General features: G+C 70.5%; 53 protein-coding genes, 1 tRNA gene and 3 pseudogenes (1 of these 57 only partly in view). 36 read left to right on the top strand and 21 right to left on the bottom strand.

The window, feature by feature from the left end:
* Both ACFXJ5_RS21915 and ACFXJ5_RS21910 read left to right on the top strand, forming a co-directional pair.
* Window positions 1–252, top strand: the end of a protein-coding gene (locus ACFXJ5_RS21915) for an N-6 DNA methylase (RefSeq protein WP_384633422.1). Its footprint begins 1,308 nt before the window's first position; only the last 252 of its 1,560 coding nucleotides appear in the window; its start codon lies off the left edge, out of view; its stop codon occupies window positions 250–252.
* Between the two features lie 74 nt (window positions 253–326).
* Window positions 327–977, top strand: coding sequence for a hypothetical protein (locus tag ACFXJ5_RS21910; protein WP_384633419.1), 651 nt, complete (start codon window positions 327–329; stop codon window positions 975–977).
* 78 nt (window positions 978–1,055) lie between these two features.
* Here the strand turns inward: ACFXJ5_RS21910 and ACFXJ5_RS21905 are convergent, their stop codons facing one another.
* Window positions 1,056–1,268, bottom strand: coding sequence for a DUF397 domain-containing protein (locus ACFXJ5_RS21905; protein ID WP_384633416.1), 213 nt, complete (start codon window positions 1,266–1,268; stop codon window positions 1,056–1,058).
* A complete protein-coding gene (locus tag ACFXJ5_RS21900; RefSeq protein WP_384633413.1) occupies window positions 1,265–2,104 on the bottom strand; it encodes a helix-turn-helix domain-containing protein in 840 nt (279 codons plus the stop codon). Before ACFXJ5_RS21900 ends, ACFXJ5_RS21905 begins: the two co-directional genes overlap by 4 nt.
* A 123-nt stretch (window positions 2,105–2,227) precedes the next feature.
* On the opposite strand from ACFXJ5_RS21900, the gene ACFXJ5_RS21895 reads away from it, so the two are divergent.
* The 5 genes and pseudogenes from ACFXJ5_RS21895 (at window position 2,228) to ACFXJ5_RS21875 (ending at window position 6,411) form a co-directional block, all read left to right on the top strand.
* Window positions 2,228–2,716 carry an ATP-binding protein gene (locus ACFXJ5_RS21895; protein WP_384633410.1) on the top strand — a complete coding sequence of 163 codons (489 nt, stop codon included), beginning with the start codon at window positions 2,228–2,230 and terminating at the stop codon, window positions 2,714–2,716.
* 78 nt (window positions 2,717–2,794) lie between these two features.
* Window positions 2,795–3,158, top strand: a pseudogene (locus tag ACFXJ5_RS21890) (type II toxin-antitoxin system RelE/ParE family toxin).
* Window positions 3,155–3,463, top strand: coding sequence for a helix-turn-helix domain-containing protein (locus ACFXJ5_RS21885; RefSeq protein WP_384633407.1), 309 nt, complete (start codon window positions 3,155–3,157; stop codon window positions 3,461–3,463). The pseudogene ACFXJ5_RS21890 and the gene ACFXJ5_RS21885 overlap by 4 nt, the downstream one beginning before the upstream one ends.
* Before the next feature lie 825 nt (window positions 3,464–4,288).
* Window positions 4,289–5,161 carry a phosphotransferase family protein gene (locus ACFXJ5_RS21880; protein ID WP_384633404.1) on the top strand — a complete coding sequence of 291 codons (873 nt, stop codon included), beginning with the start codon at window positions 4,289–4,291 and terminating at the stop codon, window positions 5,159–5,161.
* Window positions 5,158–6,411, top strand: a complete 1,254-nt coding sequence (locus ACFXJ5_RS21875; protein ID WP_384633401.1) for a hypothetical protein — start codon at window positions 5,158–5,160, stop codon at window positions 6,409–6,411. Before ACFXJ5_RS21880 ends, ACFXJ5_RS21875 begins: the two co-directional genes overlap by 4 nt.
* Here ACFXJ5_RS21875 and poxB read toward each other — a convergent pair.
* From poxB to ACFXJ5_RS21850, 5 genes are all read right to left on the bottom strand, one after another.
* Complete coding sequence (gene poxB, locus ACFXJ5_RS21870) at window positions 6,389–8,125, bottom strand: ubiquinone-dependent pyruvate dehydrogenase (protein ID WP_384633400.1); 1,737 nt, start codon at window positions 8,123–8,125, stop codon at window positions 6,389–6,391. The two genes, ACFXJ5_RS21875 and poxB, sit on opposite strands and share 23 nt — an antisense overlap.
* Before the next feature lie 23 nt (window positions 8,126–8,148).
* Entirely contained in the window at window positions 8,149–8,943 is a 795-nt protein-coding gene (locus ACFXJ5_RS21865) for a family 1 encapsulin nanocompartment shell protein (RefSeq protein ID WP_384633398.1), read from the bottom strand.
* Window positions 8,940–9,983 carry a Dyp-type peroxidase gene (locus ACFXJ5_RS21860; protein WP_384633396.1) on the bottom strand — a complete coding sequence of 348 codons (1,044 nt, stop codon included), beginning with the start codon at window positions 9,981–9,983 and terminating at the stop codon, window positions 8,940–8,942. Before ACFXJ5_RS21860 ends, ACFXJ5_RS21865 begins: the two co-directional genes overlap by 4 nt.
* A gap of 68 nt (window positions 9,984–10,051) precedes the next feature.
* Window positions 10,052–10,885: an alpha/beta fold hydrolase gene (locus ACFXJ5_RS21855; RefSeq protein ID WP_384633394.1), complete on the bottom strand. Its 834-nt coding sequence runs from the start codon at window positions 10,883–10,885 to the stop codon at window positions 10,052–10,054.
* A gap of 145 nt (window positions 10,886–11,030) precedes the next feature.
* Window positions 11,031–11,864 (bottom strand): alpha/beta fold hydrolase, encoded by an 834-nt coding sequence (locus ACFXJ5_RS21850; protein WP_384633392.1) that lies wholly within the window; start codon window positions 11,862–11,864, stop codon window positions 11,031–11,033.
* A 189-nt stretch (window positions 11,865–12,053) separates the two neighbouring features.
* Between ACFXJ5_RS21850 and ACFXJ5_RS21845 the strand changes: the two genes are divergently transcribed.
* The 5 genes from ACFXJ5_RS21845 (at window position 12,054) to ACFXJ5_RS21825 (ending at window position 18,660) form a co-directional block, all read left to right on the top strand.
* On the top strand, window positions 12,054–12,695 hold the full coding sequence (locus tag ACFXJ5_RS21845) for a hypothetical protein (RefSeq protein WP_384633389.1): 642 nt from the start codon (window positions 12,054–12,056) through the stop codon (window positions 12,693–12,695).
* A 101-nt stretch (window positions 12,696–12,796) separates the two neighbouring features.
* Window positions 12,797–14,248 (top strand): site-specific integrase, encoded by a 1,452-nt coding sequence (locus tag ACFXJ5_RS21840; protein WP_384633386.1) that lies wholly within the window; start codon window positions 12,797–12,799, stop codon window positions 14,246–14,248.
* A complete protein-coding gene (locus ACFXJ5_RS21835; RefSeq protein ID WP_384633383.1) occupies window positions 14,248–15,975 on the top strand; it encodes a hypothetical protein in 1,728 nt (575 codons plus the stop codon). Before ACFXJ5_RS21840 ends, ACFXJ5_RS21835 begins: the two co-directional genes overlap by 1 nt.
* Entirely contained in the window at window positions 15,972–18,161 is a 2,190-nt protein-coding gene (locus tag ACFXJ5_RS21830; RefSeq protein WP_384633380.1) for an integrase, read from the top strand. The genes ACFXJ5_RS21835 and ACFXJ5_RS21830 overlap by 4 nt, the downstream gene beginning before the upstream one ends.
* A gap of 1 nt (window position 18,162) precedes the next feature.
* Window positions 18,163–18,660 carry a hypothetical protein gene (locus ACFXJ5_RS21825; RefSeq protein ID WP_384633377.1) on the top strand — a complete coding sequence of 166 codons (498 nt, stop codon included), beginning with the start codon at window positions 18,163–18,165 and terminating at the stop codon, window positions 18,658–18,660.
* Between the two features lie 114 nt (window positions 18,661–18,774).
* On the opposite strand, the gene ACFXJ5_RS21820 is transcribed toward ACFXJ5_RS21825, so the two are convergent.
* Window positions 18,775–19,533: a hypothetical protein gene (locus tag ACFXJ5_RS21820; RefSeq protein ID WP_384633374.1), complete on the bottom strand. Its 759-nt coding sequence runs from the start codon at window positions 19,531–19,533 to the stop codon at window positions 18,775–18,777.
* Window positions 19,534–19,670: 137 nt separating this feature from the next.
* Between ACFXJ5_RS21820 and ACFXJ5_RS21815 the strand changes: the two genes are divergently transcribed.
* From ACFXJ5_RS21815 to ACFXJ5_RS21795, 5 genes and pseudogenes are all read left to right on the top strand, one after another.
* The gene (locus tag ACFXJ5_RS21815) at window positions 19,671–20,957 is read left to right on the top strand and encodes an MFS transporter (RefSeq protein WP_384633371.1); all 1,287 of its coding nucleotides are present in this window, start codon (window positions 19,671–19,673) and stop codon (window positions 20,955–20,957) included.
* Window positions 20,958–21,114: 157 nt separating this feature from the next.
* A pseudogene (locus ACFXJ5_RS21810) lies at window positions 21,115–22,185 on the top strand (ATP-binding cassette domain-containing protein); the annotation flags it as partial.
* A gap of 94 nt (window positions 22,186–22,279) precedes the next feature.
* Entirely contained in the window at window positions 22,280–23,386 is a 1,107-nt protein-coding gene (locus ACFXJ5_RS21805; protein WP_384633368.1) for a tyrosine-type recombinase/integrase, read from the top strand.
* A gap of 1,555 nt (window positions 23,387–24,941) precedes the next feature.
* Window positions 24,942–25,904, top strand: a complete 963-nt coding sequence (locus tag ACFXJ5_RS21800) for a tyrosine-type recombinase/integrase (RefSeq protein WP_384633366.1) — start codon at window positions 24,942–24,944, stop codon at window positions 25,902–25,904.
* Between the two features lie 113 nt (window positions 25,905–26,017).
* Window positions 26,018–26,892, top strand: a protein-coding gene (locus ACFXJ5_RS21795; RefSeq protein WP_384633363.1) for an IS5 family transposase whose coding sequence is annotated in 2 segments (ribosomal slippage) — window positions 26,018–26,407 and window positions 26,410–26,892 — 873 coding nt in all. Because the reading frame shifts where the segments join, the coding sequence is not laid out codon by codon here.
* Here the strand turns inward: ACFXJ5_RS21795 and ACFXJ5_RS21790 are convergent.
* Window positions 26,876–27,574 carry an alpha/beta hydrolase gene (locus tag ACFXJ5_RS21790; protein WP_384633361.1) on the bottom strand — a complete coding sequence of 233 codons (699 nt, stop codon included), beginning with the start codon at window positions 27,572–27,574 and terminating at the stop codon, window positions 26,876–26,878. The two genes, ACFXJ5_RS21795 and ACFXJ5_RS21790, sit on opposite strands and share 17 nt — an antisense overlap.
* Window positions 27,575–27,635: 61 nt before the next feature.
* Between ACFXJ5_RS21790 and ACFXJ5_RS21785 the strand changes: the two genes are divergently transcribed.
* The 3 genes from ACFXJ5_RS21785 to ACFXJ5_RS21775 all read left to right on the top strand — a co-directional run bounded on the left by ACFXJ5_RS21785 (window position 27,636) and on the right by ACFXJ5_RS21775 (window position 32,533).
* The gene (locus ACFXJ5_RS21785) at window positions 27,636–28,163 is read left to right on the top strand and encodes a DUF6262 family protein (RefSeq protein WP_384633703.1); all 528 of its coding nucleotides are present in this window, start codon (window positions 27,636–27,638) and stop codon (window positions 28,161–28,163) included.
* 517 nt (window positions 28,164–28,680) lie between these two features.
* The gene (locus ACFXJ5_RS21780; RefSeq protein WP_384633359.1) at window positions 28,681–29,145 is read left to right on the top strand and encodes a hypothetical protein; all 465 of its coding nucleotides are present in this window, start codon (window positions 28,681–28,683) and stop codon (window positions 29,143–29,145) included.
* Between the two features lie 76 nt (window positions 29,146–29,221).
* Window positions 29,222–32,533, top strand: a complete 3,312-nt coding sequence (locus ACFXJ5_RS21775) for a CHAT domain-containing protein (RefSeq protein WP_384633356.1) — start codon at window positions 29,222–29,224, stop codon at window positions 32,531–32,533.
* 6 nt (window positions 32,534–32,539) lie between these two features.
* Here ACFXJ5_RS21775 and ACFXJ5_RS21770 read toward each other — a convergent pair whose 3' ends face one another.
* On the bottom strand, window positions 32,540–33,691 hold the full coding sequence (locus ACFXJ5_RS21770) for a hypothetical protein (RefSeq protein ID WP_384633353.1): 1,152 nt from the start codon (window positions 33,689–33,691) through the stop codon (window positions 32,540–32,542).
* Between the two features lie 463 nt (window positions 33,692–34,154).
* Between ACFXJ5_RS21770 and ACFXJ5_RS21765 the strand changes: the two genes are divergently transcribed.
* A complete protein-coding gene (locus tag ACFXJ5_RS21765; RefSeq protein WP_384633350.1) occupies window positions 34,155–34,328 on the top strand; it encodes a hypothetical protein in 174 nt (57 codons plus the stop codon).
* Between the two features lie 42 nt (window positions 34,329–34,370).
* Here ACFXJ5_RS21765 and ACFXJ5_RS21760 read toward each other — a convergent pair whose 3' ends face one another.
* Window positions 34,371–34,847: a VOC family protein gene (locus ACFXJ5_RS21760; RefSeq protein WP_384633347.1), complete on the bottom strand. Its 477-nt coding sequence runs from the start codon at window positions 34,845–34,847 to the stop codon at window positions 34,371–34,373.
* Window positions 34,848–34,987: 140 nt separating this feature from the next.
* On the opposite strand from ACFXJ5_RS21760, the gene ACFXJ5_RS21755 reads away from it, so the two are divergent.
* Complete coding sequence (locus ACFXJ5_RS21755; RefSeq protein ID WP_384633344.1) at window positions 34,988–35,494, top strand: DinB family protein; 507 nt, start codon at window positions 34,988–34,990, stop codon at window positions 35,492–35,494.
* 159 nt (window positions 35,495–35,653) lie between these two features.
* Here the strand turns inward: ACFXJ5_RS21755 and ACFXJ5_RS21750 are convergent, their stop codons facing one another.
* A complete protein-coding gene (locus ACFXJ5_RS21750) occupies window positions 35,654–36,322 on the bottom strand; it encodes a DUF429 domain-containing protein (RefSeq protein WP_384633700.1) in 669 nt (222 codons plus the stop codon).
* Window positions 36,323–36,402: 80 nt separating this feature from the next.
* Between ACFXJ5_RS21750 and ACFXJ5_RS21745 the strand changes: the two genes are divergently transcribed.
* Window positions 36,403–36,849, top strand: coding sequence for a hypothetical protein (locus ACFXJ5_RS21745; protein ID WP_384633342.1), 447 nt, complete (start codon window positions 36,403–36,405; stop codon window positions 36,847–36,849).
* Between the two features lie 8 nt (window positions 36,850–36,857).
* Window positions 36,858–37,112 carry a hypothetical protein gene (locus ACFXJ5_RS21740; protein ID WP_384633339.1) on the top strand — a complete coding sequence of 85 codons (255 nt, stop codon included), beginning with the start codon at window positions 36,858–36,860 and terminating at the stop codon, window positions 37,110–37,112.
* Between the two features lie 2 nt (window positions 37,113–37,114).
* On the opposite strand, the gene ACFXJ5_RS21735 is transcribed toward ACFXJ5_RS21740, so the two are convergent.
* Both ACFXJ5_RS21735 and ACFXJ5_RS21730 read right to left on the bottom strand, forming a co-directional pair.
* Complete coding sequence (locus ACFXJ5_RS21735; RefSeq protein ID WP_384633336.1) at window positions 37,115–37,858, bottom strand: tyrosine-protein phosphatase; 744 nt, start codon at window positions 37,856–37,858, stop codon at window positions 37,115–37,117.
* Between the two features lie 40 nt (window positions 37,859–37,898).
* Window positions 37,899–40,250: a glycoside hydrolase family 65 protein gene (locus tag ACFXJ5_RS21730; RefSeq protein WP_384633333.1), complete on the bottom strand. Its 2,352-nt coding sequence runs from the start codon at window positions 40,248–40,250 to the stop codon at window positions 37,899–37,901.
* Between the two features lie 121 nt (window positions 40,251–40,371).
* On the opposite strand from ACFXJ5_RS21730, the gene ACFXJ5_RS21725 reads away from it, so the two are divergent.
* The 3 genes from ACFXJ5_RS21725 to ACFXJ5_RS21715 all read left to right on the top strand — a co-directional run bounded on the left by ACFXJ5_RS21725 (window position 40,372) and on the right by ACFXJ5_RS21715 (window position 41,933).
* Complete coding sequence (locus tag ACFXJ5_RS21725; protein ID WP_384633331.1) at window positions 40,372–40,686, top strand: STAS domain-containing protein; 315 nt, start codon at window positions 40,372–40,374, stop codon at window positions 40,684–40,686.
* Window positions 40,683–41,615, top strand: a complete 933-nt coding sequence (locus tag ACFXJ5_RS21720; protein WP_384633328.1) for an anti-sigma factor RsbA family regulatory protein — start codon at window positions 40,683–40,685, stop codon at window positions 41,613–41,615. The genes ACFXJ5_RS21725 and ACFXJ5_RS21720 overlap by 4 nt, the downstream gene beginning before the upstream one ends.
* Window positions 41,616–41,714: 99 nt before the next feature.
* A complete protein-coding gene (locus ACFXJ5_RS21715) occupies window positions 41,715–41,933 on the top strand; it encodes a DUF5133 domain-containing protein (RefSeq protein ID WP_384633325.1) in 219 nt (72 codons plus the stop codon).
* Window positions 41,934–42,020: 87 nt separating this feature from the next.
* Here the strand turns inward: ACFXJ5_RS21715 and ACFXJ5_RS21710 are convergent, their stop codons facing one another.
* The gene (locus tag ACFXJ5_RS21710; protein ID WP_384633322.1) at window positions 42,021–42,194 is read right to left on the bottom strand and encodes a CsbD family protein; all 174 of its coding nucleotides are present in this window, start codon (window positions 42,192–42,194) and stop codon (window positions 42,021–42,023) included.
* A complete protein-coding gene (locus ACFXJ5_RS21705; RefSeq protein WP_384633319.1) occupies window positions 42,191–43,009 on the bottom strand; it encodes a YhjD/YihY/BrkB family envelope integrity protein in 819 nt (272 codons plus the stop codon). Before ACFXJ5_RS21705 ends, ACFXJ5_RS21710 begins: the two co-directional genes overlap by 4 nt.
* Window positions 43,010–43,134: 125 nt before the next feature.
* Between ACFXJ5_RS21705 and ACFXJ5_RS21700 the strand changes: the two genes are divergently transcribed.
* The 3 genes from ACFXJ5_RS21700 (at window position 43,135) to ACFXJ5_RS21690 (ending at window position 45,157) form a co-directional block, all read left to right on the top strand.
* Entirely contained in the window at window positions 43,135–43,929 is a 795-nt protein-coding gene (locus ACFXJ5_RS21700; RefSeq protein ID WP_384633316.1) for a VOC family protein, read from the top strand.
* 392 nt (window positions 43,930–44,321) lie between these two features.
* The gene (locus ACFXJ5_RS21695) at window positions 44,322–44,996 is read left to right on the top strand and encodes a ChaB family protein (RefSeq protein WP_384633313.1); all 675 of its coding nucleotides are present in this window, start codon (window positions 44,322–44,324) and stop codon (window positions 44,994–44,996) included.
* Between the two features lie 41 nt (window positions 44,997–45,037).
* Window positions 45,038–45,157, top strand: coding sequence for an LPFR motif small protein (locus tag ACFXJ5_RS21690; RefSeq protein WP_384633310.1), 120 nt, complete (start codon window positions 45,038–45,040; stop codon window positions 45,155–45,157).
* 91 nt (window positions 45,158–45,248) lie between these two features.
* Here the strand turns inward: ACFXJ5_RS21690 and ACFXJ5_RS21685 are convergent, their stop codons facing one another.
* A complete protein-coding gene (locus ACFXJ5_RS21685) occupies window positions 45,249–46,409 on the bottom strand; it encodes an alcohol dehydrogenase catalytic domain-containing protein (protein WP_384633308.1) in 1,161 nt (386 codons plus the stop codon).
* Window positions 46,410–46,568: 159 nt separating this feature from the next.
* Here ACFXJ5_RS21685 and ACFXJ5_RS21680 point away from each other — a divergent pair, with 159 nt between their 5' ends.
* Window positions 46,569–46,829 (top strand): DUF6343 family protein, encoded by a 261-nt coding sequence (locus tag ACFXJ5_RS21680; protein WP_384633304.1) that lies wholly within the window; start codon window positions 46,569–46,571, stop codon window positions 46,827–46,829.
* A gap of 67 nt (window positions 46,830–46,896) precedes the next feature.
* Here ACFXJ5_RS21680 and ACFXJ5_RS21675 read toward each other — a convergent pair.
* Window positions 46,897–46,970: transfer RNA gene (locus tag ACFXJ5_RS21675), tRNA-Met, on the bottom strand.
* A 63-nt stretch (window positions 46,971–47,033) separates the two neighbouring features.
* Window positions 47,034–47,537 (bottom strand): MarR family winged helix-turn-helix transcriptional regulator, encoded by a 504-nt coding sequence (locus tag ACFXJ5_RS21670; RefSeq protein WP_384633301.1) that lies wholly within the window; start codon window positions 47,535–47,537, stop codon window positions 47,034–47,036.
* Between the two features lie 96 nt (window positions 47,538–47,633).
* Here ACFXJ5_RS21670 and ACFXJ5_RS21665 point away from each other — a divergent pair, with 96 nt between their 5' ends.
* The 5 genes and pseudogenes from ACFXJ5_RS21665 to ACFXJ5_RS21645 all read left to right on the top strand — a co-directional run bounded on the left by ACFXJ5_RS21665 (window position 47,634) and on the right by ACFXJ5_RS21645 (window position 52,413).
* Window positions 47,634–48,584, top strand: coding sequence for an NADP-dependent oxidoreductase (locus ACFXJ5_RS21665; protein ID WP_384633298.1), 951 nt, complete (start codon window positions 47,634–47,636; stop codon window positions 48,582–48,584).
* A 2-nt stretch (window positions 48,585–48,586) separates the two neighbouring features.
* The gene (locus ACFXJ5_RS21660; RefSeq protein ID WP_384633295.1) at window positions 48,587–49,048 is read left to right on the top strand and encodes a cupin domain-containing protein; all 462 of its coding nucleotides are present in this window, start codon (window positions 48,587–48,589) and stop codon (window positions 49,046–49,048) included.
* A gap of 250 nt (window positions 49,049–49,298) precedes the next feature.
* A complete protein-coding gene (locus tag ACFXJ5_RS21655; protein ID WP_384633293.1) occupies window positions 49,299–50,909 on the top strand; it encodes an ABC-F family ATP-binding cassette domain-containing protein in 1,611 nt (536 codons plus the stop codon).
* Between the two features lie 42 nt (window positions 50,910–50,951).
* Window positions 50,952–51,916, top strand: a pseudogene (locus tag ACFXJ5_RS21650) (aldo/keto reductase).
* Between the two features lie 5 nt (window positions 51,917–51,921).
* Window positions 51,922–52,413: a nucleotidyltransferase domain-containing protein gene (locus tag ACFXJ5_RS21645; protein WP_384633290.1), complete on the top strand. Its 492-nt coding sequence runs from the start codon at window positions 51,922–51,924 to the stop codon at window positions 52,411–52,413.
* A gap of 24 nt (window positions 52,414–52,437) precedes the next feature.
* On the opposite strand, the gene ACFXJ5_RS21640 is transcribed toward ACFXJ5_RS21645, so the two are convergent.
* Both ACFXJ5_RS21640 and ACFXJ5_RS21635 read right to left on the bottom strand, forming a co-directional pair.
* Complete coding sequence (locus tag ACFXJ5_RS21640; RefSeq protein WP_384633287.1) at window positions 52,438–53,076, bottom strand: TetR/AcrR family transcriptional regulator; 639 nt, start codon at window positions 53,074–53,076, stop codon at window positions 52,438–52,440.
* Window positions 53,073–55,088 (bottom strand): CocE/NonD family hydrolase, encoded by a 2,016-nt coding sequence (locus ACFXJ5_RS21635; protein ID WP_384633284.1) that lies wholly within the window; start codon window positions 55,086–55,088, stop codon window positions 53,073–53,075. The genes ACFXJ5_RS21640 and ACFXJ5_RS21635 overlap by 4 nt, the downstream gene beginning before the upstream one ends.
* Between the last annotated feature and the right edge of the window lie 163 nt (window positions 55,089–55,251).

Raw genomic sequence — 55,251 nt, 5'->3', positions numbered from 1 at the left:
GTGGAGTCGGAGCGTTTCAAGGCCTTCGACTACGACGAGCTGATCGCCCGCGACAAGGTCAACCTCGACATCACCTGGATGAAGGACCCGGCGCTTGACGACGCCGACAGCCTGCTGCCGCCCGAGGTGATCGCCCGGGAGATCGTCGAGGACCTCCAGGCCGCGCTGAGCGAGTTCGCGGCCATCGCCGAGGCACTCGGTGGTGAAGTCCCGGCCGACGCCGACGAAATTCAGCCAACGGAAACGGACTGACGCCCAAACAGGTTGACGGTCCCTCAGACTCGCCGGGAATCTTGATGTTGAAGTCGGGCGAGACGGGGGACCGAATGACCATTCCACAGCCGCAGACGCGTGAGTTCCAGGCGTTTCTGACCAACCTGAAGTACGCCCGCAAGATGATCCTGGCCGGACAGAGCCTGGCCCCCTTCCGCTCCCCGGTCATCGACATCGACGACTTCTACCGCGCCGCGTGGGTTCAGGCGGTGGCCGCCATCGACCACTGGTTTCACGAGGAGCTGTACCGGCGGGTCGCCGACCTCGCCGCCGAGGACGGCCCCGGCATGCCCTATCAGCTGACCAGATTCGAGCTGCCACTCGCCAAGGTCGAGGAGATCCGGCGCGGTACCACCACCCTCGCCGACGCGGTGTCCGAGCATGTCCGGGCCAGGTGGGCCAACGCCTCACTCCAGAACCCGCGCAAGATCAGCGAGGCACTGAAGCTGGTCACGGAGGAGGACATCTGGGCCAAGGCCGCCGTTCAGCTCAACGAGTGGAATCACGGCCGCACGTCGATGACGGCCCAGTCCTTGAAGAAGCAGTACGTGACCATCACCGACCGGCGCAACAAGATCGCCCACGACGCGGACCTGCTGGAAGGTGACCTCAAGCAGCGCCGTCCGATCACAGACGCGGAGGTGGCCGACGCTATTGACTGGATCGAGCGCATCGCCGTCGCGATCGCCAAGGTCCTCGGCTGAGGTCAATCACACGGGTAGGTACGAGTGTGCCCTGTGCACCCGTAGCGGGCACACAGGTCAACTGAGCGATTCGTCCAGTCAGACGTCCTGTTGGGCGGCGAAGCCGACGAAGGCGGACCACGCGGCTGGCGTGAAGTTGAGGACTGGGCCCGGCTTGTCCTTCGAGTCGCGGACGAGGACGGTGTCTGGGCAAGCCGCTACTTCAACGCATTCGCCGCCCTCGCCGCTGCTGTAGCTGCTCTTCAACCAGGCCGACTCGTGCACAGCCAGCACGGGCGCTTCGACATTCATATCTCTCCCAGCAACTTCTCTACAAGGGCCAGCGTCTCGCGCGGAGTTAGGGCCTGGGCCCGGAGGATGCCGTATTGCTCCTCGATCTCCCGGACCGATTTCCGCTCCGTGTAGAGGTGGCTGTCCTTGTGCGCCTCCACGTACGCCATCCTGCGTCCTTCTTGCGTCTCGATCAAGGTGAACGGACCAGCCAGTCCGGCATGCTCTTCGCGGTCGGTCGGCATCACCTGGATCTCGACGTTACGTCGCTGCCCGTACAGCAGAATCTGCTCCAACTGACCCCGAATCACGCTCTGGCCGCCAAGAGGGCGGCGCACGACCACCTCCTCGATCACGAAGCTGATGGTGGGCAGCGGTGCGCGGGAGAAGATCTCCTGACGGGCCAATCGAGCCGCCACCCGTTGGGCCACGGTGTCCTCGTCCAACAGCGGACGCCGCATCGCGAACACCGCCCGCGCGTACTCCTCCGTCTGCAACAGACCCGGCACCGCCATGCTCGCGTACACGTGCAGCTCTACCGCCTCGGCCTCCAGCCTCGCAGCATCGCGGAAGAACGCCGGGTACTGGGCCCGGGCCACCTCATCCTTCAGCTCCGCCAGGACGCCGTGCGCGCCGAGCACCTCGTCCGCCTTGTCGATGAACCGGGGCGGAGGGATGCGCCTTCCCTGCTCGAATGAGGCGATCGTCGAAGGCGAGTATCCGGTCCGGGCGCCGAGTTCGGAGCGCTCCATCTCAGCCCAGACGCGGAGGCGTTTCAGTTGGCGTCCGAAGACGGAGAGGATGCCGGTGGTTGGCTCGTGGTCGTGCTCGGCCTCCTGCTGACCGTCGTCGTCCATACGTCCTGCCTCCCCGGGTCACGCTGACCGTCGCGTACAAGCGCGTATCCGCCGCGTACAACGCACCGCAGTCAGCGCGTCACGCCTCGTCAACGGTATGTCGCCAGCGGAACGGTAGGCCCCATGAACGACACAACTCCCCCTACCGGGGCAACGCCCCTGCCCAGCGCGCCCGCCCAAGAATTCGCGATGCAGTTCACGTCCACCCCACGCGGCGCCCAGCTCGCCCGGCGCATGGTCTCGCACCGGCTCGACGACTGGACGCACGCCTACGGTTCGCCGGCCAACGAGATCGTCACGCTCATCGCCGCCGAGCTCACCGCCAACGCCGTGCGCCACGGCCATGTCCCCGGAAGGGACTTTCGGCTCCGCCTGACGGCGACGCCCGCCACGATCCGTATCGAGGTGTCGGACACCCGCACCGAGAGGCTCCCGCGCTCTACCTGCCCCTCCCCCGACGCAGAGTCCGGGCGTGGCCTGTACCTCGTCGCCCGGCTGGCCACCCGTTGGGGCATCGCCCCGCGCCCAGGGGCGCCCGGAAAGACCGTCTGGGCGGAGTTCACCCCGCAGGAAACGACAGCCCAGTCAAGCCCGCCCATCTCTTTCCAGTGACATGAGCCCACATCGACGTCGGGCCAGCCGGGACGTCACTTGAGTGTTGTCCCTGAGTTCAGGCAGAGAGGAGTCCCTATGCGAGAGCCGCCTGACCTGTACACGATCGAGCTGGAGCCAGAGGTCCGGGCTTGGCTGGAGACCCTCGGCACCGCCGACTACCGCGCTGTCGAGCGGTTCGCCGACCGCTTGGCGGCAGATGGCCTTTCCTCTGGCCAGCCACCTCGGCGACGGCCTGAGAGAGCTGCGTGTTGGCCCCGTGCGTGTGACGTACTGGCTGGCGCCTGGCCGGAGAGCTGTTCTGCTCACCGTGTTCCGGAAGACGAAGATGCGGCAGACCGAGGAGGTGCAGAGAGCGCACCGGGCACGAAAGCTCTGCGAGGCCGAGCATCCGCCAGCCGCCTCGCACGACGTTTACAGTAGGCCCGAGGAGGTCTCATGAGCAGCGGATACCACACCAGCTGGAACGTCCCGCCCGAGCACCGTGAAGACCCCGCCTACCGGGCTGCCGGGCGCCGGATGGACTTCGCCCAGGCGGTGTACGACCGGCGCTCGGCGCTCGGCTGGAGCAGTGCGGAGCTCGCGCGCCGCGCCGGCCTGGCCGAGGAGGACATCGAGTCCATCGAGGAGAGCGGGGTGGACCCGACTCTCGAGCTCATCGAACAGCTCGCCGTCGCTCTGGATTCCGGCGCACGCATCGACCCTGGCCGCACCCCGGAATTCCGATTTGAGGAACGGGCTGCCTGACGAGTGCGTACTCCGCGGCCGCCCCATCGACATGATGAGGAGGCCGTGCGGAAAACCGGTGGCTGGTCGCTGGGGGCGGGCGGCAGCATCGCTGTATGCAGGTATTCCGTTGTGCCCGGTGTCACTGCGAGCTGACCGCTCCGGTTTCCGAAGTGCCACTCCCGGACGACGCCCCGGCCCCGTATGAGGTGGAGGGCGAGTGCCCGCCGCGGGTTGCGCTGGGGGTGTTCGGGGTCGAATCGGAGCCGCAGGGGGCTTCCGACGGCCCCCGCCGAACGGTGGTGGTGGTGAGCCCGGGGGATGTACGGAATGTGCGGCCGCATCCGGATCGGCGGCGGCGGAATGGGTGCTGTGGGATGGACGGCTTGGACGGACCGAATTTGGTGTGTGCGGGGTGTGGGGCCGAGGTGGGGGTCGAGAGTAGCGATTGCTGGACTTGGCAGCAGGTTGCGTGGCTGCAGGGGGCGGTTGAGGGGGTGTGGTCGTGAAGTCGGCGGATGCGGGGCGGACGGTGAGTGCGTGGGTGACGTGGGGCGAGGAGAGGGTCGGGGTTGTCGGGCCGTTTGCGGTGGGGGTGCCGTGGTGGGCGGAGGTTGAGCCGGTGGTGGCGCATGTGGGGGGTGTGCTGGGGGTGCCGGTGGTGGTGTTGCGGCTGGTGACGGTCGAGGGTGGGGAGGGGGGCGGAACGGGCATGTGACGTATCACGTGGAGGCGTTGGAGCGGCCGGTGCCGGGAAGGGTGGCTGAGGGGTCTGGTGATTGGGCTTTGCTGGCGGGGGCTGGGGAGCTGCGGTCGCCGTGGGCCAGTGGGGAGGGTCTGCGGGAGGTGCTGGGGTGGGCGGCGGGCGCGTTGGATGAGCTGGGGCGGCCGGTGGTGGGGGCGGTGGAGCAGCGGAGGACGTGGAATCTGGCGGGGTTGTTTCGGCTGCCGACTGGTCTGGGGCCGGTGTGGTTGAAGGTGACGCCGCATTTCGCCGCCGATGAGGCCGCGGTTATCGGCGCGTTCGCGCAGGTGGACCCGGGGCTGGTTCCGAGGGTGGTGGGGGCGAGCGAGGGGCGGATTCTGCTGGAGCACGTGCCGGGTGAGGACTGTTGGGACGCGTCGGCCGAGACGGTCGACAGCGCCGTGCGCCGGCTCGTGGCCGCGCAGGCTGCTATCGCCCGGTCCGGCGATGGACCGTTGGCGGGATTGGCGGACCGGCGTGCGTCCGTGCTGGCGGAGAGGGTCCGCGAGCTTCTGGACGGAGAGGTCGGCCGCGAGCTGTCCGGGGAGGAATTGGCGGCTGCTCGGGCCTTGGTTGGGCGCTGGGCCGAGTTGGAGGAGTGCGGGCTGCCGGACACGCTCGTGCATGGCGACTTCCACCCCGGCAACTGGCGCAGCGACGGCGAGGGTCCGCCCGTCGTGGTGGACTTCGCCGATGCGCATTGGGGGAACCCGGTGCTGGATGGGCAACGGGTATGCGACTTTCTGCCCGAGGCCAAGCGGGCGGCGGCCGCCCGGGTTTGGGCGGATGCGTGGAGTTCCGAGGTGCCGGGATGTGAGGCGGCTCGGGCGCTGAGTGTTGGCGAGCCGCTGGCCCACTTGGCGTACGCGGTGCGCTATCAGGAATTCCTGGATGGCATCGAGCCGTCGGAGCGGGTCTATCACGTCGGGGATCCGGCGGCGGCGATCCGGACCGCCCTGCGAGGACTCCGTTGAACACACGGCTGGAGTCCGTCGTTGGCGCACGGCAGGCGGTCACCGTCATCCTGCCGGTCGGGATGGCCGCCGATCCCGGGTGGGCGGAGGGGCCGATGCCGTTCGAGCTCGGTGAGCGGCGGACGGATGCGGGGACGCGGGAGAGGTACTTCACGCCGGCGGCGGCGCGGGTGTTGTACGGGGCTCCGGGGCGGCCCTGCAGGTGGCACCGGTTCGCGGAAGTGGCGCATGGGCCGATGCGGTTGCACGGAATGGAGCTGCTGCGGACGGCTACGGACCGGGACCGCGAACGGGCGCTGGCGGTACTGCACTTCACGGTCGAGGGGCCGCATCTGCTGGGGGTGTTGCGGGCGATCGGGCATCGGCATACGGCCGCCCCGGATCCGCTGAGCGGGCCGCTGGCGCCGGAGACACTCCTCGGCGGCGTTGTCGACGCGGTTTCGCCGCAGGCACCGTTCGAGATCGCCCGACCGTACACCGTGGCATTCATGACGCCACGGGAGGGGGAAGAACCGGCGGATGAGTGGTTGTGGTCGCTCGCGTCGCGGTCCAGCGCGGTGGATTTCCCGGTGCGGGCGGAGGATCTGCCGGGGATGTTGAGCGACGTCGTGCGGATATCGGCTGACTGGAGTGCGCTGGTGCTGCGGCATGGGGCGGCGTATGTCGGCCATCGGCCTGATCGGGGCGACGGGGACTTCTACGAATTCGCCGCGCTCCACGCCCGCACCGTCTATCTGGACGCGCTGCTGCTGGGGACCGTACAGCGGGACCACATCAACGAGCTGGCGGACGATCTGTCGGAGGTCTTCGAGGGGGACACCGGGCTGGCGCGCCGGGTCGCCGCGCTGGAAGGGCGGATCGCGCGCTTCCGAAGTACGTACTGGCGGCAGCACCTTACGGCGCACGGACCGGCGAACGAGTTGCTGGTGGCGTATCAGGCGCTGCACCGGCTGCCGGCGCGGTTCGAGGCGATTCTCGCCGAGGCCGCCGACTACGCGCGCCTCGTACAGACCCAGGAGAGTCAGCAGATCGGCGGTGCGCTCGGGGTGCTGACCATCCTCGGGCTGCCGCTCGGTACCGCGCTGAGCATCCTTCAGGTGCTGGGGGATCAGAGTCCGTGGCATCTGCTGTCGGCCCTCGGGGCGGCCTTCGCCGCGACCGGGGCCGCACTCACGACCCGGTACGGACGCCTCGTCCTGTCCTCGCTGCGGGGCTCGGGGCGGCGGGTCAGGAGAAGAGACGGCGGGTGACGTTGGTGGTGGCGAGGTCGAGGAGTTCGTCGCCGCGGCCGGAGAGGATGGTGCGGGTGGCGTAGAGGGCGAAACCGGTGAGCTGTTCCTTGGTGATGGTGGGCGGCATGGAGAGCTCTTGGCGGGCGGTGAGGACCTCGACGAGGGCGGGGCCGTCGTGGTCGAGGGCGGTTTGGAGGGCGGCTTTGAGGTCGTCGGGGCGTTCGACGCGTTGGCCGTGGAGGCCGAGGGAATGGGCGACGTCCGCGAAGTGGGGGTTGTCGAGGCCGGTGCCGAAGGTGACGTAGCCGGCGGCTTTCATTTCGAGCTCGACGAAGCTGAGGGCGCTGTTGTTGAAGACGACGACCTTGACCGGCAGGTTGAGCTGCCTGAGGGTGATGAGGTCGCCGAGCATCATGGCGATGCCGCCGTCCCCGGAGAGGGTGATGACCTGGCGGCCGGGGTGGGAGGCCTGGACGCCGATGGCCTGGGGGACGGCGTTGGCCATGGTGCCGTGGGTGAAGGAGCCGACGAGGCGGCGGCGGCCGTTCATGGTGAGGTAGCGGGAGGCCCAGACGACCGGGGAGCCGACGTCGGGGAGGAAGACGGCGTCGTCGGCGGCGAGTTCGTTGATGACGCGGGCGACGTACTGGGGGTGCATGGGGGTGCGGTTGTGGTCGTTGACCGCGAGTTCGTCGAGGGACTTGCGGGCTTTGGCGTAGTGCTGGCGCATGCGGTCGACGTGCCGGGTGTCGGTCTTGGCGGTGAGGCGGGGCAGCAGCGCGTCGGCCGTGTCCCGTACGGTGCCGACGAGGGGGAGGTCGACGCGGGTGCGCCGGCCGATCTGCTCGCCGCGGATGTCGACCTGGATGACGCGGGCGTCCTCCGGATAGAACTGGCGATAGGGGAAGTCGGTGCCGAGCATGAGCAGGGTGTCGCAGTTCTCCATGGCGCGGTAGCCGGAGGAGAAGCCGAGCAGGCCGGTCATGCCGACGTCGTAAGGGTTGTCATACTCGACGAACTCCTTTCCGCGCAGCGCGTGGACGACGGGGGCCTGCAGGGCGGCGGCGACGGACACGACCTGGTCGTGCGCTCCGGCGCAGCCGGCGCCGGCGAGGATGGTGACGCGTTCGGAGCGGTTGAGGAGGTCGGCCGCGGTGTCGAGTTCGGCGTCGGAGGGGCGGGCGACGGGGGCGGTGGCGCGGATGACCGAGGGGCGCGTCTCGCGGTCGACGGAGGCGGTGAGGACGTCGCCGGGGACGACGAGCACGGAGACGCCGCGCTTCTCGACGGCCGTACGGACGGCGATGTCGAGGATGTACGGGAACTGCTCGGGGTGGCCGGCCAGTTCGCTGAAGACGGTGCACTCCCGGTAGAGCTCCTGGGGGTGGGTCTCCTGGAAGTAGCCGCCGCCGATCTCGGCGGAGGGGATGTGGGCGGCGATGGCCAGCACGGGGACCCGGCTGCGGTAGGCGTCGTACAGGCCGTTGATGAGGTGGAGGTTGCCCGGGCCGCAACTCGCCGCGCAGACCGCGAGTTCGCCGGTGAGCGCGGCCTCGCCGGCGGCGGCGAAGGCGGCGGCCTCCTCGTGGCGGACGTGCTGCCAGGCGAGGGTGCCGTCCTTGCGGAGGGCGTCGGTGAAGCCGTTGAGGGAGTCACCGGGGAGGCCGTAGACCCGGCGTACGCTGGCGGCCTTGAGGGACTCGACTATGAGGTCGGAGACCGTACGCGCCATGAGGTGCCAACTTTCCGCTGCGATCAGGACAGGGCCACCGACGCCTCACTCGTGTGGGTGAGGAAGGTGAAGGACTCCTGCAGATAGAGGTCGACGCTGGTGGTGTCGTGGGACTGGTAGCCGATGGACAGGTCCTGGCCCAGGCGGAGTTCGTGGTCGCCGCCGCGGGTGGTGAGCAGGAAGGCGCCGGTGATGGCGGGCGCCCAGATGATCTCGCCGTCGATGAGGCGGGCGAGGTGCTCGTGGATGGGGTAGCCGTGGTCGGAGGTCTCGTTGACGGCCGTGTACGCGTCCGCGCTGAGCGCCAGCGAGTACGGGCCGTCGACGCCGGCCAGGCGCAGAGCGGTGATGGCCTGGCTGATGCTGTCCGGGTAGTCGAGGGCCTGGGCGGGCAGGGTCAGCGGGGCGTTGTCGGAGGAGGCCCGGATGCCGTGGATGCCGGCGGAGGCGTAGCCCTCGAAGACGGCACTGTCCTCGGCGAAGGCGATCAGGCGGGCGGCGTCCTTGGCGGGCTGCCAGTCGGGGTCCTTGGCGCCGCGTTCGACGTCGTCGATGGCCCGGCGGTCGACGGTGAAGGGCACGCGCAGCTCGACCAGCGGCTGGGAGCGGCGCAGGCGGGCGGTGACGCCCGGCTCGGGTGGGTCGATCGGTGCGGTGTGCCCGGTGGAGATCGCGGCGAGGGTGGCGCCTTCCGCGTCGGGTACGTCGACGAGTCGGCGCCCGGCGAGGTGGCGGGTGAAGGTGCGGCGGACCTCGGCCTCCAGGTCGGCCCAGGCGGCCTCGGAGACGGGGGCGAGTTCGCGGTGGAGGTTGTTCATCGCGCGATCCTCCTCTTCAGGTCGCCGATGCCGAGGGAGCCGTCGGCGGCGGGGATTTCGGCTGGGAACTCCGCTTCCGCTTCGGATGGGGGTGGAGGCGGCGGGTCGTCGAGGAAGTCGGCGGTCGGGACGTGGAAGAGGCCCCCCGTGACCGCGGTGGAGAAGTCGAGCAGCCGGTCGTGATTGCCCGGGGGATCGCCGATGAACATGTTGTCCAGCATCCGCTCGATGACCGACGGGGTGCCGGCGTAGCCGATGAAGTACGTGCCGAACTCACCGCGCCCCGGAGCGCCGAAGGGCATGTTGTCGCGGATGATCTGCCGTTCGGTGCCGTCCGGGTCGGTGATGGTGGTGAGCGCGACGTGCGAGTCGGCCGGCTTGAGGTCGTCGGGCAGTTCGATGTCGGAGAGCTTGCGGCGGCCGACCGCCTGTTCCTGGGCCTCGACCGGCAGGGCGTTCCACGCGTCCAGGTCGTGCAGGTACTTCTGCACGACGACGTAGCTGCCGCCGGTGAAGTCCGGGTCCTGGTCCGGGTCGACGGCGCCGATCGCGACGGCGGTGTTCGCCGCGGGCCCGCTGGGGTTCTCGGTGCCGTCGACGAAGCCGAGCAGATCGCGTTCGTCGAAGTACTTGAAGCCGTGCACCTCGTCCTGGACCGTCACCGCGCCGCGCAGCCGCTCCATGAGCTGCGAGGCCAGCTCGAAGCACAGGTCGGGCCGGCCGGCCTTGATGTGGAAGAGCAGATCCCCCGGGGTGGCGATCGCGGTGTGCCGGGCGCCGGCGACCTCCCGGAAGGGGTGCAGCTCGGCCGGCCGCGGCCCGGCGAACAGCCGGTCCCAGGCCTCGGAGCCGATGCCGGTGATGCAGGCCAGCGTCCCTTCCGGGATCCGGAAGCCGACGGAACGCACCAGCCCGGCGAGGTCGGGCAGCAGCTCCCGTACGACGGGCTCACCGCCGGGGTCGATGGTCACGACCAGGAAGATGGCGGACCTGGTGATCGGGCTCAGCACCGCCTGCGGGACGGGCTGCTGGTCGGGCATGGCTCGCTCCTGACCCCTCGGGAACGCCGGACTTGCGTGTCGGACACGGTCAGCCTCTCATCCGGGCGTCACCTTTTCGCGGCGTCCAGAATGAGCCGGGTCACCGCGCCGGGGTCGGTCAGGTAGACCGCGTGCGGGGCGTTGACCTCGACCGTGTGGGCCTTGGCGCGCTTGGCCATGGAGCGCTCGGCGGCGGGCGCGATGGCGTGGTCCTGGCGGGCGACGAGGTACCAGGAGGGGATCGTCTTCCAGGCCGGGGTCCCGGACACCTCGGCGAGGCCCGCGGCGGCCGCCGGTCGCTGGGTGGCGGCCAGGACGGCCGCGCGGGCGGCGGAGAGCCGGTTGCTGAGGAAGACGTCCCGGAACTTGTCCGGCTTGATGTACAGGTCGGCGCCGCCCCCGGTGAGCGGCACCTGGTTGAGGGCGTCCGGCGTCAGATGCGAGCCCGGGAACTTGGTGCCGATGGACGCGACGGTCTCTCCCTTGTCGAGGGCGAACGCGGCCAGGTAGACGAGCGCCTTGACGTTGGCGTTGCCGGTCGCCGCGTTGGTGATCACCGCGCCACCGTAGGAGTGGCCGACCAGGACGACGGGCCCGGACACCGTCTTGAGCAGGGCCTTGAGGTACGCCGAGTCCCCGGACAGGCTGCGCAGCGGGTTGGCGGGTGCGATGACGCGGTAGCCGTCCCGCTGGAGGCGGCGTACGACCGTGTCGAAGCCCGAGGCGTCGGCGAAGGCGCCGTGCACCAGCACGATCGTGGGCTTGGGCGCCCTGGGCGAGGCCTGAGCCGCCGAGGCCGGCAGGGCCAGGAGCGCGCCGGCTCCCAGGCTCGCCGCCGCGGCGACGATCGCCAGAGGACGCAGGTGAGCACGCACAGAGGTCATCGAGGTCGCACAGGTCATCGAGGTCTCCGGGTTTCCGGGGCTGGGGAGTGCCTCACGCCGATCACGTTCGGCGGGCTCCTCCATCAGGCCCCGGTGCCCATGCGGCGGCCAGACGACCGCGTCCGTTCGGGTGAGCGGCGCAGTGCCCCGGCGGGCGCCGCCGTCAGCCCTTGAGGAAGTCGATCAGCGCCGGGTTGACGACGTCGGGATGCGTCCAGGCGATGTTGTGCGGCCCGCCGTCGACGGTGACGAAGGTCAGGTCCTTGACGAGGGCCGGCAGCCGGTTGGCGGTGGCCTCGATCGGCAGGATCCGGTCGGCGTTGCCGTGGAGGAGCAGGGTGGGGATGTCGATCTTGGGGACATCGGCGCGGAAGTCGGTGAGCCAGGTGTCCACGCAGGCGTACGCCGCGTGGGCGGAGGCGGCGACGGCGGCGTTGAAGCTGTTGTTCCAGGCCTGGTCGCTGATCCGCGTTCCGCCCAAGGTGTCGACGTTGTAGAAGTTGTCGAGGAAGTCCTTGAAGTACGCCGGCCGGTCGGCGACCACGGCGGCCTTGATGCCGTCGAAGACGGACTTGTCGACGCCCTCGGGGTTGTCGTCCGTCTTGAGCAGGAACGGCGGGATCGCCCCCATGAGGACGGCCTTGCTGACGCGCGCCGAGCCGTACGTCCCCAGGTAGCGGGTGACCTCGCCGGTGCCCATGGAGAACCCGACCAGGATCACCTCCGGCACGTCCAGGTGGTCGAGGAGCGTGTTGAGGTCGGCGGCGAAGGTGTCGTAGTCGTAGCCGATCACCGGCTGGCTGGACCGGCCGAAGCCGCGGCGGTCGTACGTGATGACGCGGTACCCGGCTTCCAGCAGGACGCGCTCCTGCTTCTCCCAGGAGTGCCCGTTGAGCGGGTAGCCGTGGATGAGGACGACCGGCAGGCCGCTGCCGTGGTCCTCGTAGTAGATCTCGATGGCCCCGGTGTTCTCCTGGCCGACGGTGACGAAGGGCATGGTTGTTCCCTCTTTCGGTCGGATTCGGCGGTACGGATCAGTCAACACCCGCCCGCCGCGTTGGACCACTCGGGGGAACGCGACCCGGGCGGGCCAGGCCCACCCCGGGCGCCCCGGGGTGGGCCGCGCGCCGCGAATGCTCTCTGCCGCACCCCGTGTGCGCCCCCGCAGGATGGCGCGATGGGAGCGATGGGACGACTGTTCACGCGCCGCGACAAGCGGGCCGCCGAGCCGGTGTCGGAGAGCGAGGAGGTGCTGTTCGGGGGGCGGCTACGGTACGACACCGGGTGGTCGCAGCACGAGCGGGCCTTTCTGGAGCTGTCACTGATGGGGATGGTGCGGCGGCTGCCGGGCTTGGTGGGCGGGACGGTGCGGCTGGCGTGGGAGGCGGACCGGCGGGCGCTGATCGTGGTCGGGCTGTGCGAGGTGGGGCAGGGGATCGTCCAGGCGGCGGGGCTGGTGGTGACCAACCAGGTGCTGCGGGCGCTGTTCGCGGGCGGCGGGACGCAGGAGCGGCTGCGGGCGGCGGTCCCGGCGCTGGTGGTGGCGGGCGTGATCGCCGTGCTGAACGCGCTGCTCGCCTCGGGCTCCACGGCCGGGACGGGGCGGCTGGAGCCGAAGGTGGAGCGGGTGGCCACCGAGCGGTATCTCGAGCGCGCGGCGCGTGTGGAGCTGGCTGCGATCGAGGACGCGGAGTTCCACCGGCTGCTGGACTCGGCGCAGTACGGGGCGACGGCGTCCCGGCACATGATCGGCGCGTGTGTGGCGGTGGTGAACGGGGTGTTCGCCTTCGCGGCGGCGGCCGGGGTGCTGACGGTGCTGCATCCGTAAGTCGTTGCTTAACCATCGTGTCGCTTTCTCCTAGTACACCTTGGAGTGATTTCTCAAAGTCTGTTGCAGTTTGGTCGTGTCGAATATCTAGGCTCGGCCCCATGCAGCTGATCAACTTCTCGTATGCGGGCTGGGAGTCATGGGACCTGTCCGCGAAGCCGCTCATCAGGGACCAGATGCCGGTCCTCATCGATGACGACCTGCTGTTCGAGGACGCCCCGGGGATACCGCGATCCACGGTTTACGTGAACCAGTGGCTGCGCGAGTTGCCGCTCAACGGGGCCCCAGCGATCCGGACATGGCGGAACAGTGCCGGATGCATGCGCGACTGGCTGGTGTTCCTCCGGAGCCGCGGGGTGAGCTTGGTCGGGGAGCGAGTTGACCTGCGCGCGGCGCTGAGCGTGTACGCCGAATACCGCCTGGCGGGAGAGTTGAAGGACCGGTGGGACGCCACCACGTGGAACTTGAACATCGGGATCCTGTCCGGCTTCTACACCTGGGCGCGCGACGAGGGAATCGCCCCGGCTGTCCCCTTCAGCTATCGCATGGGACGCCGGATGGCCGACGGCGTGCTGGTGGAAGTCGAGAAAAACCTGGCCAAGCTGCGGACTCCGCGACCCCATACGGCGGTCAAGTATCTGGAACCCGACTTCGCCAGGCTGTTCCTGCGGGTACTGGCGGGGCTGGGTCCGGATGGCGAACCGGATCCCCAGTACCGCGGACGGGAAGGTGCGCGGAACGCTGCGGTGGCGCAGATGGTGCTGTCCAGCGGGCTCCGTCGGCAGGAATTCACACACCTGACGATCTACGAGGTGCCGCCGCTGCCGACCCGCCCGCGAAAGCTGCCCGTGCTGTTCCCGCTCAGTCACGCGATCACCAAAGGACAGAAGGCCCGTACGACGTGGGTCGACTACGCGGCTCTCGCCGATGTGCATCAGTACATCGACCTCGACCGGGCGGCCTCCGCGCAGGGATTCCGGTGGCGTCCGCCGGCGAAATTTGGCGCGCCACTTGTGGTCGAGGAGCCGGACTGGGAGGGCGCACACCTCAACGGCGAGCGTCGTTCGTGGCGGAAGCTGAGGCCGGTCGAGCGATTGCGCCTTATCGCTCCGGACGGCGGGTCGCCGCTGCTGGGGCTGCAATCGAACGGCAAGCCGTTCGTTGACTGGGCGACGGTCTTCCGCCGGACCTCAGCCCGTATCCGTGAGCGGTTCGAGCCCAGGTTCCCGACCGTGACCCCGCACCGGCTGCGCCACACGATGGCGATGGCGACATTGGAGTGGCTGGTCACGGGCTACTACCAGCGGGCAGCAGCCCTGGTGGCGGAAACCGGGGACGACGCAGCGATGGCTCTGTACCTGACTCGGAACGAGCCGATGCTGATCCTGCGCGACCTGCTCGGCCATCAGAGCGTCCTGTCGACGGAAATCTATATTTCCCGTCTGGACGCGACCCGCATCTTCCGCAATGCCCACCGGGACACGGGCGATGCAAAGGACCCCGCCGCCACCGCCGAAGCCGGGACCGAATTCGACGACGAGGAGACCGGCTGATGTCCGCGTGGGTCGTAGAAGAGCCGCTGGGCGTGCACTTCGTCTTCATCAACGGCCGCGAGTGGACGGCGGAGCTGACCGGGCTGCCCAATCCTCAACTGGCTCGCGATCTCGCACAAGGACTGGCCGCCAACGCCCATCCGCAGGGCGGGATCGGAGCGAAGAACACGGCCAAGTTCCACGGCATCGCCCTGCGCCAGATGGTGATCCGTCTGGCCGAAGCCGGGTTCACCGGTGCGGCCTCGGACCTCACTCGAGCCACGGTGATCCGCTACTGGATGACCTGCACGTATGCGCGCGAGCGGGAGACTCGCATGCTGCTGAGGGGATTCGACGCAGTCACCGGGGCCCTTCGGCCGGAGGTTCGCGCGCATCTGGCGGGCAACCAGGTGCAGGCGTATCGCGCCAACCGCCCCTACCAGGCGTACACCGACGGCGAGTGGGAGCAGTTGGAGACAGCGCTGCGCGCCCGGGTGGAGAACAGCTGGGTCCGGCACCGACGAGCCATGCACCTCGCTGCGAACGGCGCAGACCCGATTGCGGCCGACAGCCGCGAGCCGCGAGACATCGCCTGTTTGCTGCTGCGGGAGGGACCGTTCCCGGACCGTCCCGGCTATGACGCGGGCGGCGGCACGGCGACGCAGGCGGAGTGGGATCTGCGCCGGACGGTTCGGCGGGTTCGTGACGACCTGTTCCCGACGCGGTCCGTGCAGGTCGCCTATGCGCTGCTGTTCGGGATGTACAGCGGGATCGTGCCGGACGGCGTTCACGATCTGGAACTGGACGGGGTCGAGTGGGCCGGTGACGCGGCCGTGCTGCTGACCTATATCAAGGGCCGCACGTCGCGTGAGAGCGTGAATCTTCCGGCGCGGGCGGTGCGGCTGCTGGAGAGGTGGCTGGAGCACGCAGCACCGTTGCGGCGCTTCGCCGACGGCGAGCAGGGGGAACAGATCTGGATCTCGCAGAGTCCGATGGGAAGCAAGCGGGGCGTCCTCGGCCCGCCACCGTCCGGAAAGACCCAGCGGGTGCTCGGCAGGCAACTGGGCCTGGTCGGTGACGACGGCCAGCCTTTGGTCATCCACCGGGGTCGGATTCGCGCGACCTACCACGAACGGCTGGCCAGGCGGGGATGGACCGGACGAGCCACGATCGACCCCAACCACACCGCCCGCACCGAGGGCGACCACTACGTCACCCCGACCAATCCAGCCCAGTTGGACGCAGTGGAGTCAATCATCGAGGACGGCCAGAGCGACATCCTGCGCAAGGCCCGTCCGCCGGTGGTGCTCACCAGCGAGGAGGCGGCCGAGTTCGCCGAGGGCTTCCCCGACGAGGTGCGGCGTTTGGGACTCGATTCCGCAGGGATCGCTGAGTTGGTGGGTGGCGAGCGCGATGTGTTCACCGCCGCGTGCGCGGACATGTTGGCCGGTGTCCATGGGCCGGCAGGGCAACCGTGCCCGGCGCGGCCATGGGTGTGCCTGCTGTGCCCGCTGGCAGTTTTCCTGCCGCGTCACTCCGCGAATTTGCTGCGCTTGAACGCGTTCTTCGGGCGCCAGTTCCGGCAGATGCCCGCCGAGCAGTTCATCCGCGTATTCGGCCCCTACGCCGACCGTCTGACCAGCGAAATTCTTCCCAAGCTCTCAGCAGAGGCGAGGGCGAACGGTGAGCTGGAAGTCGCAGACGACGACACCGACCTTCCGCTCCGCCCCGAGGAGGGGACCGCATGATGCCTGGCCCCCTGTCCGCATCCGCTCCGGGTTCCCGCCGGACGGTCTCGGTCTTCGCCGGTGTCGACGTCTGCGCGACTGCCGGTCTGCGGCTGCCCGACCGCGCGCCGCGTTCGCGCTTCGAGGACGACTGCTGGGTGTTCTCCGAGATCCTGGACGCGCACCGGATGGTCAGCGACCACGAACTCGTGTGGGATTTCACCCAGATCCGCAACCCGCGGTGGCGGGTGGTGGCCAAGGAGATTCTCCTGGCGATGCTCGCCCCCCAGTACGAAGCCGTCCTGGAGTGCGCTCACGCCCTTCGGGCTGTGCGCAGCCCGCGCACTTGCTTCACGTTCCTGCAGCATTACGTGGAGTGGTTCAACTGGCTGCACCAGCTTGGCGTCGCCGCTCTGGAGGACGTCACGCAGGAGATGTGCGAGCGGTTCGTGGAGGAGCATTCTTGGAGCGTGCCCGTCCCGGGGCGGCCGAGACGGCGTCTGGACTCGGCCTCGGCCACGGGACACGTCCGCGTTGTCCAACTCATCGCCAGGTACGGGGAATTGCTGTCCACGGACGGCTACCTTCCAGGATTCTCCCCGTGGAAGGGGAAGACCTCCAGTCAAGTCACGGGGCGCAAGGGGAAGGGCCCGAACAAGACCCCGTCCGTGCCCGACGAGCTCCTGCAGCCGCTGCTGGCCACCTGCCTCTACCTCGTCAACGAGGTGGGGCCGCATGTCGCGGACTTGTGCGACGCACGACGTGCGGAGAAGGCGGCGGCGGACGCCCAGCTGGCGACCGGGGTCACCCTGGAGCACATCCCTCAAGTGCAGGATGTCATGGCACGGCTGCGGGCCAGCGGAGAGCCGCTGCCCGCAGTCGATGACGTCCAACTACGCAAGCGGACCACGCTCGGACAAGAAGGAGCATTGAAGCCACTCTCCTGGGAGGCGCTCGCACGCATGGCCGGGGCCCGCAGGTTCAACGAGGACGCGCGGATGCAGTTGGAGCCGGAGCTGACCGAACTGGCTGCCCAGGTGGGCTTCCAGGCTCCCCTGGCACGGCACGCCGCCGTGATCCCTCGCGCGGACAACGGTGAACCGGTTGCCTGGACGCAGCCGCTGGCCGAGCAGGACCTGCGCTTCATGGTGATGCACGTGGTGGCGGCCTGTCTCCTGGTGACCTGCGCGTTGAGCGGTATGAGGACCAGCGAGTTGCTGGAGATCGAGACAGGCTGCCGGCTCCCGGCAGCCACAACTCCCGGAGGTGGGCGCCGCTTCAAACTCGCCAGCCGTCTGATCAAGGGGCAGAAACTCGGCGGGGTCCCCGACCAGTGGGTGGTCATCGAGCAGGTCGACACGGCTGTGGCCCTTGCGGAGCGACTTTTGGACCGCACGCCGGGAGAGGCGTTGTTCGCCACCATTGAACTGGGAGGCCGGGTTACGAATCTGCGCCGCTGGCTGGAGCGCACCAGCAACCGAGAACGCTGGGGGCTGCCGGTCGTCCCCGACGGACCGGTCAACGCACGGATGTTGCGGCGGACCTTGGCCCTGGCCATCGCCGAGCGGCCGGGCGGGCTGCTGGCCGCGAAGGTCGCCCTCAAGCACATCTCCGTAGCCACCACCGAAGGGTATGCCGCCCGCCCAGGTGGATCCCAGCGGCTGTTCCACTCAGAGATCGAAGACGCCGAGGAATCACACCACGTGCAGTTGACGGTGGAGGCATTCCGCGATGTCCAGGCAGGCCGGATGCCCGTCGGCCCGGGGGCACGGAGCCTGATCGAGGCCTTCAACCACGTGGACGCCACTCTCCAGGACACCGCCCGCACCGACCCGAAGGTACTGACCAACGACCGCCACCTGGAGGGCCTCCTGCGCAAGCAGGCGAAGACCCTCCACGTCGGACCGGCCAACTACTGCTGGTTCCGCGACCCCACCAAGGCTCTGTGCCTGCGGTTGGCCGGAACCCCAGATGCGAAGAAGCCGCTTACGGGGATGTGCGATTCGGCCCGCTGCCCGCAGGCCACCCACCACCCCTGCCACCGACCCGTCTGGGCAGGACAGGCCCAGACCATCGACGTCTTCATCACCAGTCCTCGGGTCGCCAAGGGCGAGAAGATGCGGCTGGTGCCCGAGCGCGACCGCGCCCTGCGAGTCGTCGCCGAGATCGATGCCGCCTCCCAGGCCGCGTCCGCTGGAGAGGACTGAGATGGCCCGGCTCACCGAGGAAGACAAGGCTCGCAACGAGGCCGCGATCCGAGCTGCTATGGAACGCATCCTGAGCGGGAACCTGCCGCCCGGCCGAAAGGCCGACCTCAAGACCCTCGCCACCCTGGCCGGGGTCACCCGCACCGGCTTCTACCCCAAGACGAACCGGGACGGCACTACCAGGCCCGGCGCCTACCAGCACCTCGCCGAGGAGTTCGAGCGGCGGCTCAGCGAGCTTCAGGACGCCGGGGAAATTTTCGATCCCCGAGTCACGCAGATCGAGCGACTCAAGATCGAGAAGGCTGAGCTGAAGAAACGCATCACCGCCCGCGATGAGCAGTTGGCGGAGTTGACCGACTTCAAGACTCTGGCGATCTCTCGGCTGGCCGCCCAACATGACGAGATCGAGCGTCTGCGCAAGCAAGCCGCCACCAGCCACAACGTCCGCCAACTGTCAGCCCTCGACAGCCGCACCACCCCCTTCGGATCGTGCAGTTGAAACGCGACGATGGAGGGACCCGCCTACGGCTTGTCCCCCTCCGGCGGCGCAGAGGGCAGGTTTCCGTCCTTCCCGCATGATGACCGGCATGCATTACGGGACCACAGCCAGCGTCTAATACTGACCTGCGGCCGACAGTTGGCGAAGCGTCCACCCGCGCCCACGTGGGTCGAGTGGGCTGGTGGTGGCTGTGAAGACCTCTGCGGCGCGGCGGTACGACAGCCGGCCACGGCTTGTGGTGAACAGCGGCCCGTTGACGCGGCCAAGGGTGAGCAGCGGGAGCAGCCGGGCCGCACCGTCGCCCCAACGCAGCGGAGGGTCCCTGCGCTCCCGGGTGCGGCGGCCGGGCAGGTCCAGGTCGTCGACGTCGAGGGCGAGGACACGCTCGATCGACGCTCCGGTCTCGTGCAGCAGATGCCAGAATGCCTGCTCGCGCAGCGGGGCGGGCAGTTCCAGGACAGCGCGGGCCTGGTTCGCGTCGAGCCGGGGCTCCGCGCCTCGTGGCCCCGTCACGGAAAGGCGCCGCAAACCGGCCGTGGGATCGCCGGTCAGCCAGCCCTGCGCCCGCCACCAGTTCACCGCGCTGGTGAGTATCGACAGCTCCCGGTTGGCTGTGCGGACGCCCACGGCCGCGGACCGTGCGGCGAACGCGTCCCGTAGCCGGGTTTCGGCATGAGGGGTGTCCAACAGCACCAGCGGGACAGCTGGGGGTGCGGCGTTGCGGCGACTTTCACCCACCGGCGGCGTGCGATCCACCACCGCCCAGGCCCAGGTGGTGAGAGCGATCCGGTAGATGCGGCGCGAGCCTGCGCCCAGGGCGGCGGTGGACAGGAACCTGTCGACGGCGACGGCGTACTCCACGGGATGGCTCACGATATGTCCTCCGCTCGCTGCACCGCAGTAAACACCGTCTTCAGTGTGCCGAAGAAATCATAACTTGATTCTGCTCGACTCAAGTTTTTGGGTTGTAGGTCTGGCGTGTCGTCACCTGCTCCTTGCACCCTGCGCTCATGCCCCTTGATCTCCGCCTGGCGGTGCTGCGCGAACGCGACTTCCGCCGCTTCTTCGTCGGCTACACCACTTCGCTGCTCGGCTCCTCGATGGCCTCTATCGCGGTGACCTTCGCGGTTCTGGAGACCGGCGGTGGAGGTACCGAGCTGGGCTCCGTCCTCGCAGCCCGGATCCTGCCGTTGGTCCTCGTGCTGCTCGCCGGCGGAGTCGTCACCGACCGGCTCGGCAGCCGCCAGGTGATGCTGGCCGCCGACGCAGTGCGCTGCATAACCCAGGCCAGCCTTGCCATCGCCCTCCTCGGCGGCTCCCCCGGACTTTGGACGCTGGTCGTACTGGTCGCCCTCTGGGGCGCGGCGGAGGCCCTGTTCACCCCGGCTCTTGACGCGCTCGTCCCGCATATCGTGGACGGCGACGCCCTGTCGGATGCCAACGCCCTGCTCGGCGCCGCGCGTTCGGCGGCGTCCATCGCGGGTCCGGTGCTCGCCGGTCTGCTGATCGCGACCGCCGGAGCCTCCTCGGTGCTGGCGCTGGACGCCGTCAGCTACGCGGTGAGCATCGCCACGCTGCTCCTGCTGCCCCGGGCGGTCCGGCCGGCGGGGCCTGGCGCGTCCTGTGTCGCGGACCTCCGGGAAGGCTGGACGGAATTCCGCTCCCGCACCTGGCTGTGGGTCACCTCCGCGCAGGGCTGCCTGTTCAACCTCTTGGTCTGGGCGCCGTTCCTGGTCCTCGGCCCCGTCGTCGCCCAGCGGCGGTTCGGCGGCGCGACCTCATGGGGCCTGGTCATGACCCTGTACGGGGCAGGGGCGGTGGCCGGCGGCATGGTCATGCTCGGCCGTCGTCCGCGGCGACCGCTGTTCGTGGCGACGGCTGCCAGCCTGGGCTGGTCGCTGCCGTCCGCCGCCCTCGCCACCGGCCGGCCGCTTCCGTGGATCTGCGCCGCCGCGTTGGTCGCCGGCGTCGGATCGGCGGTCTGCGGCACCCTTTACGCGACGGCCATCCAGAGCCAGGTGCCGCCCGGGGCGCTCGCCCGGGTCAGCGCCTACGGCACCTTCGGGGCCTTCGCCCTCGGCCCGGTGGGGCTGGCCGCTGCCGGGCCGCTCTCCGTACTCGTCGGCACATCAGGGGTGCTCGGCTTCGGCGCGGTGTGGCAGCTCGGGGCAGCGGCCGCCGTGCTGACGCTTCCCGCAATACGCGTCGCGCTTCCGCAACAACCCGGCGATGGGTCTGCGAACTCTGCCACCCTGACGCCGAAGGGTCGGCCAGCATCGCGTCGTCTGAGATCCTGAGCACCGAAACGAGACGCTGACACCTGCCGCGTGACCTTCGTCATGCAGATCGGCCAGGAAAGGAACACAATGCCGTCTCGGAACGCAACACGGGCCGAAGCCCCGCCCCAGACGTAATACGACACGACCTGCGTGGGACACAGCAACTGCCGCGACTCATCCGTTGCTGCTGCCGTTGCTGGCGCTGATCGCCCTGCCGCGCAGCTGGGGCGCGCTGAGGGTGTCCCGGCGGCGGTACGAGTCGACGCAGACGTGGATCGAGCACGTACGAGCCGCGCGGCTGCTGGGGCAGCTGCTCATCGACACCACGGCGGCCCAGGAGGTGCGGGTGCACGGCGTCGGGTCGTATCTGCTCGGGCACTTCCGCACGATGTCGGAGGCCTCCGAGGCCGAGCAGACCCGGCTGGCGGACGGCAAGGCGGCGACCGAGCTGACGGCGGCCGCCCTGACGGGCGCGGCGACGCTGGCGACGTACGGGGCTCTGGGCGGGCTGCTGCTGACCGGCGGGATGCAGCTGGCGGTGGCGGGGACGGCGGTGTTGGCGATACGGACCGGATCGGCGAGCCTGGGGGCCCTGGTGACGCACGTCAACCGGCTGTACGAGGAGGCACTGTTCGTGGCCGACCTGGAGAAGCTGATCGTGGAGGCGGAGCAGTACGCCATCCCCACGGGCGGCGCCGGGCTGCCGCCGGTACCGGCGGAGATACGGTTCGAGGAGGTGAGCTTCACCTATCCCGGCCGCAAGACCCCCGCCCTGGACAAGGTCAGCCTGAGCATTCCCGCCGGGGCGGTCGTGGCGCTGGTCGGGGAGAACGGCAGCGGGAAGTCGACGCTCGCCAAGCTGCTGGCGGGGCTGTACGCACCGGACTCGGGTCGCATCACCTGGGACGGTGCGGACGCGGCGGAGGCCGACCGGGACCAGCTGTTCGGCCGGGTCGCGCTGGTCTCGCAGGACTTCGAGCGCTGGCCCTTCACGGCCGCCACCAACATCGCCATCGGGCGGCCGGATGTACCGCTGAGCGACCAGGGGCTGCGACAGGCCGCCGGCTACGCGGGGGCGGACGACATCATCGCCGGCCTGCCGCGCGGCCTGCGGACTTTGCTGGCCCGCCAGTTCCAGGGCGGCGTCGAGCTGTCCGGCGGGCAGTGGCAGCGCTTCGGGATCGCCCGCGCACGCTACCGCGACGCGCCGCTGCTGATCTGCGACGAGCCGACCAGCGCCCTCGATATCTATAGCTCCTGCAGTCCGGCAGGGACATAAGTTCCTTGGCCCTGACCGTCTGCCTCGTGACAAGTATCCGAGAGCTGTAGGGACGTTAGGTATGTTCGTGATCACGATGGGTGGGTATCGCTCCGAGAGGGCGCTGGGGCCGGTCGATGGGTCCATGGCCTGGGTTGTTGTGGATGACGGGTTCTCACTGCACGAAAAGTCGTGTGCGTTCTTGGCAGGTCTGCGGGCGCGGGGCCGGTCGTCGAACACCGAGCGGGTGTACGCCGGCCGTGTGGCGGTGTACCTGTCGTGGTGCGAGGCGAGTGGTGTGGACTGGGCTCGCCCGGGGCTGCTTGATCTGGCTCGGTTCCTGCGTTGGCTGGTGGCGGAACCACTCGCGGTGATGACCGCGGTGTGCGAGTTCCTGCGGTTCGGGAGCCGGCAGGGCTGGGTCCCGACCGAGGTGGCGGCGTCGTTGACCGAGCCGCGATATCTCGCGTATCTACCCTCGGGCTTCGACCCGGGGGAACAGGGCCAGTTCCGCAGCGTCCGGGCACGGATGCTGAAGTATCCCGCGGCGGTGGAGGGTCCCCAGTGGCTGTCGGATGAGCAGATCGAGCGGCTCCGGGCGGTCGCCATTCGGGGCAGGGACCGCTTCTTGGTGTCGCTGCTGGCCTGCACCGGGACGCGGATCGGTGAGGCGTTGGGGCTGCACCGGCAGGACATGCACTTGCTGTCGAACTCCGCGATGCTGGGCTGCCAGGTGGCGGGACCGCACGTGCATGTTCGGCGTCGGCTGAACGCGAACGGGGCGCTGGCCAAGTCGCGTTTCTCGCGGTGGATCCCGGTAACCGAGGACCTGGTCGACGGCTATGCGGAGTACCTGCATGAGCGGGCCGCGCAGTTGCCGGGTGAGGTGGACAGCGACAGCGTGTTCGTGAACCTGTATGCGGGGCGGCGGGGCCGGCCGATGACGTATGTGGCCGCGAAGGACATGTTCGACCGGCTTGCGCGGCGGGTGGGGTTCGAAGCCCGCCCGCACATGTTGCGGCACTCCGCGGCCACCCGCTGGATCCGTGCGGGCATCGACCGCGATGTGGTGCAGCGGCTCCTCGGTCACGCCTCGGCGTCGTCACTGGATGTGTATCTGCACGCCGGTGAAGAGGAGCTTCGGGACGCCGTGACGCGGGTCGCAGCCGGTCGGAAGGTGCAGGCATGACGCTGGCCGTCGTCACGGAGCTGGCCGCGAGCGGCCCGGAGGGCATCGATCTGCAGGCGTGGAAACGCTGGCTGGGCACCGCCCTTGAGGCCGACTGGCGGCCTGGGGAGTGGGACGGGCAGTCGCTGCTGTTCACCGGCGATGTGGACAACCCGCGTACCCGCGCCTACTCCTGCCGGACCCTGGCCTGTTCCACGGTGGTGCACACCAAAAGCTTCTGCTACCAGTGCACCCAGCAGATGAAGGCCGGCGGCCAGTCGGCTGAGGAGTTCGCCGCCGTCTATGTTCCGCCGCGTTTGGCGGTCGCCAGCGGGCAGGACCCGGCTCGCTGCGCGGTCCAGCGCGCGGGGCGCCGTTGCGGCTACCCGGCCTCCTCGCGGGGGCTGTACATTGTCCAATACCAGGGCTGGCGCAAGCACTCCGGACGGCCGACCTTCACCGGTGCGGAGCTGGCCGCCTGGGCGGCAGAGTCAGGGGTGCCTATCGAGGACCAGGTCCCTGCCTGCGCGGTGCCGGGGTGCGTCAGTGCGGCGGCGCCGCGTCGAGTTCTGTGCGCGTATCACCACCGGGCTCGGGCGGCGGCCGCCCGCCGTGGGGAGGCGGGGGCGGATGCGGCATCCTGGGCGGAGGGGCAGATCCCGTTCTTGCTGCAGCATCAGTTCTCGCTGCGTCCCCTCGGCGAGCTGGTGCGCTTGGAGTTCTTGTACGCGCTGCAACAGCGTGATGCGCGCGGGGCGAAGCTGGACACGCAGTGCGTGCGCCACATGGTGCGCACCTTTGCCGACTCCACGAGCCTGCTGCTTATCGACCGGGCCGACGCTTTGTTGCTGGTGGAGCGGGCGTCGAACAACACCCGCGCGCACGTCAAGGAGTTCTTCCGTCACGCCAGGGCCGGATACCAGCAAGCGTTGGGGCACGGCCCGCGCGACGGCGAGGTGTGGGACGCGGTCAGCGCGAAGCTGGCCTCGCGCTACAGCCGCTCCGGCCGCCGCTACAACCAGGGCACGATCGACTTCACGAAGATCGCCCAGCCGTGGCTGCGCCAAGCAGCGCTGGAGTGGGCACGGGCCACGGACCCGGACACGTTCTTGCTGCGCCGCACCCTGGACTCCTGCCTGCGCGCCTCGGTGGCGCTGCAGGCCCGTCCGGGCGGCGGGCATGACCCGGCCAGTCTGACGTTCGCCGACATGGATGCGGTGGTGGAGGCGCTCAAAGACGCCCGCAAACCGGACGGCGAACGCTACGCCTTCACCATCCGCCGTGACCTTCTGACGAAGTTCTTCCAGCTGCTGGACTTCGGCCGCAAGGCCGGGCTTCTGGAGGAGCTGGCCGGCGGCTTTGCCCGCCACCAATCGCACATGATCCCCACCGAGGAACGCGAAGACGAGGAGGCTGGCAAGGCCATCCCCGAGCCGGTCATCGCCCAGCTCGACGCGCACGTGAAGACTCTCGGTGTCGGCTTCCCTTACGGCCAGATGGCACCCGCCGATGTGCAACTGATGTTCCAGACTGCGTACGTGGTGCGCTACGTGACACCGGGCGCCGCCCCATCGAGGTGTGCTCGCTCAAGGCCAACTACCTGGAGATCGACGGCGACGACGTCACGTTTATCTGGGACAACCACAAGAAGAAGCGCTACCGCCGTCGCCTGCCGATCACAACCGACACCGCCAGTGCGATCCAGCGCTGGATCCGGCGACGCGAGCAGCTGAACCTGCCGCCGCGCAGCCGCACCTACCTGTTCCCGGCGATCTCCGCCGACACTGGGGTACCGCACCTGGTGTCCGGCAACCTGGCCCGGGCGATCCGTGCCTGGGCCGACGCCCTGCCCGCCATCCACTCCGGGAACCTCGATCGCGACGGCACCCCAATGCCTTACGACACTACGGGAATCTTCCCGTATGCGTTCCGGCACTCCTACGCACAGCGGCACGCCGACGCGGGGGTGCGCCCCGACGTGCTGCGCGATCTGATGGACCACCGCTCGGTAGACACCACCATGGGCTACTACAAGGTCTCCCTGGAGCGCAAACGCGCCGCCGTGGCCACCATGCGCCTGCAGGCCGTCGACCGCTCCGGGAAACCCGCGCCCATGGCCTCGACCACCGCCTACCAAGCACGCTCCGTCGCCGTACCCTACGGCAACTGCACCGAGCCGACCAACATCAAAGCCGGCGGGAAGAGCTGCCCACTGCGCTTCCAACGCGCCGGCTGCGGCTTCTACCGCCCCGACCCCTCCTACCTGCCCGCCATTGAAGAACACCTCCACCAGCTGCGCACCGACCGCGAGCCCGCCCACGCGCTGGACGCAGCCGACTTCGTCACCCGCAACCTCACCGACCAGATTGGCGCCTACACCGAAGTCGCCGAGAAGATGCACAAGCAGCTCGCGGAACTCCCCACCGAGCAGCAGACCGAGATCGAGGAAGCCGGACGGATCCTACGCAAAGCCCGCGCCGCCGACGGCCACACCCTGCTCCCGCTCACCGTCATCAACCGCGACCAGGGAGCCTCGTGACCAGTCCCCGAACCCCCGGCCAAGTGCTGCGAGAGGCCCGCCGCAAAGACAGCCGCGACAAACGCGCTAGGGCGTGTTTCAGAAGTGGATCTTGATGTGTCAAGATCCACTTCATGGGGAGGCACGATGTGACGCATGCGCAGTGGGCGAGGCTGGAGCCCCTGCTCCCGGCTGGGAAGAAGTCCGGACGACCGCCGGTACACACCAAGCGGCAACTGATAGACGGCATACGCTGGCGCACCCGCGCCGGTGCTCCCTGGCGGGACGTGCCCGAGCGGTACGGCCCACGGGAGACGGTGTACGGACTGTTCCGGCACTGGCAGCGGGACGGCACCTGGCACCGCATCTTCGAGCAGTTGCAGGTCCGGGCCGACGCCGAGGGACTGATCACCTGGGACGTCTCGGTGGACTCCACCATCGCCCGCGCCCACCAGCATGCGGCGGGTGCCCGCAAAAAGGGGATCTGCAGATCGAGCCGCCAGGTGGTGTCTTCACCGAGCCCGACGACCACGGACTCGGACGCTCCCGAGGCGGGCTGACAACCAAGCTCCACCTGGCGGTCGAGCAGGCCCAGAAGCCGATGTCGCTGGTGATCACGGCCGGGCAGCGCGGTGACTCCCCGCAGTTCCAGGTGGTCCTGGGCCGTATCCGGGTGCCCCGGCTCGGGCCGGGCCGTCCGCGCACCCGGCCGGACAGGGTGCGTGCCGACAAGGCGTACGGCTCCCGCGCGAACCGCGCCTACCTGCGCAAGCGCGGTATCCGCTGCACGATCCCGGAAAAGCGCGACCAGATCTCCAACCGCAAGAAGCGCGGTTCCCACGGTGGCCGGCCGCCCAAGTTCGACACGGCCGACTACAAAGAGCGCCACGCAGTGGAGTGCGGAATCAATCGCCTCAAGCGCCACCGTGGGGTGGCAACGAGGTATGACAAGCTCGCCGTCCGCTACGAGGCGACCGTCCTCATCGCAGCCATCAACGAGTGGTTGTGACTCCTTCATCTCGCCTGCGCGGGATGTCGGTGGCGAGCAGTTCTTGCAGGAGTTCAACGATGAGATCGGGCTGTCCTACGAACGGGGAGTGGCCCGTCTGCCACTCGCGCACGTCGGTACAGCGCGAGGCCATCTTCCGCTGCAGGCCCGGGTCGATGGCCCGGTCCTGTCCACAGACGACGTAGGTGGAGGGAGTGTGCTTCCAGCTGTGGCGCTCTGGGACGCCTCGCCCGCAGCCGGGGGCTTGCGCACGCAGCAGGCCAACCGCCCAGGCGGCGAGAGGTTCGGGACAGTCGTCGTAGAGGGTGTCGAGGGCCCGGTCGGGGTGCAGGCTGGTCGAGCCGTCGGGCTCGGGGTTGATAGCGTCCTGGAGCTGCGCGGACGCCCCACCCAGACCGGCCGCGCTCTCGCCGACATCGAGCACGAAGGCGGCCAGATAGACCAAGTGTTTCGCTCCGCGCACCCCGGTGATCACTGACCCGCCGTAGGAGTGACCGAGCACAGTCGGAGGCTCCGGTAGCGAGTCGACGGCCGCCTGGACCACGGCTGTGTCAGCGGGCAATGAGCCCCGGTGGAGCTCGGGAACGACAACCTCGGTTCCTGCAGTCCGCAAGCGTTCTGCCACCACGGCGAAGTGCTCGGGACGGTGATACAGGCCGTGAACGAGTACCACGGCGGCCAATTCGCCCGCCTCCTCAGGTCGGCGTCAGACCAGTGATCTTAGCTCCGGACCATGACCGGCCATCACTCACCACCTTGATCCACTTCTGAAACACGCTAGGGCCCTGCACACCCTCGATGACCTCCTCACCCGCGGGGAGCCGGTCACCTTCACCGCGGTCGCCAAGGCCGCGGGCGTCTCAACCTGGCTCGTCTACGCCCCCGGCATTCGCGAGCACATCGAAGCCGCCCGGACCCGGCAAGCCCGCACCGCCACCAGCAGCGACGAACCCCGGTCGGCAGCCAGTGCCATGAATGCACGCACCGACCTGGAAGTTCTACGCGCCGACAACCAACGGCTCCGCGGCCAAGTCCGCGACCTCAAGGCCGCCCTGCAACGCCAGCTCGGAAGACAACTCGATCAGCTACAAGCCACCGACCTCACGAAGCGAATCGGTGAACTGAGCGACCAAAACCAGGAACTGACCAGCCAGCTCACCCGGCTCCAGCACGCAAAGCAAGAACTTGAGCGGAGACTCGCCGAAACCAACGACGACCTCTCCGCCGCCCGGGCAAGCCTCCGACGCATGATCCGAACCGAGAACACCTAGTACTACAGGGTCTGTGTCATCTGGAACCGCATGCGTCGCCGGAAGTGAAGGCGGCGGGCCTCGGCCATGCTGACGCGGCGGGGCGGTCGGGGCCTCACGTGGGGTGTTTCACCCATTTCATTCCGGTTGCCTCTGGCGGGGTCCTTCGGCTGTCCACAGGCCGAGGTTCCCAGGGCGCGGCGGACCACGCAGCGGTGCTCCGGGTTGATGGTGTCGATCACGGCCCAGCCGTAGGCGCGGAAGCCCTTGGCGTCATCCCGCAGGCTCGGCGAGTGAAGGCGCCGTTCCGGCAGGCGTGCCGTCAACTTCTCTATTCTTCCGGGGCGTTCGGTAGCATCGGGAAGTTCGGTGTTCTACGGGATCGCCATCAGGTAGGAGATCCTGCGCTCCTGCAGGGAGGAGCGCAGGCCGGGGTTCTGGCCGAGCTCCTCGTCGGCGGCGAACAGACGCGGCACCCGTGGTGACGAGTCACCCGCAACCTAGCCCCGGACGCCCCGCGGAGGGGCAGACTTGGCTCATGTCGCAGCGAGATGAGCAGGTAGGCGAGATTCGTGCGCTCTCCGACGTGGAGGCCGTGCGGGCGTTGACGGTGCTGGTGGAGGACAGGGGGTTGCTGTCCTCGGCCATGGAAATCGCTTTGCCCGACGAGGCGTTGCGGGACGCTCTCGTGGCTGCGGGGGTTGAGCCGGGCGGCGGTGAAGGAGAAGGCAACGTCGCGCGGGCGGCGTTGGAGTATGTCGCCCTGAGCGGGGACGGCGTCGTCGGTGAGGCCGTGGAGTATGTGCGGTCGCCGATGGAGCGGTTCGACCCGGTGTCCGTGTCCGTGGGGGTGCTGGCCGTCACGTTGTTGCAGACCGAGGTCGTGGTCAAGCGGGACGCTCGGGGGCGGTGGAGTGTGATCGTGCACAAGCGGGCCCTGAAGGACGCGGCGCTCGCGAAGGTGCTGACGGCTTTGCTCTCCCATCTCACCGACGGCAAGTAGGCCGGCGGTGACGGTCTCCACGAGGGCGCCGTACGAGTGGTGTTGCGAGCAGTGCGGTCGGGAGTGTCAGGCGCCGGTGTGGCGCATCGTCGACAGCCGTGAGCGTACCGATGTCCTCGTCAGCCGCGATGGGCCGGACGGGTTTGGGCCCGGGCTGCATTGGGCGGGCTGCCCCGGCTGCGGCACCCGGGCGCATGTCGAGGCGCCGGTGCTGGTGCTGCGGGCCGGGGCGCTCGTACCGTCGTTGTTCGCCACTTCCGTCGCGGAGCTCCAGCACGATGCCACCGCGAGCGCGGCCACGCTGGTGGCGGAGGCGCGGCTCGCCGGGGCCTTCGCCGGTGGGCGGTTCGGCGGGAACGTGATCGTGCTGCCACGCAGGCTGCTGCCGTTCGTGCTGAGCCGGGACACGGAACGGGATCTGGCGGATCCCGAGGCGGCGTGCGCAGAGTTGACGTCGTTCGGGGCGCCGACGGTGGACAACTACCGGATCTTCCTGGACAACGTGGCGGCGGAGTCGGCGGGATCCGGTGTTCGGGAGTTGCTGTACGCCGTCACCGTGACCATGCCGGACCGGCTCGCCGAACTGGTCCGGGCGCATCCCCGGCTCGCCGAAGACACGCTGGTGCGCGACGCCGCGGCGCGGGAGCTGCGCGAGGTCGCCGGCACCCCGCTGGAGGCTCCGCTGCGGCAGCGGCAGCGGTTGCTGGAGGATCTGTGCGGGGGGCGTACGCCCGTGGGTACGGCGATCGAGCGCTACGCGACGGCGCTGGCCGCCTTCGGGCAGGGGCTGCGGACCCGGCTGTACGAGATGTACGACCAGGTTCGGGGCTCGGACAGCCCGGAGATCATCTCGCTCGCGCGTGAAGCGCTCGAACTCGCCGGACAGACGGGTGAGATGGAGGTGGAGGTCGAACTCGCGGCGCGGCTGGGTGAGTTGTTGGTGACTTCCCTCTATACGGCCAATCCTGCCGACCCCTCCGAAGCGGTGCGCGTGCTGCAACTCGCCCTCGCCCGCCTGCCGGAGGGCACCCTCCAGTGGGCCGAGGTGGCCACCAATCTCGCCTCCGCCCAGTACTTCCGTGACGACGGCGGCCGCATCGAGTGCTGGGAGTCCGCCCGCGATCTGCTCGCCCGCGCCGCCGCGGTGGACCGCCGCGCCCACGGCGAGTTCTGGGCCCGGGTGCAGACCAACTACGGGCTGCTGCTCGGTCAGCGTCCGGGTGGCGGTCCCGCCGATCTGACCCTTGGTATCGAACATATCCAGGCCGGCCTGGGCGAACGCTCCCCCGAACGCAATCGCGTCGACTGGGCCTACTCCCTGATCAACCTCGGGCTGCTCCTGTTCCGGCGCGGCGAACCGGGCGACCCGGAGCGGGCCGAGCGGTGCTACCGGGACGCCCTCGGCCGGCTGCGTCCGGAGGACGACCCCGTGCTGTGGTCGCAGCTCCAGTGCAACCTGGCCGACCTGCTGCTCGCCCCCGGGCGCGATGCCGCCGACCCGCGCGGCGCCCAAGCCGCGGCGACCGCCGTCGTCACCTTCGACACCGCGCACCCGGGGCTCCTCGACATCAGCCGCGCCACCTGGCTCCTGGCCCGGATCGCCGATCTGCTCGACGGTCCGGGGAGCGCCGAGGGCCTACGGCTGCGGCGCACGGCGCTGATCGCCGTACCGCCGCGTGTAACTCCGTTCCTGCATCTGTCCATCGCCCGGGAGGCGGTCGACGCGCTCGCCGCGGCCGAGGACTGGGGCGGCGCGGCCGATGTGGCGTCGGGCATGCTGACCGCCGTCCACGCGCTCTACGACGCCCAGATCACCGCCGCCGGCCGGCGGAGCCTGCTCCTGCTGACACGCGGAACCGCCCGCCAGGCCGCGTTCCTGCTGGCCCGCGCGGGGCGCCCGGAGCGTGCGGTGGAGGCGATCGAGCGGGGGCTCGCCCGTGAGTTGTCGGCGGTGGCCGGGCGGGACACGGTGGATCTGGCGGCGCTGGAGGGGGTCGATCCACTGCTGGCCCACCGGTATCGGGAGGCGCGGGAGCGGTACCGGGTGGTGGTCACCGGGGTCGAGGGGGCGGGCGCCGAGCCGACCTGGGGGTTCGCCGCCCCGGACGGGGGGTTCGTCACCTCCATGGGCGCGCAGGCCGCAGCCGAGCGCGGTGTGCGCACCGTGGTCGAGGAGATCCGGGCGATCCCCGGCTTCGACGGGTTTCTGCGGACGACCGAGGTATCGGATGTCGTCCGGGCGGCTGGCGGGATGCCGCTCGCCTATCTGGTGAACTGGGTCTGGGGCAGCTGTGTCCTCGTAGTGCCGCGGGACGCGCGGGCCGGGGTACGCGCCGTGTTCGTCCCCGAGGTGACCAGCTCCACGATCGTCCGGCTCCTGACGCTGGACCCAGAAGCCTCGGAGACGGGGCTGTTCGTGGTCCAGCAGGCCAGTGCGCTCAAGCGGCGGCGTGAACTGCCGGGCGCGGTGGACCGGTTGCGGGAGATCGCCCCGTTGCTGCGGCCCCTCGCCGGGCTGTTGGCGGAGGATCCGCGGCACGAGGTGGTCGTCGTACCGACCGGGCTGTTGGGGCAGGTGCCGTTGCAGGCCGTGCCGGTGGGGGAGGGTGGTGAATCGCTCGATGGTCTAGGGACGCTGACGCTCGCTCCGTCGGCCGGGGTGTACGCCGCCTCCCGGGTCGCCGCCGGTCGGCCGCCGTCGCCCGTTCCGCGGCTGGTCGCCGTCTCGGATCCCGACGGCTCACTGCCGGGCGCGCGCAGTGAACTGGCTGAGATCCGGGGGCTGTTCGAGGCAGGCGGGGAGACCGTGTCCGCCGTGGGGGACGATGCCACGGTCGAGTGGCTGCTCGGGCAGCTCACGGAGGCGTCGTATCTGCATCTGAGCTGCCACGGGAGCGCAGGACTCAGGGGGCAGGGCGGCACGCTGGCGCTCGCGGACGGCATCCTGGATCTGGATGCGCTCGTACGACGCCAACTCCCGCACTGCCGACTGGTGGTGGCGGGAGCCTGTCAGTCCGGGCGGTACGAGGTCATCGACGCGCCCGACGAGTTCACCGGGCTGCCGGGCGGCTTCCTCCAGGCCGGGGCCGCCTGTGTGATCACCAGCCTGTGGCAGGTGAACGACCTGGCGACGGCGCTGCTGATGACCCGCCTGTACGAGCTGCTCGCACCCGTCGGCGATGCGCACGGTGAGCCTCCGGTGTCCGCGCTGCGCGCGGCGCGGACCTGGCTGCGGCGGCTGACCTGGTCCGGCCTCGCGCGGTACACCGACGGCCACCCCCACCTCGCGGCCCTGGCCGGACGGTACGCCCGGCCCGAGCGCGACGCCGACGAACGTCCCTTCGCCTCCCCCGTGCACTGGGCGGCGTTCACGGCGTGGGGGGTGTGAGCGGGGTCAGCCCCGGTAGGTCGGGCCGAGCCGGTCGAGCGTGTAGTGAGCGTCGGGGTCGGTGGGTGACTGCGAGGCCCTGATCTCCATGAGGGTATAGCGGCCGCCGACAAGGCCGGAGACAACGACCGTGGCGGCCGAGGTGACCTCCCGGCCGTCGACACAGGTTGGCTGGCAGACCACCTCCGAGACGACGCCCTGCGCGGTGGCCGTGGCGCTGCCCCAGTCGGTCCAGATCAGGTCGTGCAGCACGGCCCCGCCGTCCCCGCAGAGCAGCAGGAGCGAGACGGGCTCGGTCAGGGGCTTGCCCGAGCAGTCGTCGATCGTCCCGGTCTGCCGGGTCCGCTGAGGGCTCGGGGCGGGCGGTGCCTGGCTGGTGGGATCCGTGGAGGGGGTCTGCTCTTCGCTCGGCTTCTGCTGCGGAGTCGTCCGCTGTTGCGGTGTGTCATCCTCAGTCGGCTGGAGCCGGGTCGGTCGGCTCGTCACCGGGACGTCGGCGGTGGGGGTGCCGCCGCCGCGGCCCGGCACCAGGAACAGCAGCGCCGTGACGACCACGCCGACGAGGACCGCGGCCACGACCACGAGGGCGAGCCGGGCCCCGGACAGACCGTGCGGCTCCGGGCGCGGCGGCGCCTCGACCGGGGAGTCCGAGGGCGGGGCGGTGTCGGCGGGGCCGTCGGCGGGGGTGATCAGGTCGTCGACCTCTACCGTCCAGACGGGCGCCTCTGGCTCCAACGCCCTGATTACGTCCAGCAGTTGGGCGGGGGTTGCCCGCTCCTCCGGATCCTCGGCCAGGCATACGGCGACGACCTGCCGCAGCCGCACCGGCAGATTGTCGAGGTCGGGCCGTCGGTTGCTGACGCCGGTGTACGCGGCGACCAGCAGCATCCCCAGCGCGACCATGTCGGCCGCGGGCACGGACGCCCCGCCGCCCCGCCCCGTCGCGTCACCGGTCAGCCGCGGCCCGCCCCGCGTTAGCAGCACGTTCCCGGCCCGCACGTCCCCGTGCGCCCGCCCGGCCCGGTGCAGCACGGCCAGCGCCCCGGCTAGCCCCGCCGCGATCCACAGCACCGCGTCCTCCGGCAGCCCACCGGCGGTCCCGACGACTTCCGCGAGCGAGGGCGCGGGCCCGGCACCAAGGGCATCCTTCCGCGCCAACTCCCCACCGGACCACGCCCCCACCTGCCCCGACCCGCCCTCTACCGGATCACTGCCTGCCGAACGCCTCATTCCGTCCCCCGACTAGAAGAAGTTCCAGGACGAGTCTGGCCAAATCCGGCCTGGCCTACAAGGGCTTGGACACCGGGGCCCAGCCCTTCACTAAACCAACACGCACCGAGAGATGCCTCGACAGCGCCTCACCAAGACTTGGCCCACCAGCCGGAAAGCAACCTAAATCACCGGTATTGGATCTATCCCTGTCGTACTAGCGGCCGCACACACCCAGGCCGAGAACATGCCTTACGTGCCCTGGAGACAACCATGTCGTCCAACCCGGACCAACACTTGACAGCTATAGATAAACCTGGATCCGCGCGCCGAGCTGGAGACCTTCGACCGGATCCGGGGCCTGGCGGCGAACGGCCAGACGGTCGTCCTGATCACCCACCGGCTGAGCAGTGTGCGCGACGCGGACATCATCTACGTGCTCCACGAGGGCCGACTCGTGGAGCACGGCAGCCATCCCGACCTGCTGGCCCAAGCCGAGGGCCGCTACCGCGAGCTGTTCCAGATGCAGGCCGACCGGTACGCGTCGTCCCGGCCACGCGTGCCCGGACCGGGCGGCGGCCGCTGAGGCCCCGCGGCCCCTGAGTCTCGGCACCGGCGCCGTGGGCGGCTACCCCTCGTACGCCTTCCGGAGGGCGGCGATGTCGAGCTTGGACATGCGCATCATCGCCTCGGTGGTCCGCTTGGCCTTCTCGGGGTCGGGGTCGCCGATCAGGTCGATGAGCATGCGGGGGACGACCTGCCAGGACACGCCGTACTTGTCCTTCAGCCAGCCGCAGGGGCCCTCCTCGCCGCCCTCGGTGAGCCTGCTCCAGTAGTAGTCCACCTCGTCCTGGTCGTCGCAGTGGATCTGGAACGAGATGGCCTCGTCGAAGGTGAACTGGGGGCCGCCGTTCAGGCCGACGAACTTCTGGCCGTTGAGCTCGAACTCGACGGCGAGCACCGAGCCGGCCGGGCCGGGACCGGCCTCGGTGTAGCGGCCGATCCTTCCGATCTGGGAGTTCTTGAAGATCGAGAGGTAGTGGTTGGCAGCGTCTTCGGCCTGCCCGTCGAACCACAGGCACGTGGTAAAGCCGTCGGTGGTCATCGGTACCTCCTGCGCACGCGGGTGTTTACCCGTGCAGACGGATCCCGGCCCGCAAACTAATCCCTGGCCCGCGCGGGGTTGTGAAGCCACAATGAGGCGATCTTGACGCTCCGCACCGACCGTACGCAAAGGACCCAGCCGTGACCACCGAACGCATCGGCCCGCCCCTCGCCGGCGACGAGCGCGAGACGCTGCGCGCCTTCCTCGACTACCACCGCGCCACGCTTGCCATGAAGTGCGAGGGCCTGTCCGACGAGGACCTGCGCCGCCAGTCGATGCCGCCCTCGACGCTCTCGCTACTCGGCCTGGTCCGGCACATGGCCGAGGTGGAGCGCACCTGGTTCCGCATCGTCGTCAACGGCGAGGACATCCCGCTCGTCTGGTCGAAGGAGATGGACTACCAGGTGGCGTACGACGCCACCGGGGCGTCGCGGTCCGAGGCCTTCGACGCCTGGCAGGCGGAGGTCGAACACGCCCGCCGGATCGAGCGGGAGGCCGAGTCGCTCGACGTCACCGCGCACAACGCCCGGTGGGGCGAGGATGTCTCGCTGCGCCTGGTGATGGTGCACATGACCCTCGAGTACGGCCGCCACAACGGGCACGCCGACTTCCTGCGCGAGGGCATCGACGGCACCGTCGGCGCATGACCTCCCACGTCCCCCTGGGCCCTCTCTGACACATAGCGCCGGCCGCCCGGAGGGTCGCGGTGGCGCGCGCAGGGCCGCACCGATGTGACGCCGGACGTGCTCGCGGGACGGTCGAGGACTACCTCGCGGCGCTCTTCGAGCAGTACTGAACCTGCGTGCTCAGTACCGGATGGCGATGGGCAGTCCGGTGCTCGTCACCTCGGGCGGGTCGGGCAGCGACACCGCCGTGCCCAGCGCGATGCGGCGGGCGCTCCAGGCGGCCGCGGCGGCGTCCCGGAGGTCGTCGGGCGGGACGCGTCCGGCGGCGCCGAGGTCTTCCGGCAGCTCGATCCCGTGGGCCCGGAGCAAACGGCGGCGCTCGGCCTGGCCGTTCCAGCTCTTCTTGCCCGCTGCGATCGGCGTGCCCTCGTTCATCGCGGCGAAGGAGACCTCGGGGTGCACTTCGTGGAGCGGGGAGTCAGCGAGTTCACGGCACTGGTTGGCCTCGCGGAGCTTCCGTGCCAGCCCCCAGGTCTGACGACTCAAACCGGCGCCGGTGATCTCACGGCAGTGCAGATTCGCCGCGTCGTAGTCAGCCTGCTCCCACACCGCACGCGGCGGTACGGGGAAGACCCGGGAGCGGTGCGGCCCCAGCTTCCCGGCGGCAAGGGCCTCGGCGCGGCGTCTCCCGGTCTCCAGCAGGCCCAGCGGTATGTCGATCCCGACCGCCTCCGCGGAGGGCACGCGTTCCAGCAGCTCGGCCAGGCCGCTCGCCACCTCGGCACCGGCGAACCGTCCGTCGAGCAGGATCACGGCGACCCAGCCGAGCGGGCAGGCGTCGACTCCCATCACATTCACGCCGCCCAGACTGCCAGCTCCCGGACTGTCGGTCCGGAACCGGTCCCCCGCCACCGCACGTCCGAATCTGTGTGCAGTTCGTCGAGTCGACCGGGCTGAGTGTGCGCTCTGCGGTGTGGGTGCTGCAGCGGCGTGAGACCGCGCTGCGCTTTCATCTGTTCTGCATGGTCCATGTCGGGTCGCAGGACTTCTACGACGAGGTGGCGGAGCGGCTCGGGAGCTGCGATGTGATCGTCGCGGAGGGCTATGGCCAGTCGCGGCGGCGGTTCGTGCGGCTGCGGCTCGGCCTTCATCGCCTCGTGCAGCGGGCCGGCAAGCGCGAGTTGGTCTACCAGCACTTCGACTACGCCTCGTTCGGGGTGCCGGTGATCTGGCCCGATCTGGACGAGCCGGAGCCGCGGGACGCGGTGGCGCGGGCGGAGCGGCCGCTGCGCAGCCAGGTGCTCTTTCTGGGGTTCCTGCTTCTGCTGCCGGTCAGGGCGTTCGGCGTGCTGTTGCTGGGGGCAGGCGCTTTCTGACCCGGTCGGTGAGTCTGAATGTCGAGGACACGACGGTGTTCACCGGCGGCGGCCACGTCGCGGCGATGGTCCTGGACGACCGCGACGACCTGCTGGTCGCCGCCCTCTCGCGGCTCCACGACACGCGGGCCGGCGAGCGCGTGGACGTCGCCGTCGTGTACGGCGCCGCGCACATGCCGGCCGTCGTACGGCACCTGAACGCCGCGTACGGATACCGGCCCACCGGCGGTGAGTGGCTGACCGTCCACGGCGTCCGGGTGTGAGGTCAGGCTTCGAGGAGCTGCTTGCGCAGGTCGGCGATCAGCCCGTCGCCGACGCCGAGTTGGTCGCGGGCGTAGCCGTACACGGAGCCGTGCCCGGCGTTCAGCGCCGCGAGGAAGAGGCGCATCGAGTCGGCGGGGGCCAGGCCGTAGCCGGGCCAGAAGTCCTGCCTGTCGGGCCGGGCGGCTTTCCAGTCGGCGAGGAGGCGTTCGGTGGCGAGTTCGGAGAGGGCGTAGTCGGCGATGATGTCCTTCTCGTCCACGCCCAGCAGGGCCAGGACGAGCGCCGCCACGAGTCCGGTGCGGTCCTTGCCGGCCGCGCAGTGGAAGACCAGGGGCGCGGTCCCGTCGCCGGCGATCAGGTGGAGGACCTGGCGCAGTTCCTCGACGCCGTCCGCGGCGACCTCGGAGTGCAGGTCGGCGAAGAAGCGCACCGGATCCACGTCGTGGGCCAGCCGGGACTGGCTGACCGGCCGGTGCTCGACGCTCAGGTTGTGCCACGCGAGCCCGTCGCCGGCCGGCACCCGGCCCCGGGTCTCGATCTCCGAGGGGTAGCGCAGGTCGATGACCGTACGTATCCCGAGTGCCCGGAAGCGCTCCCGGTCCTCCCCCGCGTCGGCCTCCGCCAGCTTGGACAGCGCGTCGGACCTGTAGAGCCGCCCCCAGCGCACCGTACGGCCGCCGTCGCCCGTATAGCCGCCCAGGTCACGGAAGTTGTGCAGCCGGGCGAACTCGATGTGTCTCGTCACGCGCGCACCCTACCTTCGGCCCGCGCTGCCGCTCATCTGGTTATCGGGGGCCCCGGGGCGTGGGGCGGCGGCCCGGGGGTTGGCGGACTTCGGGGCGGGCCGGGGCGGGAGGCAGGGGGCGGTTCTCGGGTGAGCCGGCGGAGAGCTTGAGGGGTTCGCCGTGGTGGGCGATGTCCAGGGGGTCGCCGTCGAGGAGGGTGTAGGTGGCGGTGCCGGGGCGGATGTCGACGCCGAGCCTGCGGCCGCGCACCAGGATCCGGAAGGCCAGGCGGGTGAGGTGCGGGGGCAGTCGGGGCGCGAAGGTGACGGTGTTTCCGGTGCGGCGCAGGCCGCCGAAGCCGGCGACGAGGGCGGTCCAGCTGCCGGCGAGGGAGGCGAGGTGGAGGCCGTCGCGGGTGTTGTGCTGGAGGTCGTGGAGGTCGATGGTGGCGGCTTCGGCGAGGTAGTCGTAGGCGAGGCGCAGATGGCCGGTCTCGGCGGCGATGACGGACTGGCCGGCGGCGGACAGGGACGAGTCGCGGACGGTGAGGGCCTCGTAGTAGGCGAAGTTGCGGGCCTTCTGCTCGTCGGTGAAGGCGTCGCCGCGCAGGAACATGGCGAGGACGAGGTCGGCCTGCTTGACCACCTGGCGCCGGTAGAGGTCGTAGTAGGGGTAGTGCAGCATCAGCGGGTAGCGGTCGGGGCCGGTGGCGGCGAAGTCCCAGACGGCGTGGTTGGTGAAGCCGGCGGACTGCTCGTGGACGCCGAGCCCGTCGTTGTAGGGGACGGCCATGGCGTCGGCGGCTTCCTGCCAGCTCGCCTGCTCGGCGTCGTCCACGCCCAGTGCGTCGGCGGCGCCGGGGTGGCGGGCGGATGCTTCGGCGGCGGCGCGCAGGTTCGCCTGGGCCATGAGGTTGGTGTACGTGTTGTCGTCGGCGATGGCGCTGTACTCGTCGGGGCCGGTGACGCCGTCGATGTGGAAGGCGCCGTCACGGCCGTGGTGGCCCAGCGAGCACCACAGGCGGGCGGTGTCCACGAGCAACTCCAGCCCGATGTCGCGTTCGAAGTCGTCGTCGCCGGTGGAGGCGGCGTAGCGGACCGCGGCGTCGGCGATGGCGGCGTTGAGGTGGAAGGCGGCGGTGCCGGCGGGCCAGTAACCGGAGCATTCCTGCCCGGCGATGGTCCGCCAGGGGAAGGCGGCGCCGCGCAGGCCGAGCTGGGTGGCGCGGTCGCGGGCGGCGGGCAGGGTGCTGTGGCGCCAGCGCAGGGCGTGGGCGGCGGCTGCGGGGGCGGTGTAGGTGAGCACCGGCAGGACGTACGCCTCGGTGTCCCAGAAGCTGTGGCCGTCGTAGCCGGAGCCGGTGAGGCCCTTGGAGGGGATGGCGCGTTCCTCGGCCCGGGCGCCGGCCTGCAGGACGTGGAAGAGCGCGAAGCGTACGGCCTGCTGGATCTCGGCGTCGCCGTCCAGCTCGACGTCGGCGTGCTCCCAGAAGTCGTCGAGGTAGGCGCGCTGTTCGTCGGCCAGGCCCGTCCAGCCGGTCGTCCCGGCGGCGGCGAGTGCCGCGTCGGCCTGGTCGCGCAGGGCGGGCAGGGAGCGGGTGGCGGACCAGCCGTACGCCACGGTCTTGTCCACCCGCAGCCGTTCGCCGGGCGACAGGCGCGCGACGACCGTGAAGCGGGCGGTGTCCGGGCCGGCCTCGGAGGACGTACGGGTGCCGGGCGGCCCGTCGGTGGTGTGGTCGGCGGCTGCGGCGACGCGCAGGCCGCTGCGGGCGGTGCGGTGGATGAGGCGCAGCCGGGCGCCGTAGGCCTGGTGTTCCTCGGCGTGCAGCGGGGAGTGGAGAGCGGTGGCGACGCGCGGGTCGCTGTCGGCCTCGGGGAGCTGTTCGTTGGCGACGAGTTCGGACTGCAGCACGATGTGGGCGTCGGCGCCGACGGGTTCGACCTCGTAGCGGACGGCGGCGATGGCGCGCTGGGTGAGGGAGACCAGCCGGGTGGAGCGGACCCGCACCCGGCGGCCTGCCGGTGAGGTCCAGTCGACGGTGCGGTGCAGCAGGCCGGTGCGGAAGTCGAGGGTGCGCTCGTGGGAGTGCAGGTGGCCGTAGCGCAGGTCGAAGGGCTCGTCGTCGACGAGGAGCCGCAGCAGCTTGCCGTTGGTGACGTTGATGACGGACTGGCCGGACTCGGGGTAGCCGTAGCCGGCTTCGGCGTAGGGCAGCGGGCGCAGTTCGTGGACGCCGCCGAGGTAGCTGCCGGGCAGGCCGTGCGGCTCGCCCTCGTCGAGGTTGCCGCGCCAGCCGATGTGGCCGTTGGAGAGTGCGAAGACGGATTCGCTCTGGGCCAGCACGTCGAGGTTCAGGGCGGCTTCGCGCAGTTGCCACGGCTCGACGGTGTAGCTGGGGTGGTCTATCACGCAGGGGTCTCCATCGGTTCGGCGAGGTCGTTCACGACGGGGTGGACCCCTTCTCGAGTCGGATCCGTACGGAGCCCGGATACCCGGTGGGTGAAGCCGCACACGGGATTATGGTGGTGTCGTGACAGCCGCCGTACTGGAATTGCTGCCGCTCACGGACCGCATGGGGGTCCGGGCGGCCGGCGAGGTCTGTCTGACCACGCGCGCGTCGTGGGAGCGCGCGCTGGGCGCTCTGGTCGGCCCGGGGGACGATGTACACCTTGAGCTGTCGGGTGTCACGTACGTCGATGTGGCGGGGGCGTCGGCAGTGGTTGCGGCCGCCACCAGGCTGGAGGGGGGCAGACGGTTGGTCCTGCACGGGACACCGCCGCAGTTGCGGCTCACCCTGGACGCCTTCTGGCCCGGCCTGATGGTGATTGAGGTGACGCTGAGTTGAGACGGGCCCAGCCGGCCGAGCGCTTTGTGCACCCGGCGCTGTTCTACCGGGACACCAAGGAGTACCTCGCCGGTACGGTGCCCTTCCTGCTCGACGGCCTCGTCAAGGGTGAGCCCGTGGCGGTGGCCGTTCCGGCCGGCAACCTGGAGCTGCTGCGCGCGGAGTTGGGTGACCACGCCGCCGATGTGCACTGCCTCGACATGGAGCAGGCCGGCCGCAATCCCGGCCGCATCATCCCGCGCGTCCTGCGGGCCTTCGCCGACTCCCACTCCGGCGCCGACCGGGTACGGATCATCGGTGAACCGATCTGGCCGGGCCGCAGCGATGCCGAGTACCCGGCCTGCGTCCAGCACGAGGCGCTGATCAACCTGGCGTTCGCCGGGCGTGACGTCATCATCCTGTGCCCGTACGACGCCGGGCGCCTGGACGACGCCGTCCTCGCCGACGCCCACGCCACGCACCCCGTCGTGGTGGACGGCGGCCGCGAGCGGGCCAGCACCTCCTACGCCCCCGACCGCGTCGTGGCCGCCTACAACCGGCCGCTGGCCGCTCCGCCCGGGGCCGCAGCCCACCCCTTCGCCGCCGACAGCCTCACCGACGCCCGGCACGCCGCCGTCGAGGACGCCCGGCGGCTCGGCATGACGGAGGCCCGGCTCGTCGACTTCACGCTGGCCGCCGGGGAGTTGATCACCAACAGTGTCGTGCACGGCGGCGGCTCGGGCGTCGTGCGGGTCTGGGCCGAGGACGGCCGCGTGGTGTGCGAGGTCGGCGACGCCGGACACCACACCGACCCGCTCGTCGGGCGCCGGCCTCCGTCGCGGGACCAGCCCAACGGCCGCGGCCTGCTCATGGTTCACCACCTCGCCGACCTCGTCCGGCTGTACACGGGCCCCGACGGCACCACCACGCGCTTCTACCTGGACCGCTGACCTGCGGGTTCCTTGCGGGGGGTGGCGGGGGCCACAGTCCGGTGGGAGAGTTCCGAGAACGGTGCGAAATGTTCCGGTCCCACGAGAAAGGGACGCAGCATGCCGCTCATCGATTTCCGTGCCTTGCGTGAACTCGTCGCCGAGTTCGACCGCCTCAGCGCGGTGGCGGCGCCCCGCGCCGTATCAGCGGCGATCCGGCGCCGCCTGGACGATGTGCAGTACACCGTCTGCGTCTACACAGGGCTCCGCGATCCGCACGCGGCCATGTCCCGCGCGCGGCGGCTCCTCCGCGACCGTACGGGCAGCGCCCAGACCTGAGTCGCGCCCGGGCCTGCCCGGCCGGTCGGGGTCGGTCGGTGCTTCCGGCATCCCAGGTCAGTGCTTCGTGGCTTCCGGCTTCCCGGGTCAGTGCTTCGTGGCGTTCTTGATCTTCTGGATGGCCTGCTTGGCATCGCTCTTGGCCTGGTCGGCCTTGCCCTCCATCTCCATGTCCTCGTTGCCGGTCGCCTTGCCGGTGGCCTCCTTGGCCTTGCCCTGGAGCGTCTCGCCGGTGTTCTTCGCCTTCTTGTGTGTACTCATGAGGAGCGCCTGCCCCCCGGGTCCCGCCGAAAACTCCGCGGCTCGTGGACGTGGCGGCCGAGGAGGGCGCCGCCGATGACCACGAAACCGACGCCGATCAGGTAGCACTGCACGATCAGGACGGTGCCCACGGCGCCGTACGTCACCGCGTTGGTGATGATCAGCGGGGAGAAGACGAGCGAGGAGAAGGCACGCAGGCCGACGAGACCGAGCATGGTGGCCACGGCCCCCGGCAGGAGGGCAGGCCAGGGAACCTGGCCGCCGAGGAGGAAGCGCTGGCCCCACCAGAAGAACAGGAAGCCGAACAGCACGGCGGGCCCGGCGCGCAGGAAGGCGTCGAACCAGCCGTGGCGGAGGAAGGTGCCGCTCTGGGCCTCGACGAAGAGGTACGCGGTCAGCGCGGCGAGCCAGACCGCACGGCGCCACTGGCTGTGCCAGGGGCTGGAGGGCAGCTCCCAGATCCTCAGGTACGCGGTCTCCACGCTCGCGGCGAAGGACAGTCCGAACAGCGCCAGCGCCACAACGCTGAAGGCGCTGGTGGCGCTCAGCACCTTGCGGGGCGCGGAGAACAGCTTCTGCACCGCCTCCGCGGGCTGTGCCGACAGACCCATGCCGTCGACGACCCACTGGTCGAAGCCGTGGTGGCGGAAGGGCACGGCGGCCGCGACCACGATCAGCAGCGGCACGAGCGTGACCATGCCGAGCGCGGCGAAGCCCATGGAGCGGTGCAGCAGCTCCAGCTCGCCGCCCCGCTGCCACAGCCGCCCGGCCCATGAGTCGCGCCAGGCGTGGTGCAGCCGCCGGTGCAGCTTCATCACATACCTCCCACAAGGCATCTGCCCTGCGCGGCGGCGGCCAGTCGGGCGCCGGTGGCGGGCGGCCCGTGACGGGAGGAAGGTGGAGGCAAGGGCGGCGATCGGCGCGCGGCGTCGCGGGTGAGGTGAGGCGCTTGGCAAGCGGAGGACGGGCTGTCCAGGGCGCGCCCTGCTGGGTGAGCCTGCTGACGTATGACCTGAAGGCGGCGCAGCTCTTCTACGGTGAGCTGCTGGGCTGGGACTTTCGGCCGGGCTGGCAGGGCGAGGACCGCTACACCGTCGCCCATGTGGACGGTATGGCCGTCGCGGGCCTGGGACGGACGGCGGAGAGCGCGGCGTGCCCGGTGGCGTGGACGGTGTTCTTCGGGGCGGCGGACGTGCACGAGGTGGCGCAGAGCTGTCGTGAGAACGGGGCCACAGTCGGCGTGGGGCCACTGGAGTACGGCAAGGGACGGGTGGCCTGGGCCTCGGACCCGGCCGGCGCGGGGTTCGCCCTCTGGGAGGGGGATGTGTCGCCCGCCTGGCGGGTGGAGCGGCAGGAGCCCGGCCCTGTGTGGCTGGAACTGCGGACCCGGGACGCCTTCGACGCGGCACGGTTCTACGGCGCCGTGTTCGGGTGGGACGCCGGCGGCCCAGTGCCCTACGACGTGCGGTTCGAGGACGACCGTGTGGTCCTGCGGATCGGCGGCCGGCCGGTGGCCGGGATCTTCGGCGGGGCCGTGGAGACTGCGCCGGATCCGCAGGTGCGGACGCGTTGGCAGACCTACTTCTGCGTAGCCGACGTCGACGACCTGGTCAGGCAGGCCGCCGGGCTGGGCGGCACGGTGATCGCCGGGCCGGGCACGTCACCGTACGGGCGGGTCGCGGTGCTGCGCGACCCGGAGGGCGGCATGTTCGGCCTCGCCTCGCTCACACGCTGAGCCTCTTACGGATTCCGGGTCACGGATTCCGGGGCGTCGGCGGTTGCGGCCCCGGCCCGGGCCGCCCGGGCGGCGGCGGAGGAAGCGGATCCGGCTCCAGCGGCCCGGGCCGGGCGGGCGGCAGGGGGTCCGGCTCCAGCGGTGGCCTCGGGCCGGGCGCGGGCCCGGGTTCCGGGCCGCCGGGGCCGGGCGAGGGCGTCGGCGACGGGGGTACGGGGTCGGGTCGCAGGGCGGCGGAATCAGGGGCTGACGGTGTACCCATCACGGACCTCCCGTGGTTCGCGGTGCCTGCCCGACGGCTACCCGGTGCGTCCGCGCCGATGCCGCCGTTTTCCCGGGGGGAACAGGGGAAGCCGACCAGGTGCCCGTCGGACGATACGGAGGTGAGAACCGTGGCAGGACACCAGGCTCTGCCATCCACGCTGGAGCGCTCGCCCGAGGACGCACAGCGGGCCTGGCTCAGGGCCCACGACGACGCCGTTCGGCAGTACGGCGAAGGCCGGAAGGCCGACCGCACGGCGTACGGAGCGCTGAAGGACTCGTACCGGAAGGTGGGCCACCGCTGGGAGCGCAAGGAAGGGCAGACAGCGCGGGGCGGCGTGGCCGAGGCGGCCTCGAAGCAGGAGCTGTACGGCGTCGCGCGGCAGATGGACATCGAGGGCCGCTCGCGGATGACGAAGGCCGAACTGCTCGACGCCATCCACGCCAGGGAGAGCACCCGTTCGCCCCGGCACGACGAGTTGCCGCTCGCCGACTACGACCATCTGCCCATCGGTTCGCTGGAGCACCGCATCCGCTCCCTTCACGCCTCGGAGCTGAAAACCCTGCTCGCCTACGAACGGGAGCACGCCAACCGCGCCCCGGTGGTCCGGATCCTCCGGGCCCGGCTCGACCAGCTCCGCGCGGGCGCCAAGCCGTCCCACGGTGGTGACCGCTTCCGGCCCGAACAGCCCGCAGCGCCCCACGCCGGGTCGAAGGTCACGCCCGCGACCTCCCCGCAACCCATCCATCCGCCCCTGCACGGCACGCCCGCCCAGAGCGGCAAGCCGAAGGCGGACCACCCATAGAACCGTTGGCCGTTGGCCGTTGGCCGTAGGAGGGCCATCTCATGTTCCAGGCAATAGCAGACGTCCTGCGCAGCATCGGAAGCGCGATCGCGACCGTCGTGACCCTGCCCTTCCGGGCTCTGGCCCGGCTCTTCGGCGGCGGGCGAAGGGCGGCTCACTGACGCCCCGACGGACGGAAGCCCCCCTCCCCCGCGAGGTCGCCCGGGCCCTGAAGCCTCTTCGCGCGGCGGCACGGACCTCGAAGCCCAACCGTCAGCCGGGGCGCAGGGCCGCCTTGATGATCCCGGGCTCCCGCGCGCGGAACCGCTCGTACAGGTCCGGCGCGTCGTCCAGCGTGGCCCAGGTGGTGATCAGGCCGGCCGCGTCGATGGGGTCGCCGTCGCGCAGCAGGGCCAGCAACTGGTCGGTCCAACGCCGTACGTTGGCCTGGCCCCAGCGCAGGGTGATGGCCCGGTCGAACACGTCGCCGAGCGGGAACTGCGGGAACCAGCCGCCGTAAACCCCGACCACCGAGCAGGTGCCGCCGCGCCGGACGGTGCCCAGCGCGTGGTGCAGGGCGATCAGGCGGTCCGGCTGCACCTTGAGCGTCTGCAGCAGCCGGTCGGGCCAGGAGCCCTCGGCGTCCATGCCGACCGCGTCGATGGAGCTGTCCGTGCCCCGGCCCCCGGTCAGCTCGCGCACCACGCCGACCACGTCGTGCAGCGACCCCGGGTCCAGGGTCTCGGCGCCGTGCGCGGCGGCCACCTCGCGGCGGTCGGCGGCCGGGTCGACGGCGATGACCCGCTCGGCGCCCCGGTGGCGGGCGATGCGTACGCACATCTGCCCCACCGGCCCCAGCCCGTGGACGGTCACGCTGCCACCGCGCGGGATGTCCGCGAACTCCACCGCCTGCCACGCGGTGGGCAGCACGTCCGACAGCAGCAGCGCCGCCGCGTCCGGCACATCGGCGTCCTTCTCCGGATCCAGTACGACCGGCCCGAACTGCGCCTGCGGGACGCGCAGATACTCCGCCTGGCCGCCCGGGACGCCGCCGTACTTGTGTGTATAGCCGAACAGCGAGGCGCCCTTGTGGCCCTTGAGGTTCTGTGTGGTCTCGCACTGCGCGAAGAGCCCCCGGTCGCACATGTAGCAGTGGCCGCAGGAGATGTTGAACGGCACCACGACGGTGTCGCCCAGCGACAGATGCGAGGCGGCGCGCGGGCCGACATCCTCGACGACGCCCATCACCTCATGGCCGAGGATGTCCCCGGGCTTCATCGCCAGGCTCGCCCCGTGGTCGTACAGATGCAGGTCGGACCCGCAGATCGCGGTGGCGGTCACCCGCACCACCGCGTCGGTGGCCGCCTCGATCCGCGGGTCGGGCACCTCCTCGACCTCGACCCTCCGTGGGCGCTTCCAGACCACAGCCTTCATCGTCCGCTCCGATCGTTCGTTCGGTTCGTTCCGATCGCTCCGATCGCCGATTAGTCCGATCTGTCCGCCCGTACGTCGGCTGCCCGATCCCGCCGCCGGTACACCCGGTGGTAGGCGACGCCGGGTGCGGGTAGGTGCCAGGTGGGAGAGGCGATAGCCATGCGTACTGGGAGTGAGCCGAGGCAGGCACGGAGCCCGCTGCGGATGCGGCGCGCCTTCACCGTGTGGGGCCTGGTCTGGTCCGTGATCGGGACGGCGGTCTTCGCGGTGGCCGGGCGGCCCGGGTGGGCGATCGTGTTCGGGGTGGTGGCGGTGCTGGCGGCCGTGGACCTGGCGGTGATCGCGCACCGTATCCGGCAGGGCCCGCACTGGCAGCCGGGGCCGGATGTGCCGCCGTACGATCCCGCCGACCGGCACTGAGAGCCCGCGAGGGAGGGCGGAAAGGCGGAAGGCCCGGGGGCTGATGCCTCCGAGCCTTCCGATTCAGTAGCGGGGACAGGATTTGAACCTGCGACCTCTGGGTTATGAGCCCAGCGAGCTACCGAGCTGCTCCACCCCGCGTCGTTGAACGCAACCCTACGGTGTGTGGTCCGCAGAACCAAATCGCGCCCGGCAGGGCAGCACTCACGCGGTCTGCGTGGGCTTGCGGCGTGGCGCGGCGGAACGGGGCGGGATGGCACGCATGTGTTCGCGGACGCGGCCGAGGATGTCGTGGAGCGCGGTGATGTCTCCGCGGTCCAGGGGCGCCAGCAGGAGGCGCTGCACGAGTTCGACGTGGCCGGGCATCACCCGGCCGAGCAGTGCCTGCCCTCGCGGAGTGGCGGTGACGATGACGCTGCGCTCGTCGTCGCTGGAGGGCGCCCTGGTGACCAGCCCCGCCTTGGCGAGTTGTGCGACCTGGTAGGTCAGTCCGCTGCGGCTGTGGACCAGGTGGTCGGCGATATCGGTCATGCGCCGCCGCCCGTCGGGGGCCTCCCCGAGCACGGCGAGGATCTGGAACTGGGTGTAGCTGAGGCCGCCCTCGTCGCGCAGCTGCTGGTCGACGGCGTGCTGGAGCAGGCTGCTGACTTCCATCAGGGCGAAGTAGGCGGCCAGCTGCTCGGGATCGAGGGGTGGGGTTTCGGACATGGCACAGAGTTTACTTGCTACGAATTCAAAGTAGAAGTAGAGTCGGACCGTGCTTCGAATTCGCAGCATGTCATCGGCGGTTCTCTGGAGGCTTCCATGAAGGCAGTACGGTTCCACGCGTACGGCGACCCGGGCGTCCTGTGCTACGAGGACGCGGCCAGGCCCGACCCGGCGGCGGGCGACGTGCTCATCGAGGTCGCGGCCACCTCGTTCAACCCGGTCGACGCCGGGATCCGCGCGGGCTACCTGCAGCAGGTCTTCCCGGTGGCGCTCCCGCACATCCCCGGCATCGATGTCGCCGGAACGATCGTGCGGCTCGGCGAGGGCGTGACCGGCTGGGCGCCCGGGGACCGGGTGATCGGTTTTCTGCCGATGACCGCGGCCGGGGCCGCCGCCGAGTTCGTGGCAGCCCCTGCCGCGGTGCTGGCGGCCGCGCCGACCACGATCCCGCTGACCACCGCCGCGGCACTGCCCGCGGCGGCGCTGACCGCCTGGCAGGCGCTGTTCGAGCACGTCGAGCTGCGCGCGGGCCAGCGGGTCCTCGTCAACGGTGCGGGCGGCGGCGTGGGTGGATTCGCCGTGCAACTGGCCAAGGAGGCCGGGGCGTTCGTCATCGCGACGGCGAGCCCGCGCAGCGCCGACGCCGTCCGTGCCGAGGGCGCCGACCAGATCATCGACTACACCGCGACCACCCCGGCCGACGCGCTCACCGAGCCGGTCGACGCGGTGCTCAACCTCGTGGCGGCCTCCGAAGCGGAGATGACGGCCCTCACCGGACTCGTCCGCCAGGGCGGGGTGATCGTCACGACAGCGACACCCGCCGCCGGCGATCCGGACCGGGGCGTACGGGCCGTCGGCATGCAGCTGCGTACCGACGCCGGCCAACTCGCCACCCTCGCCAAGAAGGTCGACGCCGGAGAGATCCGCGTCGAGGTCAGCGCCACCTACCCCCTGTCGCAGACGGCCCTGGTGCACGAGCAGAGCGCGGCCGGCCGGATCAGGGGCAAGGTCGTGCTGACCCCCAGCACGGAAGGGAAACCCTCATGAGCATGGCGTACCTCGCACAGGCCGATCAGCAGCAGAAGCTCGAATGGCTCGACGGCGGGGTCTTCTCCGTACTGCTGGACAGCGCCGCCACCGACGGGCAGTTGACCGTCGGACGATTCAACGTCAGCAAGGGCGAAGCGCCGCCGTACCACCTGCACACCCGCGAGGACGAGGTCTTCCTGCTGCTCAAGGGCACCGCGCTGGTGTGGTCCGACGACCAAGAGATGGAACTGTCCGAAGGCGGCATCGTCTACCTGCCCAAGAACGTCCCCCACGGCTACCGGATCACCTCCGACACCGCCGACCTGCTGATGATCTGCACCCCGGGCGGCATCGAGGGCATGTTCCGCCACGCCGGGCGTGACCTGGCCACTCCCCGGCCCGAGGGGTTCCGGATCTCCCCGGAGCGTATGGCCGAAGCCGCCGACGCGTACGGCCAGATCGTCGTGGGTCCGCCCAGGTAATTGCGTTGCGGATGTCAGGGCCGGGCCGTAACTTCTGGTCCGGCCCTGTTGTCGTTGATCGGAGAAGGCCGTTGCGCTTCTGAGGTCCTGAGACACCGACCGTGCCCGCGCTTCTGCGCGTCCGCGCGACCCGGACACGTCGTCGACCTCGGCAGCGAGCCGCCTTCCGGCCTGCGCTTTCCGCCGTATCCCGATTCTCCGGTGTCTCCCTACGTTGCCCATCGCCACTGCGAGCAACCTGGAGGCCCATATGGGGCACTCACCCACCTCGATCACCTGCTCCCGCCTCTCCTTCGTCTGGCCGGACGGCACACCGGTCCTCGACGACTTCCAGCTGGCCGTCGGCCCCGGCCGCACCGGCCTGATCGGGGTCAACGGCTCGGGGAAGTCGACGCTCCTCAAGCTCATCGCCGGCGAGCTCGCCCCGACGAGCGGCACCGTCCGCGTCAGCGGCGAGGTCGGCCACCTCCCGCAAGGTGTGGCCCTGGGCACCGCGCTCCGGGTCGACGAGGCGCTGGGGGTCGCGGCCGCGCGGCGAGCACTGCACGCCATCGAGGCCGGCGACACGGCCGACGAGCACTTCGTGGCCGTCGGCGACGACTGGGACGTGGAGGAGCGGGCCCGGGCGACCCTCGACCAGCTCGGCCTGCCGCACATCACCCTCGACCGGACCATCGGCGAGGTGTCGGGCGGCGAGTCGGTGCTGCTGCGGCTGGCGGCGCTGCTGCTGCGCCGCCCGGACATCCTGCTGCTGGACGAGCCGACCAACAACCTGGACCTGGAGGCACGGCATCGGCTCTACGACGCCGTCGCCACCTGGAACGGCCTCATGGTGGTCGTCTCCCACGACCGCGAGCTGCTGGGGCTGGTCGACCAGATCGCCGACCTGCGCGGCGGCGAGGTGCACTGGTACGGCGGCAATCTGGACGCGTACGAGGACCAGCTCGCGGTCGAACAGGAGGCGGCGGAGCGCATGGTGCGCGTCGCCGAGGCCGACATGAAGCGGCAGAAGCGCGAACTGGCCGACGCCCAGGTCGCTTTGGCGCGCCGGGCGCGCTACGGGCAGAAAAGCTTCGAGAACAAGGTGGTACCGCGCATCGTGGCCAACGCGCGGAAACGCCAGGCCCAGGTCTCCGCCGGCAAATACCGCATCATGCACACCGAGAAGCTGGAGGAGGCCAAGGAGCGGCTCGACGAGGCCGCCGAGGCGGTCCGCGACGACGCCGAGATCCGCGTCGACCTGCCGCACACCGCCGTGCCGGCCGGCCGCCACGTGCTGACGCTGCGCGACCTGCACCTGCGGTACGGGGCGCGGGTGGCCGGTGCCGAGATCCGCGGGCCCGAGCGGATCGCGCTCACCGGGCGCAACGGCGCCGGCAAGTCGACGCTGCTGCGTACGATCGCGGGCGAGATCCCGCCGGTGGCGGGCGAGGCGGTGGCGCACGTACCGCTGCGCTGTCTGCCGCAGCGGCTCGACGTGCTGGACGACGAGCTGACCGTGGTCCAGAATGTCGCCGCCTTCGCGCCGGCCGCCACCAACAACCAGATCCGGGCCCGGCTCGCCCGCTTCCTCTTCAAGGGCGCCCGCGCCGACCAGCCGGTCGGCACCCTCTCCGGCGGCGAACGCTTCCGCGCGACCCTGGCCGCGCTGATGCTGGCCGAGCCCGCGCCGCAACTGCTGCTGCTCGACGAGCCGACGAACAACCTGGACATGGCGAGCGTCCGCCAACTCACGGCTGCTCTCGCCTCGTACGAGGGCGCGCTGATCGTGGCCGGCCACGACGTGCCCTTCCTGCGGGGCGTCGGGATCACGCGGTGGTACCGGCTGGACGGCGAGCTGAGGGGAATTGATCCACTGTGAGCGCGAGTTGAGAGAAATCCGCGACGCGAGGAGAGGCAACTGATGCGCACCACAACGCTCGGCAGCAAGGGCCCCGAGGTCGGAGTGGTCGGCCTGGGCTGCATGGGGATGACCTTTGCGTACGATCCGGGCGGCCGCGACGAGGCGACCTCGGTCGCGGTCGTCCGGCAGGCGCTGGACTGGGCGTGACCCTGATCGACACGGCGGACGCGTACGGGCCCCACACCAACGAGGAGCTGGTCGGCCGTGCCCTGGCCGGGCCGTACCGGGAGCGGGCGGTGCTGGCCACCAAGGTCGGCCTGGTGGTGACCGGTTCGGAGGACGGCAGGCCCGTGTACGGGCGCGACGGGCGCCCGGAGCACATCCGACGGTCGATCGACGACAGTCTGCGCCGCCTCGGCACCGACTACGTCGACCTCTACCAGCTGCACCGCATCGACGAGGAGGTGCCGGTCGAGGAGAGCTGGGGCGCGCTGGCGGAGGCGGTCGCGGCGGGCAAGGTGCGGGAGATCGGGCTCTCGGAGGTCCCGGTCGAGGAGATCAAACGGGCGGCCGCGATCCATCCGGTGGCCTCGGTGCAGTCCGAGCTGTCGCTGTGGACGCGCGACCCGGTGGCGGAGGTCCTGCCCTACTGCGAGGAGCAGGGCATCGCCTTCCTGCCCTTCTCACCGCTGGGCCGTGGCTTCCTCGCCGGTCGCTTCACGTCCTTCGACGACCTTCCCGCCGACGACATGCGCCGCAACCTCCCCCGCTTCCAGCAGGACGCGCTGCGCGCCAACCTCGCCATCGTCGGCAAGGCGCGGCAGATCGCCGACCGCCTCGGCGCCACCCCCGCCCAGGTCGCCCTCGCCTGGGTGCTGGCCCAGGGCCGGTACGTGGTACCCATCCCCGGCACCAAGACGCCCGGGTATCTCGCCGACAACGCCGGCGCGGCCGAACTGGTGCTGTCCGCGGCCGATCTGGCGGAGCTCGACGCCCTGCCGGCGGCGGAGGGGACGCGGTACTGACCGTGATGACCGCTGACGATGTGCTGTCCGTCCTCGCCGTGCTCCGGAGGGCCCACGTCAGTGTCTGGATCGGTGGCGGCTGGGGCATCGACGCACTCATCGGGGAGCAGTCCCGCCGCCACCGCGATCTGGATCTCATGCACCGGCAGGACCAGGAACCGACCGTCGTCGCGGCTCTCGCGAAGGCCGGTTTCGCCGAGACCCTCGACCTGCGTCCGGTGAGGTTCGTCGTCACGAGTCCGGCCGGCCAGGAACTCGATCTGCACCCCCTGGTGTTCGCTCCGGACGGCGCGGCCGTGCAGGCCTCGCCGGACCCGGAGCGCCCGTTCGGCTATCCCGCGGACTGCTTCGTCACGGGGACGATCCAGGGAACGGCCGTCCCCTGCCTGTCGGCGCGGCAGCAGGTCCACTTCCACCAGGGGTACGAACCGGCCGACCACGACCGCCGTGACATGGCCCAGCTCCGCAGGGTCTTCGGTATCACCGCGCACTTCTGACCTGCGGAGCAACTGAGCCACGGGTCACCGCTCCAACTCCACCTCGACCAGCCGGTACAGGTGCCGCCTGGCGTCCTCCGTGCTCAGCGGGGGCGCCTGGCGGAGCCGCTGCAGGGCGAGGCCGTCGACGAGGGCGGAGAAGCGGACCGCGAAACCGTCGGAGTCGTCACAGGTGAAGTCGCCCTCGGCGTGGCCGCGTTCGACGAGGGCGCGGATCTCGGCGTGCCAGGCGGCGTATCGTTCGGCCTGGCCGCGGGCGAAGGCCTGGTCGCCCCGGTCGCCGGCGTTCCAGTAGTCGAACCACATGCGCCAGTGCCGGTCCGTGTCGTCCGTGAACAGGGCGTCGATCAGCAGCCGCAGGCCCTGCGCGGCGCTGGGCGCGCTGTCGGCGGCCTCGCTCATCGCCGCGTAGTAGCGCTCGATGTGCAGGACCATCGCCTCGGAGAGGATCTCCTGCACACTGCCGAAGTGGTACGTGACCGTGCCGACCGACACCCCTGCCGCGGCCGCCACGTCCCGCACGCCGACCGACGCGTAGCCGCGCTCGGCGATCAGCGGGACAGCCGCCTCCACGATCAGGCGGCGCCTGACCTCGGTGGGCTGCCGGGTGCGGGCGGCGGCGGCAACGGCGCGGCGCGGCTTGCGTTCGGGGGCTGAGGTCATGCGGAGGTCCTCGGCACCGCGCGGTGCCATGCTCGCTTGGCCACTGTCTCTCCGTTCGCCCGTGCCTCGACGTGGCTGTCCATGATGAATTCCGTCGCGGTCGCGCGCAGTTCGGTCCCGGTGGTGATCTCCACGTCCCATTCCTCGCCTCGCCGCAGCCGCGTCTTCCATCGCGAGCTTGCCACGGCGGACAGCGGATCGCCGGAGCGGATCCGGTAGGTCTCGGTCGCGCTCTCCTCGTAGCGCAGTCCGTCCGGGTAGGTGCGGGTGCCGCCGTAGTTGGGGTCGACCTCCAGGGTCCACTCCCCCGTCGCCACGTCGTGCGTGACGTGGCGCTCGGGGCGGGCGGCGGCGCCGGCGGGCGGTTCGGTGGTCACCGCGAGCGGCACGGCCTGTTCGGGCTCCTCGAAACGGATGGGCGCGCGGCCCTCGTCGTACGCCGGGTCGCGTACCGGAAGGAGTACGGCGCTGTCGGCGGGGAGCAGGGTCAGCGCGCCCCGCTCGCCGTGCGGCCAGACCCAGGGCCAGTACGCGTCGGAGACGGCCACGCGGATGCGGTGGCCGGGCGGGAAGGCGTAACCGGTGGCGTTGAGCTCGAACTCGACGTCCTCGAAGGTGCCCGGGGTCCACTCGACCGCCTGGTCGCGGCCGTGGCGGCTGAGCAGATTGAGCACGCCGCGGGTGACGAGGGTGGACGAGCCGTCCGGAGCCACGTCGCAGACGCGGGCGATGACGTTGGCACGCGGAGTGGCGCTGTCGAGGCGGAGGCGGACGCGCGGGCGGCCCAGGATCTCCACGCGGTCGGTGAGCGGAGCCGAGTCGAAACAGACGGAGCGGCCGTCCTCCTCGCGCTGGTCCGGCGGGAGGTCGGTCAGGTTGCCGTAGGGGAAGAAGCGGCCGGCGTCGACTCCGGTGTGCTGCGGCGACCTGACGACCACCGGCTCGGCGGTGCCGAGGGGGCGCTCGTCCCAGGTGACGGACGGCGACGGCCAGGTGTCCTCGCCGACCCAGCGGCCCGGCATCGTCTCGTAGAAGGTCGCCGGCGGCACCGACTCGCTGATCCAGCCGCGCAGCGCCGGGTCGTCCATGACGCCCGTCTCCTCGCCCTTCAGCCAGTGGTCCCACCACCGCAGCGTCTCCTGCAGGAACCCGATCGCCGGGCCCGGCGGCAGGCCCGTGTCCGGATACTGGTGCGACCAGGGGCCGACGAGGCCGCGTACGGGGGTGGTGCCCGCCAGGTTCTCCACCAGACGCAGCACCGTGTCCCGGTACGGGTCGGCCCAGCCGCCCACCGCGAGGACGGCGGCGTCGATCGCCGCGTAGTCCTCGCAGACGCTGCCGTGCCGCCAGTACGCGTCCCGCTCCTGATGGGCGAGCCACGTGTGCAGATACGGCTCCAGCGCGTCGAGGCGCTCCCGCCACATCGGCAGCCACTCGTCCCCGACGGTAGCCGGGTCCGGCGGCCGGGCCGTGAACGCCAGCATGGTGCCGGCCCAGGCGAGCATGTCGATGCCGAGGACCGCGCCGCCGGTGTAGTGGACGTCGTTGTCGTACCGGTCGTCGGTCGAGCAGACGGTGACGATCGCCTTGAGCGGTTCGGGCCGGAGGGCGGCGATCTGAAGGGCGTTGAAGCCGCCCCAGCTGATGCCGAACATGCCGACCTTGCCGCTGCACCAGGGCTGCACGGCGAGCCAGTTGATCACGTCCACACCGTCGTCGAGCTCGGTGGGCGTGTACTCGTCCAGCATCACGCCCTCGGAGTCGCCGCTGCCGCGCATGTCGACACGTACGGAGGCGTAGCCGTGCCCTGCGTAGTACGGGTGCCGTTGCGCGTCGCGGGGGGCGGTCCAGTCGCTCTTGCGGTACGGGAGGTACTCGAGGAGGGCGGGGACGGGGGCCGTCTCGGCGTCCGCCGGTCGCCATATGCGGGCGTGCAGGCGCGTGCCGTCGCGCGTGGGGATCCACACGTCCTGGACCTCGACCTGCCGGTCGAACTGCTCTCGGTACCGCATGCTCTTCTCCTCGGGGTGGTGCGGTGGGGCGCTGCCCCTGGACCCCGGACGCGTGCACTGTTCGGCGCGGGTCCGTGGCCGGGTTGTGCCAGCCCGTTCCGCCTTGCGGAACGTTCTCCCACAACCCGGCTGGGCAAAATCAGCCCGTCCGGCGTTTGAGGAC

It is taken from the genome of Streptomyces sp. NPDC059373, assembly GCF_042751495.1.
In the GTDB taxonomy this organism is placed as follows: domain Bacteria; phylum Actinomycetota; class Actinomycetes; order Streptomycetales; family Streptomycetaceae; genus Actinacidiphila.
The sequence above is the reverse complement of the archived record's forward strand: the minus strand, read 5'-3'. Positions and strand labels throughout refer to the sequence as shown.

Coding starts and splice junctions, on each gene's coding strand:
- ACFXJ5_RS21910 (WP_384633419.1), top strand. CDS start 327: ATGACCATTCCACAGCCGCAGACGCGTGAGTTCCAGGCGTTTCTGACC.
- ACFXJ5_RS21905 (WP_384633416.1), bottom strand. CDS start 1,268: ATGAATGTCGAAGCGCCCGTGCTGGCTGTGCACGAGTCGGCCTGGTTG.
- ACFXJ5_RS21900 (WP_384633413.1), bottom strand. CDS start 2,104: ATGGACGACGACGGTCAGCAGGAGGCCGAGCACGACCACGAGCCAACC.
- ACFXJ5_RS21895 (WP_384633410.1), top strand. CDS start 2,228: ATGAACGACACAACTCCCCCTACCGGGGCAACGCCCCTGCCCAGCGCG.
- ACFXJ5_RS21885 (WP_384633407.1), top strand. CDS start 3,155: ATGAGCAGCGGATACCACACCAGCTGGAACGTCCCGCCCGAGCACCGT.
- poxB (WP_384633400.1), bottom strand. CDS start 8,125: ATGGCGCGTACGGTCTCCGACCTCATAGTCGAGTCCCTCAAGGCCGCC.
- ACFXJ5_RS21865 (WP_384633398.1), bottom strand. CDS start 8,943: ATGAACAACCTCCACCGCGAACTCGCCCCCGTCTCCGAGGCCGCCTGG.
- ACFXJ5_RS21860 (WP_384633396.1), bottom strand. CDS start 9,983: ATGCCCGACCAGCAGCCCGTCCCGCAGGCGGTGCTGAGCCCGATCACC.
- ACFXJ5_RS21855 (WP_384633394.1), bottom strand. CDS start 10,885: ATGACCTGTGCGACCTCGATGACCTCTGTGCGTGCTCACCTGCGTCCT.
- ACFXJ5_RS21850 (WP_384633392.1), bottom strand. CDS start 11,864: ATGCCCTTCGTCACCGTCGGCCAGGAGAACACCGGGGCCATCGAGATC.
- ACFXJ5_RS21845 (WP_384633389.1), top strand. CDS start 12,054: ATGGGACGACTGTTCACGCGCCGCGACAAGCGGGCCGCCGAGCCGGTG.
- ACFXJ5_RS21840 (WP_384633386.1), top strand. CDS start 12,797: ATGCAGCTGATCAACTTCTCGTATGCGGGCTGGGAGTCATGGGACCTG.
- ACFXJ5_RS21835 (WP_384633383.1), top strand. CDS start 14,248: ATGTCCGCGTGGGTCGTAGAAGAGCCGCTGGGCGTGCACTTCGTCTTC.
- ACFXJ5_RS21830 (WP_384633380.1), top strand. CDS start 15,972: ATGATGCCTGGCCCCCTGTCCGCATCCGCTCCGGGTTCCCGCCGGACG.
- ACFXJ5_RS21825 (WP_384633377.1), top strand. CDS start 18,163: ATGGCCCGGCTCACCGAGGAAGACAAGGCTCGCAACGAGGCCGCGATC.
- ACFXJ5_RS21815 (WP_384633371.1), top strand. CDS start 19,671: ATGCCCCTTGATCTCCGCCTGGCGGTGCTGCGCGAACGCGACTTCCGC.
- ACFXJ5_RS21805 (WP_384633368.1), top strand. CDS start 22,280: ATGTTCGTGATCACGATGGGTGGGTATCGCTCCGAGAGGGCGCTGGGG.
- ACFXJ5_RS21780 (WP_384633359.1), top strand. CDS start 28,681: ATGTCGCAGCGAGATGAGCAGGTAGGCGAGATTCGTGCGCTCTCCGAC.
- ACFXJ5_RS21760 (WP_384633347.1), bottom strand. CDS start 34,847: ATGACCACCGACGGCTTTACCACGTGCCTGTGGTTCGACGGGCAGGCC.
- ACFXJ5_RS21750 (WP_384633700.1), bottom strand. CDS start 36,322: ATGGGAGTCGACGCCTGCCCGCTCGGCTGGGTCGCCGTGATCCTGCTC.
- ACFXJ5_RS21715 (WP_384633325.1), top strand. CDS start 41,715: ATGCCGCTCATCGATTTCCGTGCCTTGCGTGAACTCGTCGCCGAGTTC.
- ACFXJ5_RS21710 (WP_384633322.1), bottom strand. CDS start 42,194: ATGAGTACACACAAGAAGGCGAAGAACACCGGCGAGACGCTCCAGGGC.
- ACFXJ5_RS21705 (WP_384633319.1), bottom strand. CDS start 43,009: ATGAAGCTGCACCGGCGGCTGCACCACGCCTGGCGCGACTCATGGGCC.
- ACFXJ5_RS21690 (WP_384633310.1), top strand. CDS start 45,038: ATGTTCCAGGCAATAGCAGACGTCCTGCGCAGCATCGGAAGCGCGATC.
- ACFXJ5_RS21685 (WP_384633308.1), bottom strand. CDS start 46,409: ATGAAGGCTGTGGTCTGGAAGCGCCCACGGAGGGTCGAGGTCGAGGAG.
- ACFXJ5_RS21680 (WP_384633304.1), top strand. CDS start 46,569: ATGCGTACTGGGAGTGAGCCGAGGCAGGCACGGAGCCCGCTGCGGATG.
- ACFXJ5_RS21670 (WP_384633301.1), bottom strand. CDS start 47,537: ATGTCCGAAACCCCACCCCTCGATCCCGAGCAGCTGGCCGCCTACTTC.
- ACFXJ5_RS21665 (WP_384633298.1), top strand. CDS start 47,634: ATGAAGGCAGTACGGTTCCACGCGTACGGCGACCCGGGCGTCCTGTGC.
- ACFXJ5_RS21660 (WP_384633295.1), top strand. CDS start 48,587: ATGGCGTACCTCGCACAGGCCGATCAGCAGCAGAAGCTCGAATGGCTC.
- ACFXJ5_RS21655 (WP_384633293.1), top strand. CDS start 49,299: ATGGGGCACTCACCCACCTCGATCACCTGCTCCCGCCTCTCCTTCGTC.
- ACFXJ5_RS21645 (WP_384633290.1), top strand. CDS start 51,922: ATGACCGCTGACGATGTGCTGTCCGTCCTCGCCGTGCTCCGGAGGGCC.
- ACFXJ5_RS21640 (WP_384633287.1), bottom strand. CDS start 53,076: ATGACCTCAGCCCCCGAACGCAAGCCGCGCCGCGCCGTTGCCGCCGCC.
- ACFXJ5_RS21635 (WP_384633284.1), bottom strand. CDS start 55,088: ATGCGGTACCGAGAGCAGTTCGACCGGCAGGTCGAGGTCCAGGACGTG.